This window comes from Kitasatospora sp. NPDC047058, assembly GCF_040643935.1.
Taxonomy (GTDB): domain Bacteria; phylum Actinomycetota; class Actinomycetes; order Streptomycetales; family Streptomycetaceae; genus Kitasatospora.
In genome coordinates this window covers 1-44399 of sequence record NZ_JBEYVJ010000027.1, presented here as the reverse complement: position 1 = coordinate 44399, position 44399 = coordinate 1, and the positions used below count along the sequence as shown (strand labels likewise).

The window sequence follows — 44399 nt, the reverse complement described above, 5'->3', positions numbered from 1 at the left end:
GCCACGGCCAAGGGGCGCAGCCGCGCCAAGGACGGGGCGCCGCCCGCGCCGCCCCAGTGATCGGGGGTGGCGGCATCGTGGCTCTCACCTACGCCACCCCCGCGCAGCTCGCCGCGTGGCTGGGCCGGCCCGCGCCGGTGGACGCCGAGCGGCTGCTCGCCCGCGCGGCCGAGGACGTCGACGCCGCGCTGCTCACCGCCTGCTATCCGGTCGACTCCACCGGCGCGCCCACCGACCCCGTGCACGCGGGGGCGCTGGCCGATGCCGCGTGTGCTCAGGTCGAGTACCAGCTCGCCGCGGGCGAGGACGGGACCGGCGCGGCCGCGCGCTGGTCGTCCGTGAGCGCCGGTGCGATCAGCCTCTCGGCGAGCAGCGCGGCGCCGGCCGGCACGCTCGATCTGGCCCCCCGGGCCCGGCGGGCCCTGCAGCAGGCCGGGCTCACCGGTCACGGGGTGGGCGCCCCGTGGTGACCCGCGTCCCCCGGTGGCTGCTGCGCCACCGCATCGTGATCGAGCCGTACGTCGGGGATTCCGCGTACGGGCCCGTCTACGGCCCGCCCCTCGACGACGTACCCGCCCTGGTGGCCGAGACGACCAAGCTCGTGCGCGCCCCGGACGGCCGGCAGGTCGTCAGCTCGGCGCAGGTCGTGCTCGACCTCGACACCGCCGTGCCGGCCGGCTCCCGGATCACCCTGCCGACCGGCCGCACCACGGTCCCGATCACCGTCTCGACCGTCAACGCGCCGGGCCTGCCCGTGCCCGCCCATCAGGAGGTGACGTGCGAATGAGCCGTCCCCGCTCCCGGATCGAGTGGACCGGTGACGCTGTCCTACGGGCCGAGCGTGCCGCCGCGGCGCGCGGCCTGCTCGCCGCCGCCGAGCACGTGCTGCAGGTCTCCCGCGAAGTGGTGCCGATCGAAGAGGGCACCCTCGCGCGCTCCGGCGTCGCGTCCGTCGACGAGCAGCAGCTCACCGCCGGAGTCTCCTACGACACGCCATACGCGACCAGGGTGCACGAGGATCTCAACGCCCGCCACGACCAAGGCCAGACGGCGAAGTTTCTGGAGCGGCCGGCCGCCGAGGAAGCCGGGGCGGTCGAGCAGATCATCGCGGCCGCTGTGCGGCGCGCGCTCCGCTAGACCGCCCCCACCGCCGAACTAGCTGGCGTCGTCCAGATCCTTACGCGCCTGCTCGAACGCCTCCCGAGCGTCGTCGAGCTCCTTGTAAGCCGCCTTGTGCTCCGTTTCCGTCACGTTGCCCACATCCTTCGGCCCGAGGGCCGCCGCGTTCACGAGCCTGCTCACGGCGTTCTCGGCAGCGTTCAGCCTCGCGAGCGCAGCGTCGTAGACAAGCTGCTTCTCGTCGTCAATTCCCTTACCCACCAGTCACTTTCCCTTCGATCTGCCCCGCTCTTCGACGCTACCCCGCCCGGCAACAAATCGAAGACTCGTCCGGAGGCGAAGCATTTGCCCGAGCTGCTCGACTCCCTCGCCCGCTACCTGCAGGCCGCCGGACTGCTCACCTACGACCCCACTGGCACCCGGGGCGACACCTTCATAGAGGTACTCCCGCCGGCGCCCGACGGCGCGGTGCAGCTCTCCCTCTACGGCGCCGGCACACCCGACCCACTCAACGCGTGGGACGAGAGAAGCCTGCAGGTGCGCGTGCGCGGCACCGCCGACCCGCGGGTGTCCCGCGCCCGCGCCGAAGCGATCTACGGGGCGCTGCACGGGCTCGCCGGTGTCGAACTGCCGGGCGGGCTCTGGCTCGTGCTGTGCGTCGCGCAGCAGACCCCCTACCCGATCGGCGTCGACGCCGCCGGCCGGCACGAGCACACAACGAACTTCCGCCTCGACGTCGAGGCGACGACACCCCGACCTACCTAGGAGGTGACCCCATGGCGACCACCGGAGCCCCGCGCCCGATCGACGCCCGAGGCTGGCTGTTCGAGGTGCAGGACCTGAAGGCCAGCACCGAGACATGGCTGCGTATTGGCCTGCTGACATCGTTCTCGCACTCGCCGGGTGAGAACGAAGAGACCGAGGACACCACGTCGTTCGACTCGGACGGCTTTTATGAGCAGGACGTCATGCAGCGTGGCGCCTCGATCAGCCTTGAGTCCAAGTACGCCGCCGACAAGGTCGGCAAGCGCGACCCGGGGCAGGCGTACGTCGACGAGGATTGGGCTACACGCCCGGCCTCCGCCTCCCCTTCGCCGGCCACCCGTGCGTCGGCACCGCCTGGCTGCTCGGCGCGGACCGGCTGGTCACGCGGGCCGGGGAGGTCGCGGTGCGCCGCGACGGCGACTTCACGCGGATCACGGCCCGCGCGGACTGGGCGCCGCCGCGGACCCTGCGGCGGCACGCCTCCGCGGCCGAGGTGGACTCCCTGGACGTCCCGCCGCCGGGCGAGTGGATCTACGCCTGGGCGTGGCAGGACGAGCAGGCCGGGACGGTGCGGGCACGGGCCTTCCCCGGGCGCGGGGACGGGATCGACGAGGACGAGGCGACCGGTGCGGCCGCCATCCAGCTGACCGCCGAACTCGGGCGGGACCTGACGATCACCCAGGGACGCGGCTCGCAGCTGGTCACGTCCTTCCTCGGCGACGGCCTCGTCGAGGTCGGCGGCCGGGTGCGGCGCGCCTGAGCGACGCCGCGCAGCGACCGGAGTCAGGTGCCCCGGCCGGGTGGCCGGGGCACCCACGGCGGGGACTACCGGGACTGACCGGCCGCCGTGATCGTGGGGGTGCCGGCCCGGAGCCGGGCCTGGTCCGGGGCCTGCGGCGGTGCCACCCGCGCCGGGCGAGGCCGGCGGCCCCGGCGGAGGGCGTGGACGGCGAGCGAGCGGGCCGCGGGGACGAGGGCCAGGTGGGCGGCGGCGACGCCGGCGACGGCGAAGAGGATGTGGTCGACGTCGAGGACGTGCCCCGGAGCCCAGGAGGAGAGGAACTCCAGCGCGGTGGCCAGCAGGGCCGACACACCGGTGGTGCGGAGGAAGGACGGCAGCCAGGGGGCCCGGAGGCGCCCGCCGGCCAGCGGGAGCAGCACGCCGAGCGGGGCCAGCAGGAGCAGCTCGCCGAGGACTTGCCAGGCGGTGGAGGAGCGGAGCGAGCCCAGCGGCGTCAGGTTGGCGTCGTAGACCCAGGCCACCGGCAGCGGTCTCAGGACGAGCCAGCCGGCCAGGACCAGGTGGAGGGTGACTCCCAGCAGGCCCGCCACGCGGAGGGAACGGTGGACGGCCGTCGCCGGCCCGGTGGTCTCGGTCCGCACGCCGGAACGCTCGTCGCGTGTCCTGGTGCCATCTCGCTGCACGCGGGGAAGGACGTGAGCGGATGGCGCGGTGGTTCCACCGGAGGCGTGAACATTCCGGCGCGCACCCCGGACGCCGTCGGGGGTGCGCGCCGGGGGGTTCACCGGCAGCTGGCGGAGGCCGTCGGCGTGGCCGTCGGCACGGCGCTGAACACGTTGTCGGACGGCGGCGTCGAGGCCGCCCCGGCGGCCGGCGCGGACGGGGACGCCGAGGGGGACGCGGACGGGGACGCGGACGGAGCTGCCGTCGAGGGCACGGCCGGCACCGCCGACGGCGCGGGCGACGGCTTCATGCCCGGCCGCGCCGAGCCGTGCGCGGAGGCCGCGGTCGGCCCGGCGGGCGAGGGCGTGGCCGGCGCGGTCGGTATCTGCGGCGTCGTCGGGCAGGCGGTCCGGCTGGCCGGCGCACCCGCGTCCACCGGGACGGGCGTCGGGCGGATCCCGCAGCCGGTGGCGAGCGCGAGCAGCAGCACCGCGCCGGCGGCCCGCCGGGCGGGTCTGCCGGAGGTGCGGGACGGATGGAAGGGACGGGACGGACCGGCGCTCACTGCGCACTCTCCTCGGAAGCGGCGGCCGGCGGCGGCGGGGTCAGCGGCAGTGTCAGCGTGAACACCGCTCCCACCTCCCCGTTGGCGGCCGTGATCGTCCCCCCGTGGATCTGTGCGTTGGCCATCGCGATCGACAGGCCCAGCCCGCTGCCCTCCGACCGCGCCCGCCCCTTGTCGGCCTTGTAGAACCGGTCGAAGACGTGCGGCAGCACGTCCTCGGGAATGCCCGGGCCGCTGTCCGAGACCTCCACCGTGACGGCGTCCTCCGACCCGCGGACCCTGACCCGCACCGGCGAGCCGCCGTGCTTGAGCGCGTTGCCGATCAGGTTGGCGAAGACGACGTCCAGCCGCCGCGGGTCGACCACGGCCCGGACGCCGCGCGGCGCGTCCACCTCGACCGCGTCGTACCAGGCCCGGCCGTCGATGCAGGACATGATCAGGTCGGCGATGTCCACCTCGTCGGCGACCAGCTTGGCGGTGCCGGCGTCGAAGCGGGTCACCTCCATCAGGTTCTCCACCAGGTCGGAGAGGCGCCGGGTCTCGCTGACCACCAGCCGCACCGCCGGTTCGATCATCGGGTCCAGCGACTCGGCCTCGTCCTCCAGGATGTCCGTCACGGCGGTCATCGCGGTCAGCGGCGTGCGCAGCTCGTGCGACATGTCGGCGACGAACCGCCGGCTCTGCGCCTCGCGCGCGCTCAGCTCCTCGACCTGCTCGTGCAGCGACTCCGCGGTGCGGTTGAAGGTCCGTGCCAGGTCGGCGAGTTCGTCCGAGCCCTCGACCTCCAGCCGGGTGTCGAGGTGGCCCTCGCCGAGGCGCCGGGCGGCGTCGCCGAGGCGCTTGACCGGGCGCAGCACCGTGGCGGACGCGGCCTGGGCGAGCAGCGCCGAGCCGATCAGCGCCAGCAGCGTGGCGATGGCCAGCGACCAGCCGAGCGTGTTCAGGTCGGCCCGCTCGTTCTCCAGCGACTTGAACATGAACGCGGTCGGGCCGGTCGGCACCACCTTGGTGCCGCCGATCACGTACGGGCGGCCCTCCAGGTTCTGCCGCTGCCAGTAGAGGTGGTACGGGTACGGGTTGCCCTCGGTGACCTCGCGCGGCTTGCCGACGATGTCCTGCAGCTTCTCCGGGACGCTGTCGAGCGTGTAGCGGGCCGGGTCCGAGGAGGCGGTGCAGTCCGGGTGGGCGGGGTCGGTGACCACCACCTCGTAACTGAGGCCGGAGCTGGCCACGTTGGCGGCGAGCTGGCGCAGGTCGTCGCAGGTGGCGTTGAGCGGCAGCTCGGAGACGTTCCGGCTGAGCGAGACCCGGAAGTCGTTGAGCGCGGTGTCCTGGGCGCGCTTGAGCACCGCGTCCCGGTTCAGCCAGTAGGCGATGCCGGAGGCCGAGACGGCGGTGAGCAGGGCGACCGCGGCGAACACCGCGATCAGCCGCACCCGGAGGGAGCGCAGCCGCCGCCACGGGCCCGAGGAGAACCGGCGGGTCGTCGTCTGATGGTCAGTCACGGGAGCCTGTCGTTATGCAGATCAGCAAGAGCAGGGGGAACGGGGTATCCGCCGGAGCGGGCGGCCGGCGGCGGTCACGCGGGCGGGTCCAGCCGGTAGCCGACGCCGCGCACGGTGCGGATCAGCGTGGGTGCCGAGGGGACGTCCTCGACCTTGGCCCGCAGCCGCTGCACGCACGCGTCGACCAGGCGGGAGTCGCCGAGGTAGTCGTGCTCCCAGACCAGGCGCAGCAGTTGCTGCCGGGACAGCGCCTGCCCGGGCCGGCGGCTGAGCTCCAGCAGCAGGCGCAGTTCGGTCGGGGTGAGCTGGAGGTCCTCGCCGTCCTTGGTGACCGTCATGGCCGCGCGGTCGATCACCACGCTGCCGTAGGCGGAGGAGTCCGAGCTCTCCCGCTCGCCGCGGCGCAGCACGGCCCGGATCCGGGCGTCCAGGACGCGCGGCTGCACGGGCTTGACCACGTAGTCGTCCGCACCGGACTCCAGGCCGACCACGACGTCGATGTCGTCGGACCGGGCGGTGAGCAGGATGATCGGCAGCTGGTCGGTCCGGCGGATGCGGCGGCAGACCTCGAAGCCGTCGATCCCGGGCAGCATGACGTCCAGCACGATCAGGTCCGGCCGCTGCTCCTTGAAGAGCCTCAGACCGTCCTCGCCGGAGGCGGCGGTGGCCACTTTGTGGCCCTGGCGGGTGAGGGCGAGTTCGAGGCCGGTGCGGATGGCGTCGTCGTCCTCGATCAGAAGGAGGAAAGGCACGGCCTCATTCTGGCTCACCCGGGGCGTCGAATCACCCCCCGGCCCGGTCCGTCCCGTCGGCCACCGCCCCTGCGGGAACCGGAATGCGCGCTACCGGCGTCCGTGACGGCAGACGGAGGTGCGGGACGAAAGCCCCGGCGCTGTGACATCCCTGTGACAGTCGGCGGACAGCGCCATCACAACCGGCGGGCAGGATTTTCCATGTCGCCGCAGGACAGCGGGCCAAAGGGCCGGCTGGAAGGCGGCAACAGGAACCGCTCGTACCGACCAAGGGGGCGCACGATGAACGCCATGCTTCAGGCCCGGACCAACCCGGCTGTCCACGGCGCGCGTTCGTCAGCGACCACCCACCGGACCCGGTACGAGGTCAGGACCGACGAGGCCTCCGGTGCCGTGATCGTACGGGGGTGCGCACACAGCACCGGTGGAAACACTGTCGCTCGCCGGGTGAGCGGTGGCGGCAGGCAGGGGGAGCTGTACGGGATCGGCCGGATGGGGAGTGCGGCCGACTCCGCCAACACCCTCACGCTGCGGGGGATCCTCCCCGTCCGCGTCGAGGGCAAGGACACCCCGGGGGGGCACGGGGGGACCGGGGTCATCGGGGGAACGGGCCTGCGGAAGGCCGACTCGGGGGAGTCGGCCGGCCGCGAGGCCGCCGGTGCGACGCTGCTGCGGCTGAACCCCGCAGCAGCCCGCACCACCCAGGCGGGACAGGGAGACGCGCAGGGGGAGCACCCGGCCGTCGCGGAGGACCACATCACGGAGTTCACCGCGTACGTGCGCGAGCGCCGCGCCTCCCTGTACGCCACGGCGTACCACCTCACCGGTGACCGCTACGAGGCCGAGGACCTGCTGCAGAGCGCGCTCTTCAGCACCTACCGGGCCTGGGGCCGGATCACCGACAAGGCCGCGGTCGGGGGCTACCTCCGCCGCACCATGACCAACCTGCACATCTCCGCCTGGCGGCGCCGCAAGGTCAACGAGTACCCGACCGAGGAGCTGCCGGAGACGGCCGGCGACACCGACGCGATGGGCGGCACCGAGCTGCGCACCGTGCTCTGGCAGGCGCTGTCCAAGCTGCCGGAGAACCAGCGGACCATGCTGGTGCTGCGGTACTACGAGGGCAAGACCGACCCGGAGATCGCCGACGTGCTCGGCATCAGCGTCGGCACGGTCAAGAGCAGCATCTGGCGCGCGCTGCGCCGGCTGCGCGAGGACGAGCACCTGAACAAGTCGGGCGACACCGTCCGCGCGTTCGGCGAGCTGGTCGCGTAACGACCACATGAGACTCCCGTCGGGGGACGGGTGAAGAGGACGGCCAGAGGACTGGCGACGCCGGCTCGGGGGAGCGGCGCCGCCGGGGGAGTCCGGCGGTCGTCCGAGGACGGCGGGCCCGGTGCGGGGGAGACGCACTGGGCCCGCCGTTCTTCGTCGTGCACGGGCCCCGTGCGGGGCCTGGGGAGCGGGGCGCCGCGCCGCTCAGACCGTGGAGTACTGCGTCGCCCAGGCCGCCGCGGTGATCCGGCGGGCGGCCTCCGCCCCGGCGCACGGGTACGAGCCGAGGGCCACCTGGCGCTCGACGATCGAACGCTCGGCGCGCATCAGCCGCCAGCCGCGGCGCACCAGCACCGGCAGCGACTTGCGGCCCTCGCGGACGTCCCGGCGCAGCCGGCGCCAGGCGGTGGTCAGGGCGCCGTTGCGCAGGCAGAGCGCGTCGCCGAGCAGGCCCTCGGCGGCGCATTCGGCGGTGATCTCGGCGGCGAAGATGCCCTCGGCGATGAACGCGGGGGCGCCGGCCAGGTCGAACACCCGGGTGCCGATCCGGCCGTTGTCCGGGATCGAGTACACCGGGACGTCCGTGCGGCCGGTCTCGTGCAGGCTGCGGATGGCGGCGACGGCCTGCTCGCGGTGCCAGGCGAGCGGGGAGTCCCAGTCGACCGCGCCGTCCGGCAGCAGCGGCAGGGAGGGGTCGTCCCCGTCCTTGTAGAAGTCGTCCAGCTGGAGCACGGGCAGCCCGCTGCGCTCGGCGAGCGAGGACTTCCCCGAACCGGAGGGACCGGACAGCAGGACCACCCGGGCGCGGGCTATCGGTACGTGGTTCAGCGGGGAGTCACTCACGAGACACCAGTCTGACGCATCGGGACGCGATGCCGAAACCAGGCGGATCAGGCTTTCCGGAGGGCCCACGGGTCGGTGAGGGCGGCCCGGACCAGTGGCAGGTACCGGCTGTCGACCTGGAGGTAGACCGGGTGGCCGCCGCCGGGCGGCCGGTAGGCGGTGGCGGCCCAGTCCTGGCTGTGCCAGGTGTCGGGCTCGGGCTCGTGGAAGGTGCCGCCGGCGGCCAGTGCGGTGTGGCCGAGGACACGCGAGCCGAAGTCGGCGCGGGCGGCCCCCGGGGTGATGCGCAGCCGGCCGTTGACGTACGCGCGCTGCCAGCCGGACCGGTCGGAGCGGGCCGAGCAGGGCACCCGGACGGGCCGCCCGGCGGCCAGCCGGCGACGGGTGCGGGCCACGTGCAGCCGGCGCAGGAACCCGTCCGCGAACAGTGCCATCAGCTCGCCCACGAGCTCTCCCACGGTGTCCTCCCCCTCGGTCGTTCTCCCTCGCGGCCGATTCTTCCCGGGCCGGGTCCGTGGCCGGGAGCGCCGAAAGGCGGAACCGTGCGGCGACGAAAGTCGACGGACCCGCGCCCGGGGGGGAGAGGCGCGGGTCCGTCCAATGACCGTCCGGGCCCTGGGGGGAGAGGGCACTGGGGACGGCCAGTCTGTGGAGTTGTTACTCGGCGACGGGAACGGTCAGATCCCCATCGGGTGCCAGACCGTCTTCGTCTCCAGGAAGGAGAGTAGCCGGTCGGTACCGGGAGCATTGGTCCAGTCCCGGGCGAACGGGTCCAGCTCCGGACGGACCACCCGCTTCAGGGTATCCGCGGCCAGCGCCTCCAGGGCACCCGCCGCGCCGGGACCGTCGGAGGCGATCGCCCCGGTGAGGTCCACCGCGTTGACGTCCTGGTGCGAGGCCAGGGTGGGCGCGATGTCCGCGGTCCGGCCCGAGATGATGTTGACCACGCCGCCGGGGACGTCCGAGGTGGCCAGCACCTCGCCCAGCGACAGGGCCGGCAGCGGGGCGTCGGCCGCGGCCGCGACCACCACGGTGTTGCCGGTGGCGACGGCGGGCGCGATCACCGAGACCAGGCCGAGCAGCGAGTGCCCGTAGCCGGCCTGCGGGGCGACGATCCCGACCACGCCGGTCGGCTCCGGGGTGGAGAGGTTGAAGTACGGCCCGGCGACCGGGTTGGCGCCGCCCGCGATCTGGGCGACCTTGTCGGTCCAGCCCGCGTACCAGACCCAGCGGTCGATCGCGGCGTCCACCAGGGCGGCGGCCTTCTTCGGGCCGATGCCCTCGGAGACGGCCACCTCGGCGGCGAACTGCTCGCGCCGGCCCTGCAGCATCTCGGCCACCCGGTACAGCACCTGGCCGCGGTTGTACGCGGTGGTGCCGGCCCAGCCCTTGACCGCCGCGCGGGCGGCGAGCACGGCGTCGCGGGTGTCCTTGCGGGTGCCGAGCGGGGCGTTGGCGAGCCACGCGCCGTTGGAGTCCGTCACCTCGTACACCCGCCCGCTCTCGGACCGCGGGAACTTCCCGCCGACGTACAGCTTGTAGGTCTTGCTCACCTGAATCCGCACAGGGGCGTCAAGACGCGTCGTGACATCAGACATCGAGGTAGGCCTCCAGACCGTGGCGGCCACCCTCGCGGCCGTAGCCCGACTCCTTGTAGCCGCCGAACGGCGAGGTCGGGTCGAACTTGTTGAAGGTGTTGGCCCAGACCACGCCGGCCTTGAGCCTGTTCGCCATCCAGAGGATCCGCGAGCCCTTCTCCGTCCAGATGCCGGCGGAGAGGCCGTACGGGGTGTTGTTGGCCTTCGCGACCGCCTCGTCGGGGGTGCGGAAGGTCAGCACCGACAGCACCGGGCCGAAGATCTCCTCCTGGGCGATCCGGTGGGCCTGGCTGACGCCGGTGAACAGGGTCGGCTTGAACCAGAAGCCGGTGCCCGGCAGCTCGCAGGCCGGGGACCAGCGCTCGGCGCCCTCGGCCTCGCCGGCGTCGGTCAGCGCGGTGATCCGGGCCAGCTGCTCGGCCGAGTTGATCGCGCCGATGTCGGTGTTCTTGTCCAGCGGGTCGCCGACCCGCAGGGTGGCCATCCGGCGCTTCAGCGCGTCCAGCAGCTCGTCCTGGACCGACTCCTGGACCAGCAGGCGCGAGCCCGCGCAGCAGACGTGGCCCTGGTTGAAGAAGATGCCGTTGACGATGCCCTCGACCGCCTGGTCGATCGGCGCGTCGTCGAAGACGATGTTCGCGGCCTTGCCGCCGAGCTCCAGCGAGAGCTTCTTGCGGGTGCCGGCCAGCTGCTTGGCGATCGCCCGTCCGACCGGGGTCGAACCGGTGAAGGCGACCTTGTTGACGTCCGGGTGGGCGGTCAGCGCGGCGCCGGTACGGCCGTCACCGGTGACGATGTTGACGACGCCCTTCGGCAGACCGGCCTGGCGGCAGATCTCGGCGAAGCGCAGCGCGGTCAGCGGGGTGGTCTCGGCCGGCTTGAGCACGACCGTGTTGCCGGTGGCCAGCGCCGGGGCGATCTTCCACGCCAGCATCAGCAGCGGGAAGTTCCACGGGATGACCTGGCCGGCCACGCCCAGCGGCTTCGGGTTCGCGCCGAAGCCGGCGTAGTCCAGCTTGTCGGCCCAGCCCGCGTAGTAGAAGAAGTGCGCGGCGACCAGCGGCAGGTCGACGTCACGGGTCTCGCGGATCGGCTTGCCGTTGTCGATCGACTCCAGGACGGCCAGCTCGCGGCTGCGCTCCTGGATGATCCGGGCGATCCGGAACAGGTACTTGGCGCGCTCGCTGCCGGGCAGCGCCGACCAGTCGGCGAAGGCCTTGCGGGCGGCGGCGACCGCGCGCTCCACGTCCTCGTCGGTGCCCTGGGCGAACTCGGCGAGCACCTGCTCGGTGGCCGGGTTGACCGTCTTCAGGGCCTCGCTGCCGGAGGAGTCGACGAACTCGCCGCCGATGAAGTGGCCGTAGGAGGTGGCGATGTCACCCGCGGCCGCGGGCGACTCGGGGGCCGGGGCGTACTCGAAGAGGCCGCCGCGCTTCTCGGCCACGGGCTCTTCGGTCTTCTTGTTCTTGGCCATGGTGATCAGTCCACCGTCACGTAGTCGGGGCCGGAGTACCGTCCGGTGGTCAGCTTCTGACGCTGCATCAGCAGGTCGTTGAGCAGGCTGGAGGCGCCGAAGCGGAACCAGTGCGGGCTCAGCCAGTCGTCGCCGAGCGTCTCGTTGACCATCACCAGGTACTTCATCGCGTCCTTGGTGGTCTTGATGCCGCCGGCGGGCTTCACGCCGACCTGGACGCCGGTCTGCGCCTTGAAGTCGCGGACCGCCTCCAGCATCAGCAGGGTGACCGGCGGGGTCGCGTTGACGGCGACCTTCCCGGTCGAGGTCTTGATGAAGTCGGCACCGGCCAGCATCGCCAGCCACGAGACCCGGCGCACGTTGTCGTAGGTCTGCAGCTCGCCGGTCTCGAAGATCACCTTGAGGTGGGCGGAGGTGCCGTCCGGGCGCTTGCACGCCTCCTTGACGGCGACGATCTCGTTGAAGACGTCCAGGTACCGGCCGGAGAGGAAGGCGCCCCGGTCGATCACCATGTCGATCTCGTCGGCGCCGGCCGCGACCGCGTCGGCGGTGTCGGCCAGCTTCACCGGGAGCGCGGCGCGCCCGGCGGGGAAGGCGGTGGCGACGGAGGCGACCTGGATGTCGGTGCCCCGCAGGGCGGCCTTCGCGGTGGCGACCATGTCCGGATAGACACAGATGGCGGCGACGCGGGGGGTGGTCGGGTCGGTCGGGTCGGGGGTCCTGCCCTTGGTGCACAGTGCGCGCACCTTGCCGACCGTGTCCGCGCCCTCCAGCGTGGTCAGGTCGATCATCGAGATGGCCAGGTCGATGGCGTACGCCTTCGCCGTGGTCTTGATGGAGCGGGTACCGAGAGTGGCGGCACGCGCCTCCAGGCCGACCTGGTCGACGCCGGGCAGGCCGTGCAGGAAGCGGCGGAGCGAGGCCTCGGACGCCGCAACGTCCTGAAGACCGCTGCCCGCAACGCCGAGGGCATTGGCTGCAAGAGTGGACATAGTCACCAGACCAGCATATCTACGCGCGTAGTCAACCGCTAGGGCAACGGCCTTTCGATGCCGGACCGATATCTGCCGACCCCTCCCGTCCCACTCGCCACCCCTGTGGATCGGCCGGGCCATGCGGCAGAATCGTCGGCATGACCGAATCCGACGGCAAGCCCCACCAGGGCTCGGCCGGCTCCGATGGGGAGCCCGCGTACGCGGACCGCGTGTACCGCTCCATTCCCGGCGTGATCTCCGGGGTGCTGTTGTTGGCCGTGGCCGGGTGGCTGATCGGGGACGCCGCGCTGAACGGGACGGGCAAGACCCCGTGGGTGTCGCTGGCCGCGGTGCCGGTCTTCGCCTTCCCGGTGATCGCCTACACCCTGCGGCCGGCGGTGCTCGCCAACGACCGGCGCCTGGTGGTGCGCAACCCGCTGCGCACGATCACGGCCCCGTGGGCCTCGGTGGACGCGCTGCGCGCCGGGTACTCGGTGGAGCTGCTGGCCGAGGGCAGGAAGTACCAGGTGTGGGCGGTCCCGGTGTCGCTGCGCCAGCGCAAGCGCGCCAACCGCGTCGCGCAGCGCGGCGGTGACCAGCACGCCTCCCGCCTGGGCCTGGCCGTCGGCCGGCCCGCCCCCTCGGTCGTCGAGGGCGCGCCCGACCCGACCCGCGCCTGGTCCGACCAGGTCGTCGGCATCCTCCAGGAGCTCGCCGAGCGCAACGCCTCCCGCCCCGACGCGGCCGGCCCGGTGGTCGTGCGGTGGTGCTGGTGGATCATCGCCCCCACCCTGCTCGGCCTGATCGCCCTGATCGCCGTGATCGCCGCGTAGCAGGAGCGGCACGAAGGGCCCGCCGGAGGATTCCGGCGGGCCCTTCGTCGTGCGGTCGCGGCGCGTCAGGCGTCGATGCCGGCGGCGGCGGCGAGGTCCTGCTTGATGGTGGCGAGGAGCTCGGCGGCGCGGGTGCGGGCGGCGGCGAGCCCGGCGGCCGAGCCGACCGGGAGGACGACCTCCAGGTAGCACTTGAGCTTGGGCTCGGTGCCGGAGGGGCGGACCACGATGCGGGCCGAGCGGACGGCCTCGCCGGCCAGGTAGTAGCGCAGGCCGTCGGTGGGCGGCAGGTCGGCGGAGCCGGCGGTGAGGTCGTCGGCCTGGGTGACCTGGAGGCCGGCCAGCTCGGTGGGCGGCTGCTCGCGCAGGGTGCGCATCGCGTCGGCGATCAGCGAGAGGTCCTGGACGCGGACGGAGAGCTGGTCGGTGGCGTGCAGGCCGTGCTCCAGCGCCAGGTCGTCCAGCAGGTCGGTCAGGGTGCGGCCGGACTCCTTGAGGGTCGCGGCCAGCTCGGCGACCAGCAGGGCGGCGGTGATGCCGTCCTTGTCGCGCACGCCCTGCGGGTCGACGCAGTAGCCGAGCGCCTCCTCGTAGCCGTAGCGCAGGCCGTCGGCGCGGGCGATCCACTTGAAGCCGGTCAGCGTCTCGGCGTAGCCGAGCCCGGCCGCCTCGGCGATCCGGCCGAGCAGGGTGGAGGAGACGATGGTGGTGGCGAAGGTGCCGGCGGCCTTCTTGGCGACCAGCGCCGCGCCGAGCAGCGCGCCGACGTCGTCGCCGCGGAGCATCCGCCAGCCGTTGCCGCCGGAGGCGCCGCCGGCGGCGTTGCCGTTGACGGGGACGGCCACGGCGCAGCGGTCGGCGTCCGGGTCGTTGGCGATGACGATGTCCGGGCCGACCGAGGCGGCGGTGCGGAAGGCGAGGTCCATCGCCCCCGGCTCCTCCGGGTTGGGGAAGGCCACGGTCGGGAAGTCCGGGTCGGGCTCGGCCTGCTCGGCGACCACGGTGGGCGCGGGGAAGCCGGCCCGGCGGAAGGCGGCGACCAGGGTGTCGCGGCCGACGCCGTGCATCGGGGTGTAGACGACGTCGAGGTCGCGCGGGCTGTGCGGGTCCACGATGGAGGCGGCGCGGGTCAGGTAGGCCTCGATCACGTCCTCGCCGACCACCTCCCAGCCGTCCTCGGCGAGCGGGACGTCGGCGAGCGCGCCGATCGCGTCGATCTCGGCGGCGATGCCGGCGTCGGCCGGCGGGACGATCTGCGAGCCGTCGCCCAGGTAGACCTTGTAGCCGTTGTCCTGCGGCGGGTTGTGGCTGGCGGTCACGGTGACGCCCGCGGCGGCGCCCAGGTGGCGGATCGCGAAGGCGAGCACCGGGGTGGGCAGGGCGCGCGGCAGCAGTGCGGCGCGCAGGCCGGCGCCGACCACCACGGCGGCGGTGTCGCGGGCGAAGTCGTAGGACTTGTGCCGGGCGTCGTAGCCGATGACGACGAGGTCCCCGAGGTTCTCCCTCTTCACGTACGCGACCAGGCCGGCGGCGGCCCGGATCACCACGGCGCGGTTCATCCGCATCGGGCCCGCGCCCAGTTCGCCGCGCAGGCCGGCGGTGCCGAACTGGAGCCGGTCGGCGAAGCGCTCGGCCAGCTGGGACCAGGCGAGCTTGCTGTCCTCCTCGGCCTCCGGGCCCTCGGCCGCGGCGAGGAGCGCGGCCAGTTCCTCGCGGGTCTGCGGGTCGGGGTCCTCGGCCAGCCAGGCCCGGGCCCGGGCGAGGAGGTCGGTGGTGGGTGCCTGCGTCATGGCCAACTCCGGTTCGAAAGTCCGCAAAGTGGTGGGTGTGCGCATGCGGACGGGGCCCGCGGGCGGGTGTGATCAGCGGATCACAGCCGCCTGCGGACCCCGTCGCTCATGATTGTGCGCCAGGCCGGCTTCAGATCCGCTCAAGGACCTTCGCGAGCAGCGCGCCCATGCGCTCGGCGGAGGCCTTGCCGGCCTCCAGCACCTCGGCGTGGTTCAGCGGCTCGCCGGTCATGCCGGCGGCCAGGTTGGTGACCAGGGAGATGCCGAGCACCTCGGCGCCGGCCTCGCGGGCGGCGATGGCCTCCAGGGTGGTCGACATGCCGACCAGCTCGCCACCGATGACCCGGGCCATGTGGACCTCGGCCGGGGTCTCGTAGTGCGGGCCGCGGAACTGCACGTAGACGGCCTCGTCCAGGGTGGAGTCCACCTCGCGGCAGAGGTCGCGCAGCCGCTTGGAGTAGAGGTCCGTCAGGTCGACGAAGTTGGCGCCGACGATCGGGGAGTCCGCGGTCAGGTTGATGTGGTCGCTGATCAGGACCGGCTGGCCGGGGACCCAGCCCTCGCGCAGGCCGCCGCAGCCGTTGGTCAGCACGATGATGCCGCAGCCCGCGGCGGCGGCGGTGCGCACGCCGTGGACGACGGTGGCCACGCCGTGGCCCTCGTAGTAGTGGTTGCGGCCGAGGAAGATCAGGGCGCGCTTCTCGCCGATCTTCACCGAGCGGATCGTGCCGGCGTGGCCGGCGACGGCGGGGGCGGGGAAGCCCGGGAGGTCGGTGACCGGGAATTCCGCCACGGTCTCGCCCAGGGCGTCGGCGGCCGGCACCCAGCCGGAGCCCATCACCAGGGCGACGTCGTGGCGCTCGGCACCGGTCAGCTCGCGCAGGCGCGCGGCGGCGGCCTGGGCGGCGGCGTAGGGGTCGGCGGAGACGACCGACTGAGGAGATGCGTTCACACGTCCGAGGATAGACGGGAAACGGCTACGCGCGTAGAAAATCCGGGTGCGACGTGCCGGATCGTTACCCGGATGGCGGGAAACCACAGCTCGGGGGCGTGTCCGGCCGGGCCGGACAGGAGCAACCTACAGTCGCTTGGCGCTCCGCAGGCCCTTGGCGTACATGCCGTTGTCGTCCAGCCGGGCGGTGCCGCCCTTATCGCCGAAGGTCGGCCCGTTGGCCTCCTCGCGGCTGGAGATGTAGCGGGGGTGGCCGTCGGTGTCCAGGCCGAGGTAGATGCCGGTGTGGTCCAGCCGGGCGCCGGTGCGTGCGTCGATCTCGAAGAACACCAGGTCACCGGGTTGCAGCGGGTCGATCGAGGCGGGCCGCACGGTGGTGTCCGAGCCGGGCGCGGTGGTCAGCGGCAGCACCGGCACGCCGGGGGAGAGCCGGGCCAGGCCGTTGGCGGTGCGGGCCAGGCCGTTGCCGGCCACGTCCTTGCTGAGCACCGGGTAGCCCGCGCGGTAGCCGTAGACCATCCGGACGAAGCCGGAGCAGTCGAAGGAGCCGTAGCGGGTCTTGTCGGGCTGCTTGGTGACCTTGTCGGCGAAGGTGTACGCGGCGCCGAGGTAGTCGACGAAGTCGGTCTGCTCCAGCCGCAGGTCGTTGCCGACCGAGCCGTTCGGGTTGAGCGGGCCGAACGAGGCGTCGCCCTTGATCCGCACCCCCTTGGCGTCCTTGCCCTCCGGGGCGCCGGCCAGGTACTGGGTGGCGATGGCCAGGACGTCGTCCGCGGTGGAGCCCAGCGACTGCTGGAACCAGGTGCGGAACCAGCCCTCGTTCTCCGCGCCGGCCTTCCAGGCCTGCGGCATGAGCCGCACCCAGCTGTCGCTGACCAGGGTGGCGGCGGTGGTGCCCGGCTCGGTGAAGGTCCGGCTCGGGCCGGCCAGGAGGGCGGTGCGGGCGCCGTCGGTCAGGGTGGCGACCACCCCGCCGCGGGCGTCCCGGACGACCGTGCGGTCCGGGCCGGCCAGCCGCTCGTACCGGTAGCCGGCCGCGGCCTTGGCGGTGGCCGGGGCCGAGTCCAGGGTCGGCGCGGCGGTCGCGGCGATCAGCGGGGCGGTGCCGCCGGCCTCGGCGGGCTGCCCGTCGCGGTCGCGCAGCTGGACCGTGAGGTACCCGCTGGCGGCCAGCAGGGTGACGGCGAGGCCACCGCTGAGCAGGGACTTCCGGGTGACGGGCATGGCGCTTCCTCCTGGGGCGTACGGGGTGGGGCGTACGGGGGTCGGGTACCGGACCGGGGAGCGGATCAGGTACCGGGGAGGGCGCCGAGCAGCACGCCGGCGGTGAGGACGACGTAGTTCGCGAGCGTCACCGTGCTGGTGGCCATCAGGGTGGCGGCCCGCGGCTGGCGGACCAGCTGGTAGGCGATCAGGCCGGGGACGATGAAGCCGAGCGTCTGGTTGGCGTACAGCGTGGGCAGCTCGTGCTGGAGGACCAGCATCACGGTGGCCTGGAGCAGGACGCCGGTCAGCACCACGGCGGCGAACAGCCGCTTGCCGTAGAGGATCACCAGCTTCTGGACCGCCCGGGTGGCGAGGTAGGTCAGCACCGTCACGCCGATCACGATGGCCACCCGCTGGAGGTCCTCGACCAGGGTGAGGGCCAGCCAGCCGGGCGTGATCATGCCGCCGGGGGAGAGGTTGGTGGTCAGGTAGCAGACGAGCGAGAAGACCAGGCCGAGCGCGATGCCGATGGCGGCGATCTCGGGGGTGAGCTCGGTGGGGATCACTGCTGGTCTCCGTGGTGGGGGGCGGTGCGGCGGGAGTCGAACCACGAGTCGGGGATCGGCTCGGGGACGTAGACGGGGGCGGGCGCGGGGGCGGGGCCGGGCGTGTGGGCGGGGCCGGCGCGGTACGGCCCCGCGTCGTACGGCTGCCGGTAGGACGGCCCGTCGTCGTACGGCTCCTGGTAGGACGGCCCGTCGTCGTAGGCGTCGTCGTACCCGTCGTCGTACGCGTCGGGGTAGAGCGGTTCGGGCTCGTGGTACGGGACTCCGGGGCCGTCCGGCTCCTCGTCCGGCGCCAGCCGGGCCAGCTCGTCCAGGAACAGCTCGCCCTGGCCGTGGATGTTGCCGATCGCGACCAGCGAGGAGTCCGGGCCGAGCTGGTCCAGCAGGTCGGCGGTGAGCGCCGCCGGCTCGCGCTTGTCGCCGCCGAGGTCGACCACCCGGCCGGACCAGCCGGCCGGGATGCCGTCCCGGGCGCTCTTGGTGGGGTGGCCGATCAGGAAGACCGTGTCCGGGTCGAGGTCCGGCACGATCTGGCCCATCTGGCCGTTGCGCTCCACCCGGTCCGGGCGGCAGTTGATCACCACGTTGAGCGGGCGGTGGATCGCGCCGAGGTCCTCCAGCTGACGGACGTTCATCAGCGTCGACTCGGGGTCGTTGGCCGCGAAGACGTTGGCGAACCGCAGCCGCTTGCCGTCGTCGGTGCGGTAGCGCTCGACCGAGAGCACCCCAGGGTCCGGCGGGGCCTGCCACATGCCGCGCAGCGCGGTCTGCCGCTCCACGCCGAGGAGTGCGGCGACGGCGAGCGCGATGGCCACGTTCTCCTTGAAGGTGAACCAGCCGAAGCCGCGCAGCTCCTCGTCGCTGACCGACTCGGGGTCGACGACGATCAGCTCGCAGTCCCGCTTCGCCGCCTCCTCGCGCAGGATGTGCGCGCGCTCCTGCTCGGCGGTGACGCAGATGCCGCCGACCGGCATCGAGCGGGAGAGCGAGCGGGCGACGTCGTCCAGGGTCGGGCCCATCTCGGCGAGGTGGTCCTCGCGGACGTTGCAGAGCACGCCGATGGTGGAGCGGATCAGCTTGGTCTGGTTGACCTCCTGCAGCGCCGGCATCACCGCCATGCACTCGATCACCAGGGCGTCCGGGCGGTAGGTCGCGGCGCGGCGGACGATGCCGATCTGTTCCACCACGTTGGCGATGCCGAACTTGCGGTAGACCGGCTCCTCGGTGGCGTCCGGGTGGATGAACCGGGCCGCGGTGCCGGTGGTCTTGGCCACGGTCACCAGGCCGCCGCCGCGCAGCGCGCCCGCGCAGAGCCGGGTGATCGAGCTCTTGCCGCGGATGCCGTTGACCAGCACCCGGGCGGGGATCTGCTCCAGGGCGGCGAAGTGCCGGCGCTGCTCGACGATGCCCGCCACCAGCAGGACGGCGCAGCACACCAGGAGCACGACGTAGAGGAAGAGCACGTGGGTGGTCCTTATCCGTGAGTGGCCGGCGCGCGGCGGGCGGCGCGGTCCCGGACGGCACCGAGGTCCTGCCGGATCAGTTCCAGGCTGCGGGCGACGGCGCCGACCTCGTCGTGGTGGACGGGGTAGAGGACGGTGCGGCGGTCCCCGGCGGCCAGCGCCTCGGCGCTCGCGGCGAGGCGGCGCAGCGGCAGGCCGACGGCGATGAAGAGCCAGCCCAGGCAGAGCGTGGCGGCGGCCAGGCCGAGCATGCCGGCCAGCACGGCGCGCCGGTCGGCCCGGTTCTGGTCGAGGTGGAGCCAGGCCACCGGCTGGACGGTGACCACGGACCAGCCGAGCTTGGCGACGGTGCCGTTGCCGCCGAGCGGGGCGGCGGCGAGCACCGCCGGGTCGCCGCCGTCGCGGACCACGTCGGCGGCGGCGTCCTTCTTGGCGTCGGCCAGGACGGCCCGGGCGCGGCCGTCCGGGAGGTCGCCGAAGGAGCTGTAGCCCTCGTTGGCGGCGAGGACGTGCTGCCGGTCGTCGACCAGCCAGACCCGGCCGAGGCCGGGGCGGGTGAGCAGGGCGCCGAGGAAGTCGGTCTTGAACTCGCCGACCAGCACGGGGCCCTTCGGCGTCGCGGGGTCGTCCCCGTCCGGCCCGGCCTGGTCGCCGGGGGTGGTGGTGAGCGCCGTGCGGGCGGCGATCCGGGGCTCCTTGCCGGAGGTGTTGAGCAGCAGGACGCCGTTCGGGCCGAGCGCGTCCGGCCCGGTGCGGTGCGGGGTCTCGCCGGCCCGGGCGAGCAGCGTGCCGTCGGCGCCGAGGACGTAGAGCGAGCGGTAGCGGTCGTGCTCGGTGAGGGTGGCGCGGAGCAGGGTCTCGGCCTTGCCGACGGAGGAGTCGGCGAGTGCGGGGGCGAGCGAGCGCAGATCGGCGTAGCCCTCGTTGAGGGCCTGGCGGACCCGGTCGGCGGCCGTGTCGGTGCGGTCCCGCTGGCCGGCCACGACCTGGGTCGGGACGAGGACGCCCTCGTCCGCGCCGCCGAGGAACAGCAGCGGGCCGGACCAGCCGAGGATGACGACGGCGCAGAGGGCGAGCGGCAGGGCGATGCCCGGGCGGCGGCGCGCGGGGGCGGGGGCGGCCGGCGGGCGGGCCGGGTCGAGCAGCTGGAGCCGCAGCTCCTCCAGGGCGCGGGTGATCCGGCCGGCCTCGCCGCGCTTCGGGCCGCGGACCGGCCGGTCCAGCTCGCCGCGGGTGAGCCGGCGGGCGTCCAGGAAGAGCCGCAGCAGCGGGCGTTGGAGCTTGCGGTGCAGGAACCAGGCCAGCAGCAGGGCGACCAGCAGCAGGGCGCCGGCGGCGGCCAGGCCGAGCATGGGGTGGCGCAGGCTGCCGGGCTTGCCGTCGATCGTGCTGGTGGAGACCACGGTCAGGCCGAGCGGGGTGGCCAGGTCGTGCCCGTCGGGGGAGGCGACGGCGGCGTAGCCGGCCACCCGGCGGACGCCCTTGTCGTCGGGGGTGCCGGCCAGGCTGCCGGAGACGGTCTCGCCGGGGGCGGGGCGTTCCCGGGCGGCGCGTTCGCGGGCGGTGGCGACCAGCCGCTTGTCCGGGTCGGCGGTGAGCCCGGCGCCGGTGGAGTCCAGGACGGTGCCGGCGCCGTCGAGGACCTGGATGGTCTGTTCCTTGCGGGTGGCGATGCCGGGCAGCCGCAGGTTGTCGGAGGCGACGAGCAGGGCGCGGCCGTCCGCCTTGGTGGTGACCATGGCGAAGGTGAGCAGCCGAGTGCCGGCGGCGGAGGGCTCCAGCAGCGGCGCGGGTGCGGTGTCGGTGACCTTGCCGAGGTCGAGGCCGGCCAGCGGGACGGTCTCGCCGCGGGCGGCGAGCAGCCGGCCGGTGCCGGGCAGGACGATCACCGTGCCGCGCCACTTCTGGTACGCCTGGCCGAGCGCGGTCAGCACGGCGGCGGGCTCGGCGGGGGCGTTGTCGTAGCGGGCGGCGGCCCGGCGCAGGTCGGTGGCGCTCTCGTGCAGTCCGGCGCGGAGCGAGGCGGCGGTGTCCTCGGCGGCGTACTGGTGGGACTCGCGGACGGCCTGCGGGGTGTCGTCGACCCGGAGGCCGCCGACGGCGAGGGCGGTGATCGCGGCGACAGCCAGCAGCAGGATCAGCAGCAGGGCGATCGGCGGGCGGATGCCTCCGAGCAGCGGCATGTCGGCCCGGCGGCGATAGCGGTGCTGTCGCGGCGGGTTGGTTGCCGTGCTCACGGGAGGCCTCGTCATCGGTTCGGGGGCGGCAGCGCGCCACCCTCCCCTGGAGCCCCGCTGTGACCAGTGGTCAAACCCTGGCTAAAACCTGAAAAGCGTACGAAAGGCTTCTGGGAATGCCGTCACGTTCCTGTCTCGATACGGAGAAGTTTCGGGATCTTTCCGTTTAGATCATGGAAAAGAGGGCGGCGAGGTAGGTTCTCCCCCCATGGAGACTCTGCCCGGGAAAAACGCGGGTCCGCGGCGCACGGCGGTGCTGTCGGTGGTGGCACTGCTGGTGCTGGCGGCGCTGGCCGTCGGCCTGACGGTCGCCGCGCGCGGGCCGGCCGGGCGCGCGCACACCACGGCGTCCGGCCCGACCGGACCGCAGCCGGTGGACCTGGCCGCGCGGGTGGACGCGTACACCGCCGGGTTCGCCCCCGGCACGCCGTACACGGTGCCGGACGCGGCACAGCGCCGGGCCGTCGCGGACGGCGTCGCCGCGGTGCTGGACGGGCGCCCCGAGCAGGCCGGGCCGGTGCTCGCGCCGGTCGGTTACCGGCTGACCGAGTTCACCGAGGCGGGCAGCGGGCGCCGGGTGGCCGAGATCGCCGACGCCTCGGCCTCCGCGGACGGCCGCGGCTGGGGCCGGGTCTACCTGGACCTCTCGGTGCAGGACCACTGGTCGGTGCAGGTGCCGCACCCGGTCTCGGACAGCCGCACCGAGGCGCTCGGGGTGGACCTCTTCCGGGCCGCCCCGGGCGGCGTGCTGGTGCTGGCCGGCGCGCACCGCAGGGCCGGCGCGGACGGCTCCTCCGACCCGGCGCACCGCAGCGACACGGTGTTCGCCGCCGTGATCGAGGCGCTCACCGCGCGCGGGCTGCCCGGCATCCAGGTGCACGGCTTCGACGAGGGCAGCCTGCCCGGCCAGGACGCGGTGGTCTCCAGCGGGGTGGGCCAGCCCGGGCCGGCCGCCGAGCTGACCGCGGCCGGGCTCGGACAGGCCGGGTTCGCGGTCTGCCGCGCGTGGCGGGAGAAGTGCGGGCAGCTGGAGGGCACCACCAACGTCGAGGGCCGGTTCGCGGCCGGCCTCGGCGTGCCGTGGCTGCACGTCGAGCTGGGCAACGCGCTGCGCACCGAACCCGCCCGGCGCGGCGCGGTGGCCGCGGTGCTGGCCGCGACGGCCGCCTCCTGGCGCAGCCCGGCGACGCCGTAGCGCCGGCGCGTCTCGGCAGGCGCGTCTCGGCAGGGTTTCTCGGGAGGGGCTGCTCAGCAGGGGCGGCGGCGCAGGTCCAGGACGTAGTCGTGCGGGGCGCCGGCGCTCTCCGCGGCGTCGGCGACCAGCCCCAGGTAGCGGGCGGCGGGCAGGCCGCCCTCGTAGTCGTTGAGCACGTACGTCCAGACCGGGATGTCGCCGTCCAGGGTGTGCGCGCGCAGCTTGATCTTGCGGTAGATGCCGAGCTGGACGCCCTCCCAGCGGTCGAGGCCCTCCTCGTCCATCGGCGCGACGTCGTAGAGCGAGACGAAGACCTGCTCCTTCTCGTCCTCGACCACGGTGGCCAGCGAGCCCTCCCAGCCGAGCTGTTCGCCGCCGAAGGTGAGCCGCCAGCCGTCCAGCCACCCGCTCCCGCGCAGGGGGGAGTGCGGTGCGCGGCGGGTCATCTGCCGGGCATCGAGGTTGGTGGCATACGCGGCGTAGAGGGGCATGGGGAAGAGAGTACGGCGACTGGGCGATCGCACAGAAGCCCCGACCCCGGCGTGGCAGCGCTCCCGGCGTGCGGGACAATGGGGGGCGTGACTCGGATCGTGATCATCGGTGGCGGACCCGGCGGCTACGAGGCGGCGCTGGTCGCCGCTCAGCTCGGCGCGGAGGTGACCGTCGTCGACAGCGACGGTCTGGGCGGATCGGCGGTGCTCACGGACTGCGTGCCGTCGAAGACGCTGATCGCGACCGCGGAGGTGATGACCACCTTCGACAGCTCGTACGAGGAACTGGGCATCATCGTCGCCGACGACACCCCGCCGCTGGAGCAGCAGGCGCGCGTGGTCGGCGTCGACCTGGGCAAGGTCAACCGGCGTGTGAAGCGGCTCGCCATCGCGCAGTCGCACGACATCACCCAGTCGGTGACCCGCGCGGGCGTCACCGTGCTGCGCGGCCGGGGCCGGCTCGGGCCCGGCGGGCAGGCCGTGGACGGCTCCCGCGAGGTGCTGGTGGACGCGCCCGACGGCACCGTCCAGTCGCTGCGCGCCGACGCGGTGCTGATCGCCACCGGCGCGCACCCGCGCGAGCTGCCGGACGCCCAGCCGGACGGCGAGCGGATCCTGACCTGGACCCAGGTCTACGACCTGGAGGAGCTGCCGCGCGAGCTGATCGTGGTCGGCTCCGGCGTCACCGGCGCCGAGTTCGCCGGCGCGTACCAGGCGCTCGGCTCCAAGGTCACCCTGGTGTCCTCCCGCGACCGCGTGCTGCCGGGCGAGGACCCGGACGCGGCCGAGGTGCTGGAGGAGGTCTTCCGCCGCCGCGGCATGAACGTGATGAGCCGCTCCCGGGCCGAGGGCGCCAAGCGCGTCGGCGACCACGTCGAGGTGACGCTCTCCGACGGCACGGTGATCAGGGGCACGCACTGCCTGATGGCGGTCGGCTCGATCCCGAACACCGCGGAGATGGGCCTGGAGGAGGCCGGGGTCAAGCTCAACGACTGGGGCCAGATCAAGGTCGACCGGGTCTCCCGCACCAGCGCCCCCGGCGTGTACGCGGCCGGCGACTGCACCGGCGTCTTCATGCTCGCCTCGGTCGCGGCCATGCAGGGCCGGATCGCGATGTACCACGCGCTCGGCGACGCGGTGCAGCCGCTGAACCTGAAGACCGTGGCCTCCAACGTCTTCACCGACCCGGAGATCGCCACCGTCGGCTACACCGACGCCGACGTGAAGTGCGGCAAGATGGACGCGGTCGAGGTGAAGCTGCCGCTGCGCGGCAACCCGCGGGCCAAGATGCAGGGCATCCGGGACGGCTTCGTGAAGCTGTTCTGCCGCCCGGGCACCGGCATCGTGGTCGGCGGCGTGGTGGTCGCCCCGCGCGCCAGCGAGCTGATCCACCCGATCGCGCTCGCGGTGGACGCCAATCTGACGGTCGAACAGGTGGCCAGCGCCTTCACCGTCTACCCGTCGGTGTCCGGCTCGACCGCCGAGGCCGCCCGCCAGCTCCACATCCGCAAGCGGGCCGAGGGCGAAAACTGAGCGTCCGACGCGAAGTTGAGGGCGGCTGCCGGTGGGCGGCCGCCCTTCGCGCACCCCGGGGAGTCACCCGGACGGCGGGCGCAGTTCCGGACCTCCGACGGCGCGAATTGTACGGTCACGCGCCGCTCGGGCGTGAGCAATTCCCGCTACCAGCTGCAAACGCCTGAAAGCAGACGGTCACGCAGGTTACCGTCGGTTCTGTGTTTGCAGCAGAACGTCGCCAGTTGATCCTCGAAATGGTGCGCGCCAACGGAGCCGTGTCGCTCCGCGAACTGGCCCGCGTCGTCCAGACCTCCGAAGTGACCGTGCGCCGGGACGTACGGGCGCTGGAGGCAGAAGGGCTCCTCGACCGCCGGCACGGCGGTGCGGTGCTCCCCGGCGGCTTCAGCCGCGAACCCGGCTACCCGCAGAAGACCCACCTCTCCGCGGCCGAGAAGAGCGCCATCGCCGATCTCGCCGCGGGTCTGGTGGAGGAGGGCGACGCCGTGGTCGTCGGCGCCGGTACCACCACCCAGGAACTGGCCCGCAGACTGGCCAGGGTGCCCGGGCTGACGGTGGTCACCAACTCGCTGCTGGTCGCCCAGGCGCTGGCGCACGCCAACCGGGTCGAGGTGGTGATGACCGGCGGCACCCTGCGCGGCTCCAACTACGCCCTGGTGGGCAGCGGGGCCGAGCAGTCGCTGCACGGGCTGCGGGTCTCGAAGGCGTTCATCTCCGGCAGCGGGCTGACGGCCGAACGCGGCCTGTCGACCACGAACATGCTCTCCGCGAGCGTGGACCGGGCTCTGGTGCAGTCGGCCGCCGAGGTCATCGTCCTCGCCGACCACACCAAGCTCGGCGCGGACACCATGTTCCAGACCGTGCCGACCGAGACCATCACCCGGCTGGTCACCGACGAGCACGCGACCTCCGACGACACCACCGCCCGCGAGCTGGACGCGCTGGCCGACTGCGGGGTGCAGATCGACCTCGCACCGCTCGGCGCCGCCCCCGCGGGGGACGCCCCGGTGCACGGCACCGGCAGCGGCCCGGTGCACCAGACCCAGCCCGGCCCGCTGCCCCGCCGGGCCGCCCCGCCGCCCGGTGGCGCCCCGCTGCCGGGACAGCGCCGTCCCGGCGCGCACGGCGGCCCCGCCGGCCCCGGAGGGGCGCTGCCGGTCCGGCTCGCCGAGCTGGGCACCGTCCCCCGCGCGCGGTAGGGCCCTGGCCCGGGGCCCGTCCGGCCCGGGCCCGGGGCCCGTCCCCGGCGCCACTCCCGGAAAAGCGAACCGGTCCGCACACCCCGAGGGGCGTACGGACCGGTCCGGCGGTCAGACCTGCGTCAGGACCCGACGCAGCGCCGCGTCAGTCCTTGATCTCGCACAGGGCCGCGCCGCTGGAGACGCTGGCGCCGACCTCGGCCTTGAGGCCGACCACGGTGCCCGCCTTGTGCGCGTTCAGCGGCTGCTCCATCTTCATCGCCTCCAGGACGACGATCAGCTCGCCCTCGGCGACGACCTGGCCCTCCTCGACGGCGACCTTGACGATCGTGCCCTGCATCGGCGAGGCCAGCGTGTCACCGCTGACCGCGGAGCCGGCCTTCTTGGTGCCGACCCGGCGCTTGGCCTTCGCGGCACCGGCCGCGCCCGCCGCCGGAGCGGCCGAGACGCCCAGCGAGGACGGCAGCGAGACCTCGATCCGCTTGCCGCCGACCTCGACCACGACGGTCTCGCGGCCCTCGGCCTCCTCGCCCTCGCCGGCCGCACCCGCGAACGCCGGGATGGTGTTGTCGAACTCGGTCTCGATCCACCGGGTGTAGACCTTGAACGGCCCGTCGCCGCCGTGCACCTCGGGCGCGAACGCCGGGTCGGTGACGACCGCCTGGTGGAACGGGATGGCGGTGGCCATGCCCTCCACCTTGAACTCGTTCAGCGCACGCCTGGCCCGCTCCAGGGCCTGCTTGCGGTCGCGGCCGGAGACGATCAGCTTGGCCAGCAGGGAGTCCCAGGCCGGGCCGATGACCGAACCGGTCTCCACGCCCGAGTCCAGCCGCACGCCCGGGCCGGACGGCGGCGCGAACAGCGTGACGGTGCCGGGCGCGGGCAGGAAGTTGCGGCCCGGGTCCTCGCCGTTGATGCGGAACTCGAACGAGTGGCCGCGGACCTCCGGGTCGCCGTAGCCCAGCTCCTCGCCGTCGGCGATCCGGAACATCTCGCGGACCAGGTCGAGGCCGGTGACCTCCTCGGTGACCGGGTGCTCCACCTGCAGACGGGTGTTGACCTCCAGGAAGGAGATCGTGCCGTCCAGCGCCACCAGGAACTCGCAGGTCCCGGCGCCGACGTAGCCGGCCTCCTTCAGGATGGCCTTGGACGCCCGGTACAGCTCGGCGTTCTGCTCGGCGGTGAGGAACGGCGCGGGGGCCTCCTCGACGAGCTTCTGGTGCCGGCGCTGCAGCGAGCAGTCACGGGTCGAGACGACCACCACGTTGCCGTGCTTGTCGGCGAGGCACTGGGTCTCGACGTGCCGCGGGTTGTCCAGGTAGCGCTCGACGAAGCACTCGCCGCGACCGAAGGCGGCGACCGCCTCGCGCACGGCGGACTCGTACAGCTCCGGGATCTCCTCCAGCGTGCGGGCGACCTTGAGGCCGCGGCCGCCGCCGCCGAAGGCCGCCTTGATGGCGACCGGCAGACCGTGCTCCTGCGCGAAGACGACGACCTCGTCGGCACCCGTGACCGGGTCCGGCGTGCCGGCCACCAGCGGGGCACCGGCGCGCTGCGCCACGTGCCGGGCGGTGACCTTGTCACCGAGGTCGCGGATGGCCTGCGGCGGCGGGCCGATCCAGGTCAGACCCGCGTCGATGACGGCCTGGGCGAAGTCGGCGTTCTCCGACAGGAAGCCGTAGCCGGGGTGGACGGCGTCCGCACCCGAGTCGGCGGCGGCCTTCAGGACCTTCGCGATGTCGAGGTAACTGGTACCCGGGGTGTCGCCGCCCAGCGCGTAAGCCTCGTCGGCCGCGCGGACGTGCAGCGCATCCCGGTCCGGCTCGGCGTAGACGGCGACGCTGGCGATACCGGCGTCCGAGCAGGCACGGGCGACGCGGACGGCGATTTCCCCGCGGTTGGCGATGAGCACCTTGCGCACTGTGGCTCCCTTCTTGAACCTGGTCGAGTTTATGGATTTCTGGGTGGTACCGGCGAGTAGCCCCAGGTTGTGAACTATCCCACACGGAGGGTGATGCGTCCGGCGGGCCGTTCCGCGGGTCGCCGGGGGTCTCCGCAGGTGGTGGCCGGTGCCCCCGCCGGAGGGCGCTCCTCGCGGTCGGTGACGGGCCCGCGCGGCGACGCGGTGGCCTTGGCCACACTCAGGGCCGTCCGGCGGATCCCGCCGGATCAGACCCTAAGCCGCGGGAGCCGTGGCGGCCGGCCGCTCCAGTGCCCGGGCGGTCACGTCGGCGGTCAGCTCGACCACGTCAGGACCGTACGCCCGCGGGTTGACGACCTTGAGGACCAGGGCGAAGGTGCCGTCCGCGCCGTACCGCCGGGCGAGCCGCCGGTGGTTGGCGACCAGGTACCGCACGGCGGCGTGGTTGGAGACGGCGGTCTGCCCGGAGACCAGGAAGGCCGGCCGGCCCTCGGGCGAGGGGCGCAGCCGGGCGAGCAGGACGAAGGCCCGGCCGCCGGAGGGCTCGGACTCGGACTCGTACCGGTACTCCTCGCCGCCCACCGCCAGCGACAGCTCCGGGATGCTGCCGGAAACGTCCTGGTGGAACGTCACCCCGGGCAGCCAGGAGGCCAGGTGCGCCGCCGTCCGGTCGTTGCTGGACGGGCCGCCGAGGCAGAACTCGGCCTTGTGGCCCAGCCCCTGACGGACGTCCTCGTGGCCGACCAGGTCGGCCTGGGCGCCGCACTCCTTGACCAGCGCGGCCAGCTCCATCAGCGCGAACACGTCGTTGCGCGAGACGCTCTTGCCGCTGGCCGAGGCGGTGTGCCGGTTCACCACCAGCAGGCACTCGCTGCCGGCCGGCAGGCCGAAGAACGCGCGGACCCGCTCCAGCCGCCGTCTCCGCCGCAGGTTCTGCGCGAGCCAGCCCAGCCCGGCGCTGATCGCGCTGGCCACCAGCCCCAGCAGCACGTTGAGCAGACTGTCGGTCATCCGCCCGTCACCTCCCCCGTTCGAACGGCCGTCAGCCTAGGGTCTGTCTTCAAACTCCCGCCTGCCGGGCGGCGTCTGGGCGGACGACGGGAGTTTGAAGACAGACCCTAACGGCGGTTGGCCGTTCCGGACCATTGACGGTCATGGCACGTGCTTCTAGCGTGCATCAAATGACGCTCTCCAGGTGGAAGTTGGCGGTCGCGGCCACCGTGTGCGGGGTGCTGGCGACGGCCGGCTGCGGCAGTTCGGGTGGTTCCGGCAGTGGTGCCGGGGCGAAGGCGGCGCCCCCGGCATCCGCCACCGGCAGCAGCCCGGCGCGAACCTTCGGGTGCCTCAGCGCCGAGCAGGCGCGGGACGGCAGCGTCGACGTGCCGGCCGTCTCGGGCACCCGGCCGGGCTACTACCGGGGCGCCGACTCCGGCCCCGGCAAGGTCGCGGTGGTCTTCTCGCACCAGAAGGACGGCTCGCTCTGCGAGTTCCTGCCGTACTTCCCCGCGTTCACCAGGGCCGGGTACGCCGTGCTGGCCACCGAGGTGCCCGGCAGCCCGGTGACGGACCTGCCGTTCGCGATGAAGTGGCTGCAGGGCAAGGGTGCGACGAAGGTCGTCCTGGTCGGCGCGTCCAAGGGCGGCACCGGCTCGCTGGTCGCCGCCGCCGCACCGTCCCCGCTGCCGGTCGTCGCCGTGGTCTCGCTCAGCGGCCCGGCGAAGTACCAGGGCGACGACGCCGACAAGGCGGTGCGGACCTCGCAGGTGCCGGAGTTCTTCGCCGTCGAGGAGAGCGACTCCCCGTTCGCCCAGGACGCCGAGGACCTGCACGCGGCCGCGGTGGCCGCGGGGAAGGCGCTCAAGGTCTACCCGGGCGGCAACCACGGCGCCGGGCTGCTGGCGGACGGCGCGCTGCCGGACGTGCTGGCCTTCCTGGCGCAGCACGCCCCGGCGGCGGGGTGACCCGGGGGAGGGTCAGGCCCAGAGGTCGGTGATGCGGACACCCAGGCCGGCGAGGAGCGAGCGCAGCAGCGGCAGCGAGAGGCCGATGACGTTGCCCGGGTCGCCGTCGATGCCCTCGACGAACGGCGCCGAGCGGCCGTCCAGGGTGAACGCGCCGGCCACGTGCAGCGGCTCGCCGGAGGCGATGTAGGCGGCGACCTCGGCGTCGTCCGGGGTGCCGAAGCGGACCGTGGTGGAGGCGGTGGCGGACGACTGCTCGCCGGTCACGGTGTCGATCACGCAGTGACCGGTGCGCAGCACGCCCGAGCGGCCGCGCATCGACTGCCAGCGGGCCAGCGCCTCGGCGGCGTCGGCGGGCTTGCCGAGGGCGAGGCCGTCCAGCTCCAGCACCGAGTCGCAGCCGATCACCAGCTCGCCGCCGGTCAGTTCGGCGGCGACCGCCTTGGCCTTGGCCTCGGCCAGGACGAGCGCGAGCTCGCCGGGGGTGGCGGCGGTGACGGCGTCCTCGTCGACGCCGCTGACCACCACCCGCGGGTCGAGGCCCGCCTGGCGCAGCAGCCCGAGGCGGGCGGGGGAGGCGGAGGCGAGCACGAGGGTGCGGCGGTCGGTCATGCCCACCAGGGTAGGGGGTCACCGAGGTGCCGGGGGTGTCCGTTCAGATCATCAGCAGAACGGCGATCACCAGGACGAAGGCGGCGAGCACACGGCCGGCGCGGTGCAGTTTCTCCTGCATCCGCCGGGCCTCGGGGGAGGGCTCGTCGCGGGGGTCTGACCAGAGCACCCCTCCAGGGTGCGCCGCGGGGCCGCCGTGACGCCTGAGTATCCGTACTCAGCTTCCGGGGCAATCCGGGCGCACACGGAGGACACGCATACGCGGAGTGGGAAGCCGGCCCGGCCTCCCACTCCGCGTATGCGCCGGGCTAACCCGCCCAGCCGGAGGTGCGCCAGGCGTTGACGCCGGGGCGCGGGGTGCCGCGCAGCCGGCGGGCGCGGTCGTTCCAGGCGGAGTCCGGGCCGGCACCGGCACGCCGGGCCGCCTCGGCGGCGGCCTGTGCGGCGGCGGCCCGGGACTGGACCACCGCCAGGACGGTGGCCAGCTCCTCGGGGGTCGGCTGCCCGTGCAGCACGTGGATCGGGGCCATGGCTCAATCCTCTCGCGACGGCCGCTTCTCGGTAAGGGTGCTCACAGGGGGATGTTGCCGTGCTTCTTCGGCGGCAGGACCTCGCGCTTGCCGCGCAGCGCCCGCAGGCCGCGGACGATGTGCCGGCGGGTCTCGCTCGGCGCGATGACGGCGTCCACGTAGCCGCGCTCGGCGGCCAGGTACGGGTTCAGCAGGGTGTCCTCGTACTCGGCGACCAGCTCGGCCCGGCGGGCGTCGACGTCCTCGCCGGCCGCGGCCGCCTCGGCCAGCTCGCGGCGGTAGACGATGTTGGCCGCGCCCTGCGCACCCATCACCGCGATCTGGGCGGTCGGCCACGCCAGGTTGAGGTCGGCGCCGAGGTGCTTGGAGCCCATGACGTCGTACGCGCCGCCGAAGGCCTTGCGGGTGATCACGGTGATCAGCGGGACGGTCGCCTCGGCGTACGCGTAGATCAGCTTGGCGCCGCGGCGGATGATGCCGTCCCACTCCTGCTCGGTGCCGGGCAGGAAGCCGGGCACGTCGACGAAGGTCAGCACCGGGATGTTGAAGGAGTCGCAGGTCCGGATGAACCGGGCGGCCTTCTCGCTCGCGTTGATGTCCAGGCAGCCGGCCAGGTCCATCGGCTGGCTGCCGACGATGCCGACCGGGTGGCCCTCGACCCGGCCGAAGCCGGTGATGATGTTGCCCGCGTACAGCGGCTGGGTCTCCAGGAACTCGCCGTCGTCCAGGACGTGCTCGATCACCTTGTGCATGTCGTACGGCTGGTTCGCCGAGTCCGGCACGAGGGTGTCGAGTTCGAGGTCCTCGTCGGTGACCGTGAGGTCCGCCTCCTCCGGGAAGGACGGCGGGTCGGAGAGGTTGTTGGAGGGCAGGTACGAGAGCAGGCTCTTGACGTACTCGACCGCCTCCTTCTCGTCCGTGGCCAGGTAGTGCGCATTGCCGGACTTGGTGTTGTGGGTGCGCGCGCCGCCCAGCTCCTCCATGCCGACGTCCTCGCCCGTGACGGTCTTGATCACGTCCGGGCCGGTGATGAACATGTGCGAGGTCTGGTCGGCCATCACCACGAAGTCGGTGATCGCGGGGGAGTACACCGCGCCGCCCGCGCAGGGGCCCATGATCAGCGAGATCTGCGGGATCACACCGGAGGCGTGCACGTTGCGGCGGAAGATCTCGCCGTACAGGCCGAGGGAGACCACGCCCTCCTGGATCCGGGCGCCGCCGGAGTCGTTGATGCCGATGACCGGGCAGCCGGTCTTCAGCGCGAAGTCCATCACCTTGACGATCTTCTCGCCGAAGACCTCGCCGAGGGAGCCGCCGAAGACGGTGAAGTCCTGGGCGAAGACGGCCACCTGGCGGCCGTCGATGGTGCCGTAGCCGGTGACGACGCCGTCGCCGTACGGGCGGTTCTTCTCCTGCCCGAAGTTGGTGGAGCGGTGCCGGGCGAACTCGTCGAACTCGACGAAGGAGTCCTCGTCCAGCAGCTCGGCCACGCGCTCACGGGCGGTCAGCTTGCCCTTGGCGTGCTGCTTCTCCACGGCCTTGGCGGAGCCGGAGTGCACCGCCTCGTCGATCCTGCGCCGCAGGTCGGCGAGCTTGCCGGCGGTGGTGTGGGGGTCGTACGGCGCCTCGGTCATCCGGTGGGCTCTCCCTGATCCATGGGCCGCGACCCGTTAGGTGCTGCACGGGCCAGGATGGGGACCCGCGCACGAGGGCAGCGCGGCGCAACGAACTACCGTTGGGTAGCGTAGCCAGCACGGAGGGCAGACGTAACGTCCTGCGGTTATGGCCAGCGACACACTGTGGTCAACGCCCGTTATGCGGGACGATAAGGCGGCCTACGGCCTGCGGGGGCGCGACCGGCGGCCCGGGCGCGGCGCGCCGGTCCGACGCGAATTGCCGGACGGGCCCCTCTACTGTGAGCCGCATGACCTCAGAGACCCCCCGCCGCAGTGGACTGCGCGGCTTCGGCCACACCGGGCCGTCGCCCTGGACCGATCTGGACCGGCCGCCGCTGGACGCCGAGGCGCTGCGCCACGACCTGCTGGTCCCGGGCGGGCTCTGGACCTCGCTGGACGTCGTCACCGAGACCGGCTCCACCAACAGCGACCTGGCCGCGCGCGCCAGGGAGGGCGCGCCGCAGGGGGCCGTGCTGGTCGCCGAGGCGCAGAGCGCCGGGCGCGGGCGGCTGGAGCGGCAGTGGACGGCACCGACCCGCTCGGGCCTCTTCCTCTCGGTGCTGCTCCGTCCGGACGACGTGCCCGTCGAACGGTACGGCTGGCTGCCGATCCTGGTCGGCGTCGCCGCGGCCGCCACGCTGAACCGGGTCGCCGAGGTCGAGGTCGGCCTCAAGTGGCCGAACGACCTCCAGGTGGAGATCGACGGCGCCGAGCGGAAGATCGGCGGCATCCTCACCGAGCTGAGTGGCGGCGCGGTGGTGGCGGGCCTGGGCATCAACGTCTCGCTCCGCGCGGCCGAGCTGCCCGTCCCCGCCGCCGCCTCGCTGGCGCTGGCCGGCGCGGCCGTGGCCGACCGGGCCATCCTGCTGCGCGCCCTGCTGCGCGAGTTCGCCGGGCTGTACACGGAGTGGACGGCCGCCGCCGGCGACCCGCACGCCAGCGGCCTGCTGCCCGCGTACGCGGACCGCTGCACCACCCTCGGGCGGGAGGTCAGGGTCCTCCTGCCCGGCGACCGGGAGCTGGCCGGCGAGGCGGTGGCGATCGACGGCGACGGCCGGCTGGTGGTCCGCACCCCCGACGGCGCCCGGCGGGCGGTCGGCGCGGGCGACGTCGTGCACGTGCGCCCCGAGCCCCGGTAGCGCTGCGCCCCCGGGGGAGGCTTCACCTCCCCTTGACCCGGGCGGATGCCCCGGATCGCGGGATTCCGTGCGAATATTCAACCCGGCAGCGGTGTGAGGCGCGCCACTGCCCGCCGGGTGGCGGGCGCGCCCGGACAGGCAGGACACGAGGCAAGTGCGGCGACCGCACGGGGACGGACCGGTGGCAGAGGACGGCAGCAGCGGCGAGACGGCGGGCACCCACGACCAGACGGTCGCGCTCGATCTGGAACGCCTGATCCTGGACGCACCACGCCGCTACACCCCGTACCAGGCCGCGCGCGCCGCCGACGTCCCGATGGAGCTGGCCACCCGGTTCTGGCGGGCGATGGGCTTCCCGGACATCGGGCAGTCCCGGGCGCTCACCGACGGCGACGTGATCGCGCTGCGCCGGCTGGCAGGACTGGTGGAGTCGGGTCTGCTCAGCGAGTCGATGGCGATCCAGGTGGCGCGTTCCACCGGGCAGACCACGGCCCGGCTGGCCGGCTGGCAGATGGACACCTTCCTGGAGAACCTCACCCAGTCGGTCGAGCCGGGCCTGACCCGTGCCGAGGTGGCGTACCCACTGGTGGAGCTGCTGCTGCCGGAGCTGGAGCAGTTCCTGGTCTACGTCTGGCGCCGGCAGCTGGCCGCCGTCACCGGCCGGGTGGTGCAGGCCGCCGAGGACGCCGAGATCACCAGCGGCCGGCTCGCCGTGGGCTTCGCCGACCTGGTCGGCTTCACCCGGCTCTCCCGCCGGCTGGAGGAGGAGGAGCTCGGCGAGCTCGTCGAGACCTTCGAGAACACCTGCTCCGACCTGATCGCCGGCCAGGGCGGCCGGGTGATCAAGACCCTCGGCGACGAGATCCTCTTCGTCTCCGAGGACCCGGTGACCGCCGCCGAGATCGCGCTGAGCCTGATCGAGGCGCTGGCCGAGGACGACACCATCCCCGCGCTGCGGGTCGGCATGGCCTTCGGCACCGTCACCTCGCGGATGGGCGACGTCTTCGGCACCACGGTCAACCTGGCCAGCCGGCTCACCTCGATCGCGCCCAAGGACGCCGTCCTCCTCGACGGCGACTTCGCCGCCGCGCTGGAGCAGAACGGCAGCGTGGCCCCGGCCGACGCGGAGGGGCCGGGCCTGGCCGAGGCGCTCTCGGCCGCGGCCGGGCTGCACGCCTCCGGCCTGCCGGTGCCGGGGCCGGACGCCGGGCACCGGTTCAACCTGCAGCCGATGTGGCGCCGCCCGGTGCGCGGGCTCGGGCTGGTCGAGCCGTGGCTGCTCTCCCGGCGGCTGCGCGGGGATTAGGTTCTGTCCGGCCCGGTACGGCCCGGTACGGCCCGGCCCGGCCCGGCCCGGTACGGCTACGCGCGGTGCGGTCGGGCGGCGGTGCGGTCCGGCCGGGCAACGGCGCGGGGTGGCCGAACGGTTGAAACCCGTACGGGTGCCCTGATCCTTTCCCGGCAAACGGGGCATAACCGAATGAAACCGCCATAGTCTTGGTGCAAGCGGCCGGACGGGTGCACCGGGCGGGTGCAGCCTCCCGACGGGCGCGGGTCCCGGCAGGGGTCCGCGACGGGGCCGGGCAGGACCGAGCACAGGGAGCGAGGCGAGCCGGTGAGCAGCGAGGCGATCATGACGGACCGCGGCTTCGACCGGCCGCAGCGGCCGGCCGCCCCCGACCTGCGCCTGAGGTCCGTCGTCGAGCTCGCCCAGGACATGGCGGGCGCCCTCACCCCGCTGGAGGCCGTCCGGGCCGCCGCCGTCCGGGCCACCGAGGCGCTCGGCGCCACCATGGCGGCGGTCTCGGTCTGGGACCGCGAGTCCGGCCGGCTGCGGGTGCTGGTCAACCACGGCGAGCTGGCACCGGGGGAGGAGGAGCTGCCGGAGGACGAGTCCTACCCGGTGGCCGACTTCCCGGAGATCGTCACCTACCTGGAGGAGCGCTGGACCACCGGCCGCCTCCCGCGCGCCTGGCTCCAGTCGGCGGAGAACTCCGAGCCGCACACCGGGCACGCGCACCCGACCGCCGGCGCGTACTGCCAGGAGCGCGCCGCGGCGCTGCGCCGGCGCGGCCGGGCGTGCTGCGTGGTCGCCCCGATCGTGCTGCACGGGCAGGCCTGGGGCGAGCTCTACCTGGCCCGGACCGTCGGGCAGGCCGAGTTCACCGAGGCCGACGCGGACTACGCGACGCTGCTCGCCGCCCAGATCTCGGCCGGCCTCGCCCAGACCGAGCGCCTCGCCGACCTGCGCAAGCTCGCCTTCTCCGACCCGCTCACCGGGCTGGCCAACCGGCGCGCGGTGGACGCCCGGCTGGAGGGCGCGCTGGCGGCGCACAACAAGGACAACACCGTCGTCTCGCTGGTGGTCTGCGACGTCAACGGCCTGAAGCGGGTCAACGACCAGCTCGGCCACGAGATGGGCGACCGGCTGCTGGAACGCTTCGCCCACCAGCTGTCGCTGGCCGCCGCCAAGCTGCCCGGCTCGCTCGCCGCCCGGCTCGGCGGCGACGAGTTCTGCCTGCTGGTGGAGGGCCAGAAGGCGGACGAGGTGGTCGCCGTCGCCGAGGAACTGTGTGCGCGGGCCCTCGCGCTCGCCGACGGCGAGGGCGTCGCCTGCGGGGTCGCCTCCACCGGGGACTCGATCGGCCCGGTCACCACCGCGGACCGGCTGTTCCGGCTCGCCGACGCGGCCCAGTACCGGGCCAAGGCCGCCCGCTCGGCCCACCCGGTGGTCGCCGGGCGCAGCCACGGGCCCGGGTTCTCGCCCGACCCGACCGTGCTGCTCGCCGACGCCGCCGACCCGCACCACCGGGCCGACGCCCGCGGCCGCGGCAACGGCCGGGCCGGGGCCGGCGACCGGCGGCGGTTCCGCGGCGCCGCGCACAGTGCCGATCCGGGCCAGCTGCTCACCGCGGTGCTCGCGGCCCTCGACCAGCACGGCTCGGCCCGCTCCGTCCACCCCGCCGACACCATGGGCAAGCTCGGCGTCGTCGCGGAGACCTCGGCACGGCTGCTGGACGCGGTCGGCTGGTGGGTCTCGTACGTGCCGCCCGGTTCGCAGCTGATGCGGACGGTCCAGCACGCCGTCTACCGGATGACCAGCGGGCCCAGCAGCAACCGGGCGGAGACCCAGCGGGCCCAGATCGAGGCCCCGGACGCCGTCTTCGACCTGCGGCACTATCCGATGACCCGGCAGGCCGTCCTCGGCGGCGCCTTCGCGCTGCGGGCGGGCGCGGCGGGCAACGACCCGGCCGAGGAGGCCATGCTGGTGGTCTCCGGCTACCGCGGGATGGTCGCCGCCGGCGGCCAGAACGCCGCCGGGGGCTGGCTGGTCGAGCTGTTCGCCGACGACGCCACCCTCCCGCTGGGCCAGGCCGCCGCGGCCATGCGCGCCCTGGTCGCGGTGGCCCTGGCCGGCCCCACCTCGCCCCCGCTGAGCTGACCGGCGGGCCGGGACCGGCCGATGTGCCGGTTCGGTGACCGCGGTGTACCGGAGTGGTCGCGATCGCCTCCCCGGGCTGGGCGCCGTCCGGCCGCCGTGGGATGGTGTCGGCGGTCGGCGGGCACGGTGCCCCGGCCGGATCGGGGGGTTGAGCTGTGCGCAGACGTCTGACGAGTGCCGGGGTGGCCGCCGTGCTGGCCTTCGGCGGTGCCGCGGCGGTGGCCGCACCCGCCCAGGCCGCCGCGGTGAGCACGGTGGCGCGCGGGGGCTCGGCCGCCGCCGTGACGACGACCTCCGTCCCGGCCGCCGCGCAGGCCGCCGGGGCTCAGTCGGCCGACTCGCACCAGGCGGTGCAGCTGGCGGGGTCGTCGAAGTCCAAGTCCAAGAAAAAGAAGAAGGGCTTCTTCGACAAGCTCGTCGGCAAGATCATCGGCGCCGTGGTGGCCGTGGTGCTGCTCATCGTGCTCGTCACCCTGGTCGTGCTCCTGGTCCGCCGCATGCGCCGTCACTGAGCCTTCTGGCGCTCCCTCCGGAATCTGTGCGCAGGGCGGGTCCTCGCCGTGGGCCGGGGATCGGGCGCGCGGGTCCGGGCTGCCATGGCGCTCCAGAAGCGCTGCAGGTCCTTGCCCGTCATGTCCTGCCAGGGAGCGCGTTTGCGGGTGAGTGCGTAGAACGACCCGCGGCGCCAGCGCACCAGAGCCTGCTGCTGGAGGCAGAAGACCTCGGTCAGCTCGGCGCGGGGCAGCTCGCCCTTCGGCGGGTAGGGGCACAGCTCGAACGGGCAGTTGCGGGGGCAGGTGCTGCCGGGTGCGGCGATCCTCGCCATCCCAACGGTGTGGCCGGGGTGTAGCGGTGAGCGGTCGTCGGTCAGGCAGGGCGGCAGGGAGTTGCGCCGGGCGCGCTCCAGCCGCCCCTCCACCGCGTCCGGATCGCCGCAGCGCTCGGCGAGGTTGAGCAGCAGGAGGACATCGGCGAGCAGCTGCTGGGCCCGTGGGTCGAGGGTGCTCCAGCCGACCGATGGCGGGATCCAGAGGTTGTGCTGGCGGGAGGATTGCGGATCGCCGGGGTCGGAGCCGACCTTCTCCATCGCACCTTTCTCGTCGATCCAGATGTACTGCTCGGGGCGCCCCGTCTCCAGAGCCAGGATGGCGAGATGGGCCGCGCGGGCCACGAAGGGATGCAGGCGCTCGCGGGTATCGTGGCGGGCCTGGTCCTCCGGTCGGCGGTCGGCGGGTGCCCGTTCGCTGCCGGCCAGGCGGACCCAGCGCTGCACGGCCGCCCGCGGCGCGTCGGCGATCGGCGGAGACTTCTCGCCGTCACCGGTTTCCCGCTCGTCCTCGGAGGCCTGGCCGGAGTGGTCGGGCAGCTCCCAGAGGCAGAGCGCATGGATCAGGGTGAGCTGGGAGAACCAGAATCGCGACCGGGCGAGCATGACCTCGGCCTGCTCGATGAGGAATCCGCGGGTTTCGTTGTTCGTGTGGGGGTGGCGCAGCCGGCGGTTGGCCGCACTCTTGAACCCCTGGGCCAGGGCCACCTCGAAGGACAGCGGCAGGTCCGCGCGGCCGCCCGGGCACCGCGCCGGGTCGAGGTGGCTGAGCCAGGCGCCCAGCCGCTCCTGGGCGTCCGCCCGGCGCTCGATGCTGACCGAGCCCACGAGCATGGGTATCAGCCAGGCCCGGGTGGCGTACTCGCGCCAGATGTCCTGCTTGGCCTCGTAGGCCCGTTTGACCTCGCCTTCGTACTTCTGCTGCCGCTGCTCCGTATTGCCGCCTTGGCGGACCGACGCATCGCTGGCCGCGTGTTCACGCTCGCGTTCGTTCGCCATCTTCTCCTGGTATGCCGTCACCGGATCAAGGTTCTCCGCATCCTTCGCGCGGACCAGTTCGCGGACCGCGTGGAAGGCCGGATCGCCGCCCGCGCCGATCTCCTGGGTGATGGCGAGTCGCAGAGCGTAGGACCGTTCCTTGATCGCGATGTGGAAGAACTCGTCGTAGGCGGGGTTCAGGCTGGCAGGCCAGAGCCTGCGCTCCTGGAGGCGGCTGATCTCGCGGAGCACCTCTCCGAAGCGGTGGATCAGCCGTTCTCTGGCCTCGTCGAGGGTCCGGCGGTCCTGCGAGTCGATCTTCAGCCAGTTCTCGTCGATGTGCTGTGCGATGTCGCGATGATGGCTCCGGCCTCGGGGGCTGGCTTGCTGCGCGTGCAGGTCCACCTCCAGGGCCGCAGCGAAGAGGTCTAGGGCCTTGGGGTCGGCGCGATCCTTCGCTGCCCTATCAAGTTTCCAGGCGACCCCCGCGGTCGTTCCCGGAGCGTCGCAACAGGCCCGCAGGACCAGGGCGATGAGCAGCTCCCGGCTCAGGTGCTCGCTTCCGAGAGCCTGCTCGACCTCGGGCCAGAGCTCGCCGAGGTGCCGTGAGCCGAGATAGGCCTGGACGATGCTGTGCGGGAAACGCACCTTGTCGCCGTGCGTCTCCACCAGGCCGAGAAGCTCGCCCCGGGTGGCGTGGAGGGCGAGGACACTCGTGTAGTCCCAGGCGGCCACGGACGGGTTCTGCTTCGCCAGCCTCTCGCGGAGTAGGTGCCGCGCCGAGTCTTTCCATCCGTCCGGTTCGCCGAGCAGGTCGCCGAAGTCCACCTCCAGGCCGTCCTCCAGCAGGCCGAGTGCGGCGAGTATCGAGATCACCTCTACGGTCTCCCTGCGCTCCTGCTCGGTCAGGGCCACGTCCTCGCGCAGATGTCCCTTGACGAGGGCGGTCTCCCAGGTGGTCAGCAGGTTGAGCCGCAGTGCCGAGCGGTCGCGTGTGCGGGTGTTGAGCCGCTCCCTGGCCTTGCCCTGGTCGAGGTGGTCCAGCAGGTGGTGCTGGCGCAGTTGTCGGGCGATCTCCATGTACAGCGGCGACTCGCTGACCACGGCGGTCTCCACGATCCAGTCCAGCCGCTTGCCATCGGGCCGGGGGTCGTCCCGGGACAGGAAGTCGAGTGCGGCCTCCTCGGAGAGGGGTTCCAGGTCGATGATGGACGCAACGGTCGCCTCCAGCGGTGCGTGCGGCCGGGAAGCGATGACCAGGGGGAGGTTTTGTCGTTTGGCGTCCTGGATGGCGGTCCGGATGACGTTGTCCCGATCATGGCTGTCACCGTCGGAAGCCATCGCTTCCTCCAGTCCGTCCGCGAGGACCACGGCGTGGCCGTCGTTGCAGAGTTGCCGCCAGACCCTGTCGGCCTGTTCGGAGGAGAGCAGGCCCCCCGGGTCGGCCTCCTCGGCGAACCGCTTCCGTGCCAGCTCCCGGAAGTCCAGCCGGGTGCCGTTCCGGCCGACGTCGCGCAGCCGGACCGGCACGGGGACGCGGTGCTGCTGCGCCAGCATGTGGGTGAGTTGGACGAGTACGGCGGTCTTCCCGGCGCCGACACTGCCTACCAGCAGGTACGGGCGCCGGCAGGCGTGGTCGTCGAGGGACCGGCAGATGACCTGGCACAGCTGCTCCCGGCCGACGACCTGGTCCACGGGTGTGCGGGCAGTCGGTACCAGCTTCTGCGGATCGTGGCGGGCTTTCCGGACGATCGGCGCTCGGATCTTCCGCCGCCGGTAGACCAGGAACACGAAGGTCGCAAGGGCCAGTGACAGGAAGGGCGTGAGAAAACCCAGCAGGACGCCGCACGCTCCGCTGCTGCTGCAACGTTCCTCGATCCACCCCTTGCTGCCTCGGCCGAAGACGTATGCGGACCAGACGATGAAGGTCAGGAATGCGGCCGCCGGAATCACGGTGAGCCACTTCCGCCGGGACGACCAGGTGCGGGGGTAACGGACCTTGACCACCTTGCGGCGACTCAGGAAGCGCAGGTAGCGGATGCGTAAGGCCCGCCGAGTCCGCTTGACGACTCCTTGGACGGCGCGGCGCGGGCGGACCAGGCGGGGCGCTTTGCGCGGTTCGAACTTGCCCCCCGGCTTCTGTGTTTCGTGGCTCATGGCATTCACGACATTCGAAGGCGCGATGTTCGAAACGTCAATGGTTCATGTGCGAACCGTTGTGGTGCGGCCGGTCGGGAAACCGTGTCTCTATTATCGAATCACCAGGAGGCCGGGTTTGAAAGGCGTCCGGCCGGGCATTGCGGTGGTTCGCCGTCAAGGCTGCAGTGCGCGCAGGGCCGCCTGGACCAGGCGGTCGGCGTAGGCGTGGTCGAGCGGGCCGAGGCCGTGCAGCCAGCGGTAGTACAGCGGGCCGTAGAGCAGTTCGACGGCGAGGTCGAGGTCGGCGTCGGGGGCGATCCGGCCGGCCGCGCGGGCGCGTTCCAGGCGGGTGCGGGTGACGGCGAGCAGCGGGTCGAGCAGCCGCTCGCGGTACTCGCGGAGCAGGGCGGGGTCGTTGAGCACCTCGGCGACCAGCGCGCGTCCGGTGCGGTCGAAGGCCGGGCCGGCCAGCTCGTCGGCGGTCGGCCGCAGGACGGCACGGAGGTCGGCGGCGAGGTCGTCGGTCTCCGGGAGGGCCAGGCCGCCGCCGGTGTCCTCGCTGGCGGCGAGGAAGGCGTCGAAGACCACCGCGCCCTTCGAGGGCCACCAGCGGTAGATGGTCTGCTTGCCGACGCCGGCCCTGGCGGCGATCTTCTCGATGGTCAGCTTGGCGAAGCCGATTTCGGCGACGAGCTCGGCCGCGGCGGTGAGGATCGCGGTGCGGCTCTGCTCGCTGCGGCGGCTGGGGTCGGGGGTGCTGTGACGGGCCATGGGGCCATCGTAGCGGGAGGCGAGACGGAACGTATCGTCTTGGCGTTTCCGGATCGGGTCAGCCGGTGATCCGGTCCGGGCGGGTGTAGACGTTGGCGCCCTCGCCGCGCAGGAAGCCGACCAGGGTCAGGCCCAGCTCCTCGGCGAGGTCCACCGCGAGCGAGGAGGGGGCGGAGACCGCCGCCAGCAGCGGGATGCCCGCCAGCGCCGCCTTCTGGGTGAGCTCGAACGAGGCCCGCCCGCTGACCAGCAGCACGTGCCCGGTGAGCGGCAGCCGGCCCGCGCGCAGCGCCCAGCCGACCACCTTGTCCACCGCGTTGTGCCGGCCGACGTCCTCGCGGGCGCAGAGCAGCTCGCCGGTCGTCCCGTCGAACAGGCCGGCCGCGTGCAGGCCGCCGGTGGACTCGAAGGTCCGTTGCACCGCCCGCAGCCGGTCCGGCAGTCCGTACAGCAGGGCGGGCGGGACGGTCAGCGGGTCGTCGCCGACCGGGTGGCGGACGTGGGTGCGGACGGCGTCCACGGTGTCCCGGCCGCAGAGGCCGCAGGCGCTGGTGGTGAGCAGGTTGCGGTGGGCGGAGAGCGGGACGGCGCCGGGGGTGCGCAGGGTCGCGTCCACCACGTTGTAGGTGTTGGCGCCGTTCTCGTCCGTCCCGGCGCAGTAGCGCAGTGCGGCGAGCGCGTCCGCGCCGTGCACCAGGCCCTCGCCGACCAGGAAGCCCGCCACCAGGTCGAAGTCCTGCCCGGGGGTCCGCATGGTCACCGTGAGCGGCTCGCCGCCGAGCCGGATCTCCAGCGGCTCCTCGGCCGCCAGCGCGTCCGGGCGCGCGCTGCGCACGTCTCCCCGCAGCCGTATCACGCGCCGCCGCGCCGTCGCCCGCGTCATCGCTCCGTCACCTCCGTGCCGTCTGTCACCCCCACAGCGTGCGCCAACCGTGGCCGTGGCAGGAAATCCGGGACCGTTCGGAGGTGTCCCGGACCCATCCGGCCCTCAGCTGTTGTCATATCTCCATTCACCTGGTGTGATGGTGTATATGGATATGCACAGTGCTGCGGCCCCCCACGCGCCGCTCGTCCAGGTCGGCAAGGCCGACGTCAGCGCCGAGGACGTGCTGGCCGTCGCACGCGGGAACGCCCGGGTCGAGATCGGCCCCGACGCGCTCGCCGAGATGGCTGCCGCGCGCGCCCGGATCGACGCCCTCGCGGCCGAGCCGCGCCCCGTCTACGGCGTCTCGACCGGCTTCGGCGCGCTCGCCGTCCGGCACATCAGCCCCGAGCTCCGCGCCCAGCTGCAGCGCTCGCTGGTGCGCTCGCACGCCGCCGGCATGGGCCCCGCGGTGGAGCGCGAGGTCGTCCGCGCGCTGATGTTCCTGCGGATGAAGACGCTGGCCTCCGGCCGGACCGGTGTCCGCCCGCTGGTCGCCCAGACCATGGCCGCCATCCTCAACGCCGACATCACCCCGGTCGTCCGCGAGTTCGGCTCGCTCGGCTGCTCCGGCGACCTCGCGCCGCTCTCGCACTGCGCGCTGGTGCTGATGGGCGAGGGCGTGGCGACCGGGCCCGACGGCGTCGAGAAGCCCGCCGGCGAGCTGCTCGCCGCGGCCGGCATCGAGCCGGTCGAGCTGCTGGAGAAGGAGGGCCTCGCCCTCATCAACGGCACCGACGGCATGCTCGGCATGCTGGTGATGGCCATCGCCGACCTGCAGCGGCTGTTCACCACCGCCGACATCACCGCCGCGATGTCCCTGGAGGCGCTGCTCGGCACCGACAAGGTGCTCGCCCCCGAGCTGCACGCCCCGATCCGCCCGCACCCCGGCCAGGCGCTCTCCGCCGCCAACATGCTGGCCGTCCTCAAGGACTCCGGCCTCACCGGCCACCACCAGGACGACGCGCCGCGCGTCCAGGACGCCTACTCGATCCGCTGCGCCCCCCAGGTGGCCGGCGCCGGCCGCGACACCCTGGCCCACGCCCAGCTGGTCGCCTCCCGCGAGCTGGCCGCCTCGGTGGACAACCCGGTGGTGCTGCCGGACGGCCGGGTCGAGTCCAACGGCAACTTCCACGGCGCCCCGGTCGCGTACGTGCTGGACTTCCTCGCCATCGCCGCCGCCGACCTCGGCTCGATCTCCGAGCGCCGCACCGACCGGCTGCTCGACAAGGCCCGCTCGCACGGCCTGCCGGCCTTCCTGGCCGACGACCCGGGCGTGGACTCCGGCCTGATGATCGCCCAGTACACCCAGGCCGCACTGGTCAGCGAGAACAAGCGGCTCGCCGTGCCGGCCTCGGTCGACTCGATCCCGTCCTCCGCGATGCAGGAGGACCACGTCTCGATGGGCTGGTCCGCCGCCCGCAAGCTGCGCCAGGCCGTCGACAACCTCGGCCGGATCCTCGCCGTCGAGCTGACCGCGGCCTCCCGCGCGCTGGAGATCCGTCAGCAGGCGGACTCGGGCGGCAAGGTGGCCCCGGCCTCCGCCGCGGCCATGGCCGCCGCCCGGGAGGCCGGGGTCGGCGGCGCCGGCCGCGACCGCTTCCTCTCGCCGGACCTGGAGGCCGCGGCGGCGCTGGTCGCCTCCGGCGCACTGGTGCAGGCGGTCGAGCAGGTCACCGGCCCGCTGGCCTGACACCCCGTCCGGCGCGGGGCGGGTGGGATCAGTCCCACTCGCCCCGCGC

40 protein-coding genes and 2 pseudogenes are annotated in these 44399 nt (G+C 73.5%); 17 read left to right on the top strand and 25 right to left on the bottom strand.

What is annotated here, in order from left to right; translation table 11 throughout:
- The 3 genes from ABZ885_RS06640 to ABZ885_RS06630 form a co-directional block, all read left to right on the top strand.
- The coding region (locus ABZ885_RS06640) for a hypothetical protein (protein WP_360184082.1) at window positions 1–470 on the top strand (470 nt) is incomplete at its 5' end.
- Window positions 464–787: a hypothetical protein gene (locus ABZ885_RS06635; protein WP_360184079.1), complete on the top strand. Its 324-nt coding sequence runs from the start codon at window positions 464–466 to the stop codon at window positions 785–787. The genes ABZ885_RS06640 and ABZ885_RS06635, both read left to right, overlap by 7 nt.
- Window positions 784–1137: a hypothetical protein gene (locus ABZ885_RS06630; protein WP_360184076.1), complete on the top strand. Its 354-nt coding sequence runs from the start codon at window positions 784–786 to the stop codon at window positions 1135–1137. Before ABZ885_RS06635 ends, ABZ885_RS06630 begins: the two co-directional genes overlap by 4 nt.
- 18 nt (window positions 1138–1155) lie before the next feature.
- Here ABZ885_RS06630 and ABZ885_RS06625 read toward each other — a convergent pair whose 3' ends face one another.
- A complete protein-coding gene (locus ABZ885_RS06625; protein WP_360184073.1) occupies window positions 1156–1380 on the bottom strand; it encodes a hypothetical protein in 225 nt (74 codons plus the stop codon).
- Between the two features lie 84 nt (window positions 1381–1464).
- Here ABZ885_RS06625 and ABZ885_RS06620 point away from each other — a divergent pair, with 84 nt between their 5' ends.
- Window positions 1465–1884, top strand: coding sequence for a minor capsid protein (locus tag ABZ885_RS06620; protein WP_360184071.1), 420 nt, complete (start codon window positions 1465–1467; stop codon window positions 1882–1884).
- A gap of 289 nt (window positions 1885–2173) precedes the next feature.
- Window positions 2174–2644: pseudogene (locus ABZ885_RS06615) on the top strand (PhzF family phenazine biosynthesis protein); the annotation flags it as partial.
- Window positions 2645–2709: 65 nt separating this feature from the next.
- Here ABZ885_RS06615 and ABZ885_RS06610 read toward each other — a convergent pair.
- Window positions 2710–3267, bottom strand: coding sequence for a VanZ family protein (locus ABZ885_RS06610; protein WP_360184069.1), 558 nt, complete (start codon window positions 3265–3267; stop codon window positions 2710–2712).
- 87 nt (window positions 3268–3354) lie between these two features.
- On the opposite strand from ABZ885_RS06610, the gene ABZ885_RS06605 reads away from it, so the two are divergent.
- Window positions 3355–3915: a hypothetical protein gene (locus ABZ885_RS06605; protein ID WP_360184067.1), complete on the top strand. Its 561-nt coding sequence runs from the start codon at window positions 3355–3357 to the stop codon at window positions 3913–3915.
- Here the strand turns inward: ABZ885_RS06605 and ABZ885_RS06600 are convergent.
- Together ABZ885_RS06600 and ABZ885_RS06595 are read right to left on the bottom strand one after the other, a co-directional pair.
- On the bottom strand, window positions 3851–5359 hold the full coding sequence (locus tag ABZ885_RS06600) for a HAMP domain-containing sensor histidine kinase (RefSeq protein ID WP_360184065.1): 1509 nt from the start codon (window positions 5357–5359) through the stop codon (window positions 3851–3853). The genes ABZ885_RS06605 and ABZ885_RS06600 overlap by 65 nt on opposite strands.
- A gap of 74 nt (window positions 5360–5433) precedes the next feature.
- Window positions 5434–6111, bottom strand: coding sequence for a response regulator transcription factor (locus tag ABZ885_RS06595; protein ID WP_148644494.1), 678 nt, complete (start codon window positions 6109–6111; stop codon window positions 5434–5436).
- 282 nt (window positions 6112–6393) lie between these two features.
- Between ABZ885_RS06595 and ABZ885_RS06590 the strand changes: the two genes are divergently transcribed.
- Window positions 6394–7386, top strand: a complete 993-nt coding sequence (locus tag ABZ885_RS06590) for a SigE family RNA polymerase sigma factor (protein ID WP_360184063.1) — start codon at window positions 6394–6396, stop codon at window positions 7384–7386.
- 204 nt (window positions 7387–7590) lie between these two features.
- Here ABZ885_RS06590 and ABZ885_RS06585 read toward each other — a convergent pair whose 3' ends face one another.
- The 5 genes from ABZ885_RS06585 to deoC form a co-directional block, all read right to left on the bottom strand.
- Window positions 7591–8229: an ATP-binding protein gene (locus ABZ885_RS06585; protein WP_360184061.1), complete on the bottom strand. Its 639-nt coding sequence runs from the start codon at window positions 8227–8229 to the stop codon at window positions 7591–7593.
- 47 nt (window positions 8230–8276) lie between these two features.
- Window positions 8277–8687: a hypothetical protein gene (locus ABZ885_RS06580; protein WP_360184059.1), complete on the bottom strand. Its 411-nt coding sequence runs from the start codon at window positions 8685–8687 to the stop codon at window positions 8277–8279.
- 219 nt (window positions 8688–8906) lie between these two features.
- Complete coding sequence (locus ABZ885_RS06575) at window positions 8907–9827, bottom strand: aldehyde dehydrogenase family protein (RefSeq protein WP_360184057.1); 921 nt, start codon at window positions 9825–9827, stop codon at window positions 8907–8909.
- Window positions 9820–11301: an aldehyde dehydrogenase family protein gene (locus ABZ885_RS06570; RefSeq protein WP_360184055.1), complete on the bottom strand. Its 1482-nt coding sequence runs from the start codon at window positions 11299–11301 to the stop codon at window positions 9820–9822. Before ABZ885_RS06570 ends, ABZ885_RS06575 begins: the two co-directional genes overlap by 8 nt.
- A gap of 5 nt (window positions 11302–11306) precedes the next feature.
- Window positions 11307–12293, bottom strand: coding sequence for a deoxyribose-phosphate aldolase (gene deoC, locus ABZ885_RS06565; protein WP_360184053.1), 987 nt, complete (start codon window positions 12291–12293; stop codon window positions 11307–11309).
- A 140-nt stretch (window positions 12294–12433) separates the two neighbouring features.
- On the opposite strand from deoC, the gene ABZ885_RS06560 reads away from it, so the two are divergent.
- Entirely contained in the window at window positions 12434–13108 is a 675-nt protein-coding gene (locus ABZ885_RS06560; protein WP_360184051.1) for a PH domain-containing protein, read from the top strand.
- Between the two features lie 65 nt (window positions 13109–13173).
- Here the strand turns inward: ABZ885_RS06560 and ABZ885_RS06555 are convergent, their stop codons facing one another.
- The 6 genes from ABZ885_RS06555 to ABZ885_RS06530 all read right to left on the bottom strand — a co-directional run bounded on the left by ABZ885_RS06555 (window position 13174) and on the right by ABZ885_RS06530 (window position 21322).
- Window positions 13174–14898: a phospho-sugar mutase gene (locus ABZ885_RS06555; RefSeq protein ID WP_360184049.1), complete on the bottom strand. Its 1725-nt coding sequence runs from the start codon at window positions 14896–14898 to the stop codon at window positions 13174–13176.
- A 130-nt stretch (window positions 14899–15028) separates the two neighbouring features.
- Complete coding sequence (locus ABZ885_RS06550) at window positions 15029–15850, bottom strand: purine-nucleoside phosphorylase (RefSeq protein WP_360184047.1); 822 nt, start codon at window positions 15848–15850, stop codon at window positions 15029–15031.
- A gap of 126 nt (window positions 15851–15976) precedes the next feature.
- Window positions 15977–17074 (bottom strand): NlpC/P60 family protein, encoded by a 1098-nt coding sequence (locus tag ABZ885_RS06545; RefSeq protein ID WP_360184045.1) that lies wholly within the window; start codon window positions 17072–17074, stop codon window positions 15977–15979.
- A 65-nt stretch (window positions 17075–17139) separates the two neighbouring features.
- The gene (locus tag ABZ885_RS06540; protein ID WP_360184043.1) at window positions 17140–17622 is read right to left on the bottom strand and encodes a poly-gamma-glutamate biosynthesis protein PgsC/CapC; all 483 of its coding nucleotides are present in this window, start codon (window positions 17620–17622) and stop codon (window positions 17140–17142) included.
- A complete protein-coding gene (pgsB, locus tag ABZ885_RS06535) occupies window positions 17619–19085 on the bottom strand; it encodes a poly-gamma-glutamate synthase PgsB (protein ID WP_360184041.1) in 1467 nt (488 codons plus the stop codon). The genes ABZ885_RS06540 and pgsB overlap by 4 nt, the downstream gene beginning before the upstream one ends.
- A gap of 11 nt (window positions 19086–19096) precedes the next feature.
- The gene (locus ABZ885_RS06530; RefSeq protein ID WP_360184039.1) at window positions 19097–21322 is read right to left on the bottom strand and encodes a cache domain-containing protein; all 2226 of its coding nucleotides are present in this window, start codon (window positions 21320–21322) and stop codon (window positions 19097–19099) included.
- A gap of 208 nt (window positions 21323–21530) precedes the next feature.
- Here ABZ885_RS06530 and ABZ885_RS06525 point away from each other — a divergent pair, with 208 nt between their 5' ends.
- Window positions 21531–22517 (top strand): hypothetical protein, encoded by a 987-nt coding sequence (locus tag ABZ885_RS06525; RefSeq protein ID WP_360184037.1) that lies wholly within the window; start codon window positions 21531–21533, stop codon window positions 22515–22517.
- Between the two features lie 53 nt (window positions 22518–22570).
- On the opposite strand, the gene ABZ885_RS06520 is transcribed toward ABZ885_RS06525, so the two are convergent.
- Window positions 22571–23008, bottom strand: coding sequence for a gamma-glutamylcyclotransferase (locus tag ABZ885_RS06520; protein WP_360184035.1), 438 nt, complete (start codon window positions 23006–23008; stop codon window positions 22571–22573).
- Between the two features lie 78 nt (window positions 23009–23086).
- Between ABZ885_RS06520 and ABZ885_RS06515 the strand changes: the two genes are divergently transcribed.
- Both ABZ885_RS06515 and ABZ885_RS06510 read left to right on the top strand, forming a co-directional pair.
- Complete coding sequence (locus ABZ885_RS06515; RefSeq protein ID WP_360184033.1) at window positions 23087–24541, top strand: NAD(P)H-quinone dehydrogenase; 1455 nt, start codon at window positions 23087–23089, stop codon at window positions 24539–24541.
- 200 nt (window positions 24542–24741) lie between these two features.
- On the top strand, window positions 24742–25740 hold the full coding sequence (locus ABZ885_RS06510) for a DeoR/GlpR family DNA-binding transcription regulator (protein ID WP_360184031.1): 999 nt from the start codon (window positions 24742–24744) through the stop codon (window positions 25738–25740).
- Between the two features lie 145 nt (window positions 25741–25885).
- Here the strand turns inward: ABZ885_RS06510 and ABZ885_RS06505 are convergent, their stop codons facing one another.
- Both ABZ885_RS06505 and ABZ885_RS06500 read right to left on the bottom strand, forming a co-directional pair.
- A complete protein-coding gene (locus tag ABZ885_RS06505; RefSeq protein ID WP_360184029.1) occupies window positions 25886–27661 on the bottom strand; it encodes a biotin carboxylase N-terminal domain-containing protein in 1776 nt (591 codons plus the stop codon).
- Between the two features lie 255 nt (window positions 27662–27916).
- Window positions 27917–28672: a hypothetical protein gene (locus ABZ885_RS06500; RefSeq protein WP_360184027.1), complete on the bottom strand. Its 756-nt coding sequence runs from the start codon at window positions 28670–28672 to the stop codon at window positions 27917–27919.
- 170 nt (window positions 28673–28842) lie between these two features.
- Here ABZ885_RS06500 and ABZ885_RS06495 point away from each other — a divergent pair, with 170 nt between their 5' ends.
- Entirely contained in the window at window positions 28843–29622 is a 780-nt protein-coding gene (locus ABZ885_RS06495) for a hypothetical protein (RefSeq protein WP_360184026.1), read from the top strand.
- 12 nt (window positions 29623–29634) lie between these two features.
- Here ABZ885_RS06495 and ABZ885_RS06490 read toward each other — a convergent pair whose 3' ends face one another.
- The 4 genes from ABZ885_RS06490 to ABZ885_RS06475 form a co-directional block, all read right to left on the bottom strand.
- A complete protein-coding gene (locus ABZ885_RS06490; RefSeq protein ID WP_360184024.1) occupies window positions 29635–30234 on the bottom strand; it encodes a nucleoside triphosphate pyrophosphatase in 600 nt (199 codons plus the stop codon).
- Window positions 30235–30277: 43 nt separating this feature from the next.
- On the bottom strand, window positions 30278–30403 hold the full coding sequence (locus tag ABZ885_RS06485) for a hypothetical protein (RefSeq protein ID WP_360184022.1): 126 nt from the start codon (window positions 30401–30403) through the stop codon (window positions 30278–30280).
- A 139-nt stretch (window positions 30404–30542) separates the two neighbouring features.
- The gene (locus tag ABZ885_RS06480) at window positions 30543–30764 is read right to left on the bottom strand and encodes an acyl-CoA carboxylase subunit epsilon (RefSeq protein WP_360184020.1); all 222 of its coding nucleotides are present in this window, start codon (window positions 30762–30764) and stop codon (window positions 30543–30545) included.
- A gap of 41 nt (window positions 30765–30805) precedes the next feature.
- Complete coding sequence (locus ABZ885_RS06475) at window positions 30806–32398, bottom strand: acyl-CoA carboxylase subunit beta (RefSeq protein WP_360184018.1); 1593 nt, start codon at window positions 32396–32398, stop codon at window positions 30806–30808.
- 290 nt (window positions 32399–32688) lie between these two features.
- On the opposite strand from ABZ885_RS06475, the gene ABZ885_RS06470 reads away from it, so the two are divergent.
- The 4 genes and pseudogenes from ABZ885_RS06470 (at window position 32689) to ABZ885_RS06455 (ending at window position 37533) form a co-directional block, all read left to right on the top strand.
- On the top strand, window positions 32689–33579 hold the full coding sequence (locus ABZ885_RS06470) for a biotin--[acetyl-CoA-carboxylase] ligase (RefSeq protein WP_360184016.1): 891 nt from the start codon (window positions 32689–32691) through the stop codon (window positions 33577–33579).
- Window positions 33580–33760: 181 nt separating this feature from the next.
- Window positions 33761–34885, top strand: a complete 1125-nt coding sequence (locus ABZ885_RS06465; protein ID WP_360184015.1) for an adenylate/guanylate cyclase domain-containing protein — start codon at window positions 33761–33763, stop codon at window positions 34883–34885.
- A 327-nt stretch (window positions 34886–35212) separates the two neighbouring features.
- Window positions 35213–36322, top strand: a pseudogene (locus tag ABZ885_RS06460) (sensor domain-containing diguanylate cyclase); the annotation flags it as partial.
- 854 nt (window positions 36323–37176) lie between these two features.
- The gene (locus tag ABZ885_RS06455) at window positions 37177–37533 is read left to right on the top strand and encodes a hypothetical protein (protein ID WP_360184013.1); all 357 of its coding nucleotides are present in this window, start codon (window positions 37177–37179) and stop codon (window positions 37531–37533) included.
- Here the strand turns inward: ABZ885_RS06455 and ABZ885_RS06450 are convergent.
- The 3 genes from ABZ885_RS06450 to fdhD all read right to left on the bottom strand — a co-directional run bounded on the left by ABZ885_RS06450 (window position 37527) and on the right by fdhD (window position 42618).
- On the bottom strand, window positions 37527–40982 hold the full coding sequence (locus ABZ885_RS06450) for an NACHT domain-containing protein (RefSeq protein ID WP_360184011.1): 3456 nt from the start codon (window positions 40980–40982) through the stop codon (window positions 37527–37529). The genes ABZ885_RS06455 and ABZ885_RS06450 overlap by 7 nt on opposite strands.
- A 156-nt stretch (window positions 40983–41138) precedes the next feature.
- The gene (locus ABZ885_RS06445) at window positions 41139–41735 is read right to left on the bottom strand and encodes a TetR/AcrR family transcriptional regulator (RefSeq protein WP_360184009.1); all 597 of its coding nucleotides are present in this window, start codon (window positions 41733–41735) and stop codon (window positions 41139–41141) included.
- Between the two features lie 58 nt (window positions 41736–41793).
- Window positions 41794–42618, bottom strand: a complete 825-nt coding sequence (fdhD, locus tag ABZ885_RS06440) for a formate dehydrogenase accessory sulfurtransferase FdhD (RefSeq protein ID WP_360184007.1) — start codon at window positions 42616–42618, stop codon at window positions 41794–41796.
- A gap of 154 nt (window positions 42619–42772) precedes the next feature.
- On the opposite strand from fdhD, the gene hutH reads away from it, so the two are divergent.
- The gene (gene hutH, locus ABZ885_RS06435) at window positions 42773–44350 is read left to right on the top strand and encodes a histidine ammonia-lyase (RefSeq protein WP_360184084.1); all 1578 of its coding nucleotides are present in this window, start codon (window positions 42773–42775) and stop codon (window positions 44348–44350) included.
- Window positions 44351–44399 lie beyond the last annotated feature (49 nt).

What these genes read in the sequence shown, in the direction of transcription:
- ABZ885_RS06630 (WP_360184076.1), top strand. Translation starts at nt 784, where the DNA reads ATGAGCCGTCCCCGCTCCCGGATCGAGTGGACCGGTGACGCTGTCCTA.
- ABZ885_RS06590 (WP_360184063.1), top strand. Translation starts at nt 6,394, where the DNA reads ATGAACGCCATGCTTCAGGCCCGGACCAACCCGGCTGTCCACGGCGCG.
- ABZ885_RS06575 (WP_360184057.1), bottom strand. Translation starts at nt 9,827, where the DNA reads ATGTCTGATGTCACGACGCGTCTTGACGCCCCTGTGCGGATTCAGGTG.
- ABZ885_RS06570 (WP_360184055.1), bottom strand. Translation starts at nt 11,301, where the DNA reads ATGGCCAAGAACAAGAAGACCGAAGAGCCCGTGGCCGAGAAGCGCGGC.
- deoC (WP_360184053.1), bottom strand. Translation starts at nt 12,293, where the DNA reads ATGTCCACTCTTGCAGCCAATGCCCTCGGCGTTGCGGGCAGCGGTCTT.
- ABZ885_RS06560 (WP_360184051.1), top strand. Translation starts at nt 12,434, where the DNA reads ATGACCGAATCCGACGGCAAGCCCCACCAGGGCTCGGCCGGCTCCGAT.
- ABZ885_RS06555 (WP_360184049.1), bottom strand. Translation starts at nt 14,898, where the DNA reads ATGACGCAGGCACCCACCACCGACCTCCTCGCCCGGGCCCGGGCCTGG.
- ABZ885_RS06545 (WP_360184045.1), bottom strand. Translation starts at nt 17,074, where the DNA reads ATGCCCGTCACCCGGAAGTCCCTGCTCAGCGGTGGCCTCGCCGTCACC.
- ABZ885_RS06525 (WP_360184037.1), top strand. Translation starts at nt 21,531, where the DNA reads ATGGAGACTCTGCCCGGGAAAAACGCGGGTCCGCGGCGCACGGCGGTG.
- ABZ885_RS06520 (WP_360184035.1), bottom strand. Translation starts at nt 23,008, where the DNA reads ATGCCCCTCTACGCCGCGTATGCCACCAACCTCGATGCCCGGCAGATG.
- ABZ885_RS06515 (WP_360184033.1), top strand. Translation starts at nt 23,087, where the DNA reads ATGGGGGGCGTGACTCGGATCGTGATCATCGGTGGCGGACCCGGCGGC.
- ABZ885_RS06500 (WP_360184027.1), bottom strand. Translation starts at nt 28,672, where the DNA reads ATGACCGACAGTCTGCTCAACGTGCTGCTGGGGCTGGTGGCCAGCGCG.
- ABZ885_RS06495 (WP_360184026.1), top strand. Translation starts at nt 28,843, where the DNA reads ATGACGCTCTCCAGGTGGAAGTTGGCGGTCGCGGCCACCGTGTGCGGG.
- ABZ885_RS06490 (WP_360184024.1), bottom strand. Translation starts at nt 30,234, where the DNA reads ATGACCGACCGCCGCACCCTCGTGCTCGCCTCCGCCTCCCCCGCCCGC.
- ABZ885_RS06480 (WP_360184020.1), bottom strand. Translation starts at nt 30,764, where the DNA reads ATGGCCCCGATCCACGTGCTGCACGGGCAGCCGACCCCCGAGGAGCTG.
- ABZ885_RS06475 (WP_360184018.1), bottom strand. Translation starts at nt 32,398, where the DNA reads ATGACCGAGGCGCCGTACGACCCCCACACCACCGCCGGCAAGCTCGCC.
- ABZ885_RS06470 (WP_360184016.1), top strand. Translation starts at nt 32,689, where the DNA reads ATGACCTCAGAGACCCCCCGCCGCAGTGGACTGCGCGGCTTCGGCCAC.
- ABZ885_RS06450 (WP_360184011.1), bottom strand. Translation starts at nt 40,982, where the DNA reads ATGAGCCACGAAACACAGAAGCCGGGGGGCAAGTTCGAACCGCGCAAA.
- ABZ885_RS06445 (WP_360184009.1), bottom strand. Translation starts at nt 41,735, where the DNA reads ATGGCCCGTCACAGCACCCCCGACCCCAGCCGCCGCAGCGAGCAGAGC.
- fdhD (WP_360184007.1), bottom strand. Translation starts at nt 42,618, where the DNA reads ATGACGCGGGCGACGGCGCGGCGGCGCGTGATACGGCTGCGGGGAGAC.
- hutH (WP_360184084.1), top strand. Translation starts at nt 42,773, where the DNA reads ATGCACAGTGCTGCGGCCCCCCACGCGCCGCTCGTCCAGGTCGGCAAG.